The sequence below is a fragment of the Paenibacillus chartarius genome (assembly GCF_042432825.1).
Taxonomy (GTDB): domain Bacteria; phylum Bacillota; class Bacilli; order Paenibacillales; family NBRC-103111; genus Gordoniibacillus; species Gordoniibacillus chartarius.
Window position 1 is genome coordinate 286596 of sequence record NZ_JBHLWN010000077.1, and the last position, 57671, is coordinate 344266.

At 58.0% G+C, this 57671-nt stretch carries 32 protein-coding genes (2 of these 32 cut by a window edge); 5 read left to right on the forward strand and 27 right to left on the reverse strand.

The window, feature by feature from the left end:
- Positions 1 to 396: the 3' portion of a hypothetical protein gene (locus ACFFK0_RS21105; protein WP_377472334.1), read on the forward strand. It extends 93 nt beyond the left edge of the window; the window shows 396 of its 489 coding nt (coding positions 94–489); the start codon falls outside the window, past its left edge; it ends in the stop codon at positions 394 to 396.
- Here the strand turns inward: ACFFK0_RS21105 and ACFFK0_RS21110 are convergent.
- A complete protein-coding gene (locus ACFFK0_RS21110) occupies positions 326 to 1390 on the reverse strand; it encodes a patatin-like phospholipase family protein (protein ID WP_377472335.1) in 1065 nt (354 codons plus the stop codon). The two genes, ACFFK0_RS21105 and ACFFK0_RS21110, sit on opposite strands and share 71 nt — an antisense overlap.
- 118 nt (positions 1391 to 1508) lie before the next feature.
- Complete coding sequence (gene mntR, locus ACFFK0_RS21115; protein ID WP_377472336.1) at positions 1509 to 1934, reverse strand: transcriptional regulator MntR; 426 nt, start codon at positions 1932 to 1934, stop codon at positions 1509 to 1511.
- Positions 1935 to 2125: 191 nt separating this feature from the next.
- On the opposite strand from mntR, the gene splB reads away from it, so the two are divergent.
- A complete protein-coding gene (splB, locus tag ACFFK0_RS21120) occupies positions 2126 to 3187 on the forward strand; it encodes a spore photoproduct lyase (RefSeq protein ID WP_377472337.1) in 1062 nt (353 codons plus the stop codon).
- A gap of 98 nt (positions 3188 to 3285) precedes the next feature.
- Here splB and ACFFK0_RS21125 read toward each other — a convergent pair whose 3' ends face one another.
- The 16 genes from ACFFK0_RS21125 to ACFFK0_RS21200 form a co-directional block, all read right to left on the reverse strand.
- Positions 3286 to 3999, reverse strand: a complete 714-nt coding sequence (locus ACFFK0_RS21125; RefSeq protein ID WP_377472338.1) for a cytochrome c biogenesis CcdA family protein — start codon at positions 3997 to 3999, stop codon at positions 3286 to 3288.
- 10 nt (positions 4000 to 4009) lie between these two features.
- Positions 4010 to 4819, reverse strand: a complete 810-nt coding sequence (locus ACFFK0_RS21130; protein WP_377472339.1) for a metal ABC transporter permease — start codon at positions 4817 to 4819, stop codon at positions 4010 to 4012.
- A gap of 21 nt (positions 4820 to 4840) precedes the next feature.
- Positions 4841 to 5644 (reverse strand): metal ABC transporter ATP-binding protein, encoded by an 804-nt coding sequence (locus tag ACFFK0_RS21135; protein WP_377472340.1) that lies wholly within the window; start codon positions 5642 to 5644, stop codon positions 4841 to 4843.
- Positions 5645 to 5690: 46 nt separating this feature from the next.
- Positions 5691 to 6662 (reverse strand): metal ABC transporter substrate-binding protein, encoded by a 972-nt coding sequence (locus tag ACFFK0_RS21140; RefSeq protein WP_377472341.1) that lies wholly within the window; start codon positions 6660 to 6662, stop codon positions 5691 to 5693.
- 140 nt (positions 6663 to 6802) lie between these two features.
- Positions 6803 to 8236, reverse strand: a complete 1434-nt coding sequence (locus tag ACFFK0_RS21145; RefSeq protein WP_377472342.1) for an MFS transporter — start codon at positions 8234 to 8236, stop codon at positions 6803 to 6805.
- A gap of 115 nt (positions 8237 to 8351) precedes the next feature.
- Positions 8352 to 8936, reverse strand: a complete 585-nt coding sequence (locus ACFFK0_RS21150) for a TetR/AcrR family transcriptional regulator (RefSeq protein ID WP_377472343.1) — start codon at positions 8934 to 8936, stop codon at positions 8352 to 8354.
- 188 nt (positions 8937 to 9124) lie between these two features.
- On the reverse strand, positions 9125 to 11134 hold the full coding sequence (gene metG / locus ACFFK0_RS21155; protein WP_377472344.1) for a methionine--tRNA ligase: 2010 nt from the start codon (positions 11132 to 11134) through the stop codon (positions 9125 to 9127).
- A 76-nt stretch (positions 11135 to 11210) separates the two neighbouring features.
- Positions 11211 to 11432: a hypothetical protein gene (locus ACFFK0_RS21160; protein WP_377472345.1), complete on the reverse strand. Its 222-nt coding sequence runs from the start codon at positions 11430 to 11432 to the stop codon at positions 11211 to 11213.
- Between the two features lie 127 nt (positions 11433 to 11559).
- Positions 11560 to 11808 (reverse strand): membrane protein insertion efficiency factor YidD, encoded by a 249-nt coding sequence (yidD, locus tag ACFFK0_RS21165; protein ID WP_377472346.1) that lies wholly within the window; start codon positions 11806 to 11808, stop codon positions 11560 to 11562.
- A 144-nt stretch (positions 11809 to 11952) separates the two neighbouring features.
- Positions 11953 to 13101, reverse strand: coding sequence for a galactonate dehydratase (gene dgoD / locus ACFFK0_RS21170; protein ID WP_377472347.1), 1149 nt, complete (start codon positions 13099 to 13101; stop codon positions 11953 to 11955).
- Between the two features lie 21 nt (positions 13102 to 13122).
- Positions 13123 to 14739, reverse strand: coding sequence for a response regulator (locus ACFFK0_RS21175; protein WP_377472348.1), 1617 nt, complete (start codon positions 14737 to 14739; stop codon positions 13123 to 13125).
- Positions 14724 to 16490 carry a sensor histidine kinase gene (locus ACFFK0_RS21180; protein WP_377472350.1) on the reverse strand — a complete coding sequence of 589 codons (1767 nt, stop codon included), beginning with the start codon at positions 16488 to 16490 and terminating at the stop codon, positions 14724 to 14726. Before ACFFK0_RS21180 ends, ACFFK0_RS21175 begins: the two co-directional genes overlap by 16 nt.
- An 82-nt stretch (positions 16491 to 16572) precedes the next feature.
- Positions 16573 to 17388, reverse strand: coding sequence for a carbohydrate ABC transporter permease (locus ACFFK0_RS21185; RefSeq protein ID WP_377472351.1), 816 nt, complete (start codon positions 17386 to 17388; stop codon positions 16573 to 16575).
- Positions 17385 to 18266 carry a carbohydrate ABC transporter permease gene (locus ACFFK0_RS21190; RefSeq protein WP_377472352.1) on the reverse strand — a complete coding sequence of 294 codons (882 nt, stop codon included), beginning with the start codon at positions 18264 to 18266 and terminating at the stop codon, positions 17385 to 17387. Before ACFFK0_RS21190 ends, ACFFK0_RS21185 begins: the two co-directional genes overlap by 4 nt.
- Positions 18267 to 18329: 63 nt before the next feature.
- On the reverse strand, positions 18330 to 19700 hold the full coding sequence (locus tag ACFFK0_RS21195) for an ABC transporter substrate-binding protein (protein ID WP_377472353.1): 1371 nt from the start codon (positions 19698 to 19700) through the stop codon (positions 18330 to 18332).
- A 212-nt stretch (positions 19701 to 19912) separates the two neighbouring features.
- Positions 19913 to 20776: an MBL fold metallo-hydrolase gene (locus ACFFK0_RS21200; RefSeq protein ID WP_377472354.1), complete on the reverse strand. Its 864-nt coding sequence runs from the start codon at positions 20774 to 20776 to the stop codon at positions 19913 to 19915.
- 141 nt (positions 20777 to 20917) lie between these two features.
- Between ACFFK0_RS21200 and ACFFK0_RS21205 the strand changes: the two genes are divergently transcribed.
- Positions 20918 to 21937 (forward strand): YpdA family putative bacillithiol disulfide reductase, encoded by a 1020-nt coding sequence (locus ACFFK0_RS21205; protein WP_377472355.1) that lies wholly within the window; start codon positions 20918 to 20920, stop codon positions 21935 to 21937.
- Between the two features lie 61 nt (positions 21938 to 21998).
- Here the strand turns inward: ACFFK0_RS21205 and ACFFK0_RS21210 are convergent, their stop codons facing one another.
- From ACFFK0_RS21210 to ACFFK0_RS21250, 9 genes are all read right to left on the reverse strand, one after another.
- Positions 21999 to 22148 (reverse strand): hypothetical protein, encoded by a 150-nt coding sequence (locus ACFFK0_RS21210; RefSeq protein ID WP_377472357.1) that lies wholly within the window; start codon positions 22146 to 22148, stop codon positions 21999 to 22001.
- A gap of 27 nt (positions 22149 to 22175) precedes the next feature.
- Positions 22176 to 23495, reverse strand: a complete 1320-nt coding sequence (locus ACFFK0_RS21215; RefSeq protein WP_377472358.1) for a deoxyguanosinetriphosphate triphosphohydrolase family protein — start codon at positions 23493 to 23495, stop codon at positions 22176 to 22178.
- 18 nt (positions 23496 to 23513) lie between these two features.
- The gene (locus ACFFK0_RS21220) at positions 23514 to 24359 is read right to left on the reverse strand and encodes a helix-turn-helix transcriptional regulator (RefSeq protein WP_377472359.1); all 846 of its coding nucleotides are present in this window, start codon (positions 24357 to 24359) and stop codon (positions 23514 to 23516) included.
- A 127-nt stretch (positions 24360 to 24486) separates the two neighbouring features.
- Complete coding sequence (locus ACFFK0_RS21225) at positions 24487 to 49959, reverse strand: non-ribosomal peptide synthetase (RefSeq protein ID WP_377472360.1); 25473 nt, start codon at positions 49957 to 49959, stop codon at positions 24487 to 24489.
- 226 nt (positions 49960 to 50185) lie between these two features.
- Positions 50186 to 51043, reverse strand: a complete 858-nt coding sequence (locus tag ACFFK0_RS21230) for a sugar phosphate isomerase/epimerase family protein (RefSeq protein ID WP_377472361.1) — start codon at positions 51041 to 51043, stop codon at positions 50186 to 50188.
- A gap of 24 nt (positions 51044 to 51067) precedes the next feature.
- Entirely contained in the window at positions 51068 to 52123 is a 1056-nt protein-coding gene (locus ACFFK0_RS21235) for a Gfo/Idh/MocA family protein (protein WP_377472436.1), read from the reverse strand.
- 39 nt (positions 52124 to 52162) lie between these two features.
- Positions 52163 to 53332 carry a Gfo/Idh/MocA family protein gene (locus tag ACFFK0_RS21240; RefSeq protein WP_377472362.1) on the reverse strand — a complete coding sequence of 390 codons (1170 nt, stop codon included), beginning with the start codon at positions 53330 to 53332 and terminating at the stop codon, positions 52163 to 52165.
- 347 nt (positions 53333 to 53679) lie between these two features.
- Entirely contained in the window at positions 53680 to 55149 is a 1470-nt protein-coding gene (locus ACFFK0_RS21245; RefSeq protein WP_377472363.1) for an MDR family MFS transporter, read from the reverse strand.
- A gap of 30 nt (positions 55150 to 55179) precedes the next feature.
- The gene (locus tag ACFFK0_RS21250) at positions 55180 to 55596 is read right to left on the reverse strand and encodes a MarR family winged helix-turn-helix transcriptional regulator (protein ID WP_377472364.1); all 417 of its coding nucleotides are present in this window, start codon (positions 55594 to 55596) and stop codon (positions 55180 to 55182) included.
- A gap of 231 nt (positions 55597 to 55827) precedes the next feature.
- Between ACFFK0_RS21250 and ACFFK0_RS21255 the strand changes: the two genes are divergently transcribed.
- Positions 55828 to 56772 carry an ATP-binding protein gene (locus tag ACFFK0_RS21255; RefSeq protein ID WP_377472365.1) on the forward strand — a complete coding sequence of 315 codons (945 nt, stop codon included), beginning with the start codon at positions 55828 to 55830 and terminating at the stop codon, positions 56770 to 56772.
- A 518-nt stretch (positions 56773 to 57290) separates the two neighbouring features.
- Positions 57291 to 57671 carry the 5' portion of a malate:quinone oxidoreductase gene (locus ACFFK0_RS21260; RefSeq protein ID WP_377472366.1) on the forward strand. Its footprint extends 1134 nt past the window's final position, so the window shows 381 of its 1515 coding nt (coding positions 1–381); its start codon is at positions 57291 to 57293; its stop codon lies off the right edge, out of view.

A 57671-nucleotide genomic window follows, 5' to 3' on the forward strand; every position in this document is an offset into this window, starting at 1 on the left:
GTTATTTTCATTGTTTTGGAAGTGCTAATTAACGACAAGTCCCATCTCAATACGGCGATCTTCTACTCTTGGCTGTTCCAGATCCAATCGGCGCAGCAGTCGATCGACTATCAATGGCTGTTATTTTACCCCTGCTTCTACATTTATGCCATCTACGACGCATATCATTTCTGTTGTAACCGTTTAAGAATCGCAGAGCCTGCCGGCATTGTCGTACCTTTCGTCGTCACCTGGCTGTTAGGTACCGTTTCGGTCATTTTCAGTTCGGGGCAAAGAGTTTTTTACGGCCTTGAGCGAATCGGTCCTGTCTTCCTGGGTGTTCTCGTTATTCTGGTTTGTTTGGTAGGCGGCTGCTGGCTTGTGGTCTGGAGATCGAGGCGGAAGGGCTTGCCGTAACCGAAGCTTGTTTCGGCTGCATTATTGCGGGCGGCGTTCGGATTACATACTTGGCATAGTCGGCTTCATACATGTCATGAGACCATCTTGTGAAAAATTTATCGGCGGCCCTGCAGCCGGATTGAAACAGATCCATGCTCAGCTCCGTGGATAAATCGAATTGGGTCGCATGAACTTGATCGGCCGGAATTTTAATCGTCCGGAAGCGGTTGGCTTCTTCGATATAACGTTCGTCGTGCGCATCCATCATCGTACTGAACAACGCCGTAAGCATGGAGATCGGCCCGCTGATTTGGCGCAGCCCGTAGCTTGCTTTGCCGACGAGCTGGAAGCCGATCGTTGGCCGCGAGCTGCCCGGATCGGTGTGCTGGTCGAACAGCCAGAGCGGGAAATTGCTGAGCAGGCCGCCGTCGACAATATACACATACTGCCCGCGCGGATCCGGTTTCGTCCGTCCGTCGCCCGAATAATGACGGCGAATAATAACCGGGTCGAAGAAATACGGAATGGAGGTACTCATTCGGACCGCTTTGGAAATATAGAAGCGGTTCGGATCGATACCGTATTGAGCGATATCGTCAGGCAGCACCAGCAGCTTGCCCTGGGAAATGTCGGAGGCGATAATGCGCAGCTTGCCTGGCTCCAGATCGCCGAACGTACGAATGCCTTTCGCCTCGAGCTTTTGCCTGACCCAATATTCCAGCGCTTCCCCGGAGTACAGCCCTTTCTTCATCAGGAGCCGTATGGCCGGTCCGACAAACCTCACATTGTAGATCGACGAACGTTTTAGAAAATTGCGGAACGGCATATCGAGAATCATCCGTTTCATCTCTTCGCCGCTGTAGCCGGCCGCAAGGAACGATGCGATGATGGCCCCGGAGGACGTACCCGCCACACGGTCGAAGGCGAACCCTCGCTCCTGCGCGGTCTGGACCGCTCCGGCAAGGCCGATTCCCTTCACGCCGCCGCCTTGAAACACTCCATGAATAAGCAAGCTGCCGCCCCCTTACCGAGCCGAACGCTTTGTTTTCCTGTTACTCTGTATGTATGTCGGGCGTGCTTGATTATATGTACTGTGGGAAAAATAAAACACCCGCGTTACCCGCGAGTGTTTACGATTCGAGATCCAGCTCGTTGCGAATGGCCTGCAGCTCCACCAGGCGGTTCGGATCGCGCCGGAAATATTCGACCAACGTTTCGATGCATGTGATGGAGTCCCAGCTTAGATGGTGCTCGATGCCTTCGACGTCCTTGTAAATATTTTCGCCCTGAACACCGATCATCGTCAGAAATTGCTCCAGCAGAGCATGACGGTCGACAAGACGCTTCCCCATTTTTTTACCTTTGGATGTGAGGACGAGGCCGCGGTATTTTTCATAGACAAGGTAATTGTCTTTATCGAGCTTCTGAATCATCTTCGTAACGGATGACGGATGGACCTCCAGCCCTTCCGCAATGTCGGAAACACGCGCATAGCCCTTCTCGTCGATCAGCTTATATATGCGTTCCAAGTAGTCTTCCATACTGGGTGTCGCCATGCGCCTTCCCCCTGTACCTTTAACCTGTCGTGACAGCCTTTAAGTATGATACCTTGTCCGGACCTTTCGTGCAAGTCCGCGCGTGCATCGCCGGAACCGTAAGGGTGCCGGTCAGCATTTGCCACGTTTCCCGCCAGGCGCCGCGGACATACTATGACCGATTCCACATCGGTGTGAAGGGAGATCGGGCGATGTCGACAATTACGCTGGAACGGCCCGTTCGCAGCACCGCCGAATTCGTTCCCGAGCTCGTCTATTTCGAGCCGGCTGCGCTGGATTACCCAAAGGGCCAGCGGATACACGAATGGGCGAAATCGCAAGGCCTGGAAATACGCGTCACCTCCTCGCACAATCGGATCACAAATTTGCCGGGGGAGTCGGAGCTCGAGAAATACCGGATTGCCAAGCGGACGCTCGTCGTCGGCATCCGGAAGACGCTCGATTTTGACCAGTCGAAGCCGTCCGCCGAATATGCGATTCCGATCGCAACCGGCTGCATGGGACACTGCCATTATTGTTATTTACAAACCACGCTTGGGGCGAAGCCGTACATTCGCGTCTACGTCAATACCGACGATATTCTACGCAAAGCGAAGCAGTATATCGACGAACGGGCGCCGGAAATTACCCGCTTTGAAGCCGCCTGTACGTCCGATCCTGTCGGGCTTGAGCATATCTCCGGCTCGCTAAAGGAATACATCGAGTTCATGGGCCGGGAGCCGCTCGGCAGACTCCGCTTCGTAACCAAATATCATCATGTGGAGCCGCTGCTTGATGCGAAGCATAACGGGCATACGAGGTTTCGCTTCAGTGTGAATGCCGATTACGTCATTAAAAATTTCGAGCCTTCGACATCCGCTTTCGCCGATCGGATCGATGCCGCGGGCAAAGTGGCGCGCGCCGGCTATCCGCTCGGATTCATTATTGCACCGATTATTTGGCATGACGGGTGGGAGAAAGGCTATGCCGAGCTGCTGGAGAAGCTGCATGACACCCTTCCGCCGGAAGCGACCCGCGACCTCACCTTCGAAATGATCCAGCACCGCTTTACGAAAACGGCGAAACGCATCATCGAGCAGCGCTATCCGAAGACAAAGCTGGAAATGGACGAGGAGAAGCGCAAATACAAATGGGGTCGCTGGGGCCAAGGCAAGTACGTATACCCGGACGAGCAGGCGACCGCTTTGCGGGAGTTTATTACCGAGCATATTTTCGAAAAATTTCCCGATGCCAAGATCGAGTACTTCACATAATAAAGAAGGTCCCCCGCCTATGCACTCAAGCTGCAACAAAAGGCCCTTCGCTCATCGCGAGGGGCCTTGCCTGCCTTCTCGGTAAAACTATACCGGCATTAAAATTTCATCCACTCCGGCGTAATGCTGTTCAGCCAAATCGTGATGCGCGTCATCTGGTCGGTGTACAGAAGCGCGGCAATGACGATCAGGACCGCGCCACCGATTTTCATCAGCAGGCTCGAGTATTTCAGTATCCACTTCGTTGTGGAAATAAAGAATGACAGCACGAAGAAAGGAATGGCGAAGCCGAGCGTATACGCGGTCGTCATCGCGAACCATTCCCCGGATTGCGTTGCGGTATAGGCCGAGATCGACAGCAAGATCGGACCGATGCACGGCGACCAGCCCGCAGCGAAGCCGAGGCCGATCAGGACGGAGCCGAGGTATCCGGCGGGGCGCCAGCCAATCTGCAGCTTCCGCTCCTTCATGAGCCACTGCGGCTGAAACCAGCCGATCAGGAACAAGCCCATGACCAGCATGAGCACGGCAGCCAGCTGGCGCAGCAAGTTGCGGTACTCCACGAACGTATCGCCGACGATCGAGGCCCCGATGCCGAGCGTATAGAAAATAATCGAGAATCCGACGATAAAGCTTAGCGTATGCAGCATCGTCCGCATCCGTTCGCGTCCCGTGGAGTCGCCCGACTTCAGCTGCGATACCGAAATACCGGTCATGTAGGACAAATAGGACGGATACAGCGGCAGGCAGCACGGCGAGATGAACGAAACAAAGCCTGCCCATAGAGCAATCCATATATTCACTTGCGACATGCTGTTCCTCCTAGCCCGACCGGCGTAAGCTGAATTTCACGGTAAGAATAACAATCAGCATCGTAATCAATGCCAGTACAACGGTAGCTCCCGGAGCCAGGTCCCACACCCCGGCGGAAACGAGGCCGAGGATGACGGCCGTCTCCGAGAACACGATCGCCATAACGACCGAGTGCCGGAAGCTGCGGCCGACGACGAGCGAGCAGGCGACCGGGATGGTCAGCAGCGACGACACGAGCAAGGCGCCGACGATTTTGATCGCTACGCAAATGACGAGTGCCGTCAGCATCGTGATGACGATATTGTAGGCACGCACCGGCAAACCGCTGACCCCGGCTGCTTCTTCATCGAAGAAAATCAGGAAAAATTCCTTGAAATGCGCGGCTATGACGGCAATCACAAGCGCGCATACGACGCCGACGACAGCGATATCGGTGTTGTCCAGCGTGTAAATGCTGCCAAAGAAATAGCTGTTCACGTTCGTACTGAAGTCGCGTCCGAGCGTGAACAGCAACGTCGCTAAAGCGATGCCTCCGGACATAATGATCGCGATCGACAGCTCCGCATACGTCTTGTACGTCTTCCGCAGCAGTTCGATCGCGAACGACGCGAGCAGCGCGAAGAGAAGGCCGATGGCGAGCGGATATACGTTGATAAGGAAGCCGAGCGCGATGCCGGCGATCGAGACGTGCGCCAGCGTGTCGCCGATCATCGAAAGGCGCCGCAGCACGAGGAACGTCCCCATGAGCGGCGCAGCCAGGCCGATCAAAATACCGCCGATGATGGCCCGTTGAAAAAAAGGTTCGAGAAAAATGTCCACTGCCTGCGTCTCCCCTGCTGATTACGTCACTTCCGCGAACTCCGGACGCTCCGGATCGAGTGAATGGGTCAAATTCGTTTCGCCGCAATCTTCCGGCGCATGCGTATGCTTTACATAAAACTTCAGCTTGCCGCAGCTCTGTGCAGGTTCTTTGCCGAGGTACGCTTCCATCATGTCCATATCGTGGGATACCATCAGGAACGTAATGTGATGATGCTCATGCATATGCCGAATTAATTGAAAAAATCCGCGCTGAGTCTCGGCGTCGATACCGACGGTAGGCTCGTCGAGAATGAGCAGCTCCGGATTATTGACGAGCGCCCTGGCGAGGAAAGCGCGTTGCTGCTGCCCGCCGGACAGCTGGCCGATGCGCCGCGAGGCGAGATCGGCGATTCTCATAACGTCCATCGCATCGTCGATTTTGCGCTGGTCGCCGCGCGTCAATCGTTTGTACAGCTTGCTGCGCCCGTACAGGCCGGACTCGACGACCTCCCGCACCGTTGCCGGGAAGAGCGGGTTGAAGCTGTTTTTTTGCGGCACGTAGCCGATCCGCTCCCACTGCTTGAACGCAGTCAAAGATTGGCCGAACAAACGAATTTCGCCTTCGGTCGGCTTAAGCAAACCTACGAGCAGACGGAGCAAGGTTGACTTGCCTGCTCCGTTCGCTCCGATCAATCCGACGAAATCCCGTTCCAGCACTTGAAAAGATAAGTTGTCGATGACGAGCTTCTGCTCATATAGAAACGACAGCCGGTCAATCTCGACGATCGTGTTATGACATGAAAGGTTCAGTGACGATCCATTGTTGTTCGGCTCCTGCTCCATAGCGGCAGCCTCCTTGCAATCGTTGAATTTGCTAATGATCTACAGCCTATTGTAGCGCTTTAACCAGCTGCTGTAAATTTTTCTCCATGATCGACACATAATCTTCACCGTTCTTTTGCTGCTCCTCCGTCAAGCCTTCCAGCGGATTCAGCACGGCCGTCTCCACACCGGCGTCCTTTGCCAGCGTCTTGGCCAGCTTGTCGGATACGAGCTCCTCGAAGAAGATCGTGCGCACCTGGTGCTCTTTAATGAAGGTAGTAATGTTCTTCATTTGCTGTGCGGTCGGCTCGGCGTCAGGCGAGAGCCCCATGATCGGCATTTGAGTCAAACCGTAATCACGGCACAAATACCCGAACGACTGGTGGGACGTAACAAGCTCCTTTTGCTTCACTTTGCCTAGCTGCTCTTTGTACTTCGCATCGAGGGCGTCCATGCTCTCGGTAAAGCTCTTGTAGTTCGCTTCGAACTCCGCCTTGTGCGCAGGATCGGCTTTGATCAGAGCTTCCTTGATATTGTCGCCGATAATTTTGGCGTTCGACGGGCTCAGCCAGATGTGCGGATCGACCCCTTCTTCACCATGAGCATGTTCATCGCTCTTTTCCTCATCACCGTGCCCGTGCCCGTCTTCTTCCGCCTCCTCCAGCTTCAGAAGCGGTACGTTATGGCTAGCCTCGACGACGATCGGACCGTCCGCCGGAATCGACTTCAGCACATCGTCCACCCAGCCTTCAAAGCCGGCTCCTTCATACACAAAGACGTCGGCATTATTCAATAGCTGCAGGTCGCGGCTCTTCGGCGTCCAGTCATGAGCCTCTACACCGGCCGGAACAACATTAATGACGTTCACATGCTCGCCGCCGATCTTCTTGGAAAAATCATACAACGGGTAAAAGCTAGCCACGACATTGACTCTGTTCGAATCCAGCTGCTTGCTGGCCGACTGGCTGCAGCCGGCCAGCATAGCTGCCGAAGCCACAGCAGCGATAATCAGGGTGGAACGAATATTACGGATACGCATTTCAGGTACACCTCTTTAGTGGTCTCAATTAATCGTAATCATTATGATTTATGTTACCGATTATACGGGTGAGCGGCGAGAAACGTCAAGAAGAAATTCATAATGATTACGATTAAAGGCTGCCGGGCGTACCTCTATTCTTAATGCTGCGATGTCACTTCCATGCCGACTTGTCCCGGCTGCTTCGACATTGACCGGAGCGCAGCGAACGTCATGAAAATACCGGACACCGCAATAACAGCTTCAATGATAAAAGCAAGCGTGACAGCTCCGTTCAAATCCGTAGGCGCCATTGTCTCTAAAGAATGATTTGAGCTCATCGCAGCTGAAATGATCGCCATGATAACTGCCAGACCGACCGACCCGCCAAGCTGCTGCCCCGTTGTGACCAGCGAAGAAGCGATCCCTTGTTCATGCATTTCAATCCCGCTAGATCCCGCAATATACATTGTGGTGAATACGAAGGCTTGACCTATGCCGATAACGATCAGTCCGGGGATCACATGCAACGCCGAGCTTGCCTCCGTGAGAGGAGTCAGCATCATGAAGCCGACCGCTCCGATGGCCATCCCGCTGGCAATAGTGCCTTTGACGCCGAATTTATTGAGCATCTTGTTGATCAGTTTCGCGCCCAGCAGCGCACTGATCGTTAATGGCAGGAAGGTAAGCCCGGACTGGACCGCAGAGTAATGCAGAACTTCTTGTGTGTACAAGGTAAGGAAATAATAAAGCGTACCGAACGATGCCGAGAATAACGCCGCAGTGAGAAAAGCTCCGGTCAAATTACGAACCTTGAGCAGCCGGACAGGAACGAGCGGGTTGGACGTGCGCTGCTCGATGTAAGCAAACAGCATCAGCAATACGGCGCCGATCAAACCGGGAATCCAAACTTCTGCCTGCAGCCAGCCGATTACCGGAGCTTGAATCAAATAATATACAACGAGCACCATGCCTGCCGTAACCGAAAGCGTGCCTGCCGCGTCAAAATGGCGAGTATGAGTTTCCGCCCTGCTCTCCTTAAGAGCGACCGGCGAAAGCAGGATGACGAGAAGCGCAATCGGCACATTAACGAGGAAAGTAGATTCCCACCCGGTGTAGCTGGTTAAAATACCGCCAAGCAGCAGTCCCAGCGAAAGTCCGACCCCGCCCATGGATGCCCAAACCGACATTGCGCGATTCCGTTCCGGTCCTTCCTTAAAGTTGGACATGATCAAAGACAAGGTCGCAGGCGACAGCAAGGCACCGCCAAGACCTTGAATTCCTCTAGCAATAATAAGCGGAAGCTGGGAATCGGCCAGGCCTCCGAGCAAAGAGCCGAGACCGAATAGCCCCATTGCCAGCATGAACATTCTCCGCTGCCCGAGCCAATCCGACAGCCGGCCGCCGACGATCAGGAACCCGCCATAGGTCAAAGAATACGCGCTGACGACCCACTGCAAGGAGTTGGCCGTAAAGCCTAAACTTGCTGCAAGCGAAGGCATGGCAACAAAGACGATCGTATAGTCCAAAGCTAAAATCAACTGGGATAATGCGAGAAGAATCAACGCCAATCCTTTCGGTTTGCCGGTTTTCATGATATCTTTCCTTCCTTTCATTCTTTCTTGACCGTTTAGTCTAATTAGGTTGCAGAATTTCCAGATCATTTAGTCCAAAATGAGCGAAATACAATGAAGCGAACTTGCCGCTCCATTATTTATCGAGTGTTGTGAGAATCACTTCCGTGATATGATCCAATACTACCGGGTCTTGCGTTAATTTAGCGGCTTGCGTTAACGAATATCTCGCGTGATTCAAATATTGCGCATGCGCGCGAGGGTTCATATTGGCGTTAAGTTCTCCCATTTCGCGAGCACGCATTATTGCCCCATAGAACGCATGCTCCAGCCTTGCCATGTCCCGATTGAAAAATGCGGCGATTTCCGGGTTATGCGGCACCTGATCGATGGCGCTGTTCAGAATGAAGCATTCTTTGCGCCGTTCTTCATCCTTCAAGACAGCCGCAACTTCATGAAAGATCCGCGCGATCGCCTCTTTTGCCGAACCGGGCTGTTCCAAGCAGGAAATGACAGCATCGCTCTTCTCCGTGACGTAATGCTTCACCGCGGAAATGAAGAGATCTCTCTTCGTTCCGTAAGTGTCATACAGACTTTGTCGAGCGATGCCCAAGCCATCCAGCAAATGCTGCAGCGTAGTCCCCTCGTAGCCGTAATGTCCGAAAACCTCCATCGCTTTTCGCAATACAATCGATGTATCGAACTCTTTGCTTCTGCCCAATATATGGCACCTCCCTTCTTTGTACATCATACAATTTTCCAGACTGTTTAGTCAAGAAATTTCCGGACTGTTTAGTCAATAAATTTTCCGGACCATTTAGTCTTATTCGAAAAAAATATCGCCTAACGGAGCCCACAAGGAGCTGCCGTCAGGCGTTGGCGGCACAAACGTGCGTTTCTGCACTGCAATTACTTCACAATCGCACCGTTCGGCATGCCGTCCGGCACCGTCGCCAAGGTCAGCTGGTCGCCGGCCGAAGCGGCGAGAATCATGCCCTGCGACAGCTCGCCGCGCAGCTTGGCCGGCTTCAGGTTCGCCACGAGGATCACCTTGCGACCGACGAGCTCCTCCGGCTTGTAATGCTTCGCGATCCCCGACACCACTTGCCGCTTCTCGAAGCCGAGATCCAGCTGCAGCTTCAGCAGCTTGTCGGCGCCCTTCACAGGCTCGGCCGCCAGCACCTGCGCGACGCGCAGCTCGATCTTGCCGAAATCGTCGATGCCGATTTCGTCCTTCGCCTCGCCGCGCTCCACCGCCGGCGCGGCAGGCGCACCTTCCGCAGCGGCCGGAACGGCCTCCGCTGCGGCTGCACCGGCGTCGGCCGCAGCCGCGCCGCCGCCCATCGATTGCGCGATGTATGCAATCTCAGCCGGCACGTCGAGCCGCGGGAACAGCGGCTCCGCCTTCACGACCGAGCCGCCGCTAGGCAGCAGGCCGAACGTGCGGGCGGACGCCAGCGTCGTCAGCTCGCCCGGCTCGATGCCGATCGACGCCCAAATTTTCTGCGGCGTCTGCGTCATGAACGGCTGCAGCAGCACCGAAGCGATCCGCTGCGCCTCCATCAAAGCATACATGACCGAGCCGAGCGTCGGCCTCGTCGCTTCGTCCTTGACGAGCATCCACGGCTGCGTCTCGTCAATGTACTTGTTCGCGCGCCCGATGAGCGCCCATACGGCGGCCAGCGCCTGCGAGAACTCCATCCGCTCCATATGCTCCTCATAGCGGCGGACCGTATCTTCGGCAACCGACATGAGCGAAGCGTCGAACTCCGTCGACCCCGGCTTGAACTCCTGAATAACGCCGCCAAAATATTTGTCCATCATGACGACCGTCCGGTTGAGGAGGTTGCCGAGGTCGTTCGCCAAATCGTAATTGATCCGTTCCACGAACGCCTCCGGCGTGAACGTTCCGTCCAGCCCGAACGGCACTTCCCGCATCAGGAAGTAGCGCAGCGCGTCGAGGCCGTAGCGGTCGATCAGCGTCACCGGGTCGACGACGTTGCCCTTCGACTTGGACATTTTCCCGTCCTTCATCAGAAGCCAGCCGTGCGCAAACACCTTCTTCGGCAGCGGCAGCCCGAGCGCCATCAGCATGATCGGCCAGTAAATCGTATGGAAGCGCACGATTTCCTTACTCATGAGATGAACGTCGGCCGGCCAGTACTTCCGGAACTTGGCATCGTCGTCCGAGCCGTAGCCGAGCGCCGTAATGTAGTTGGACAAAGCGTCGATCCATACGTAAATGACGTGGCGCGGGTTGCCCGGCACCGGAATGCCCCAGTCGAACGTCGTCCGCGACACGGCCAAATCTTCCAGCCCCGGCTTAATGAAATTGTTGATCATCTCGTTCTTGCGCGACTCCGGCTCGATAAACTCCGGATTTTCCTCATAATACTGCAGCAGCCGGTCGGCGTACTTGCTCATCCGGAAGAAATAGCTTTCCTCCTCGACCCATTCCACGGGGCGGCCGCAATCCGGACACTTGCCGTCGACGAGCTTGCTCTCGAGGAAGAACGATTCGTCGGGCGTACAGTACCAGCCTGCATATTTATCGAGGTAGATGTCGCCCTGGTCGAGCAGCTGCTGGAAAATTTTTTCGACCGACTTCTTATGCCGCTCGTCCGTCGTCCGAATGAAATCGTCATACGAGATGTCGAGCTTCTTCCACAGCTCTTTAATGCCGACTACAATGTCGTCGACGAACTGCTGCGGCTTGACGCCTTTCTCCTGCGCCTTGCGTTCGATCTTCTGGCCGTGCTCGTCGGTGCCCGTCAAGTACCATACGTCATAGCCGCTCAGCCGCTTATAGCGCGCCATGACGTCGCCCGCTACGGTCGAGTACGCATGTCCGATGTGCAGCTTGTCGCTCGGGTAATAGATCGGGGTCGTCAAATAAAACGTCTTCCTGTTGTCGCTCATAAACCATGTCCAACTCCATTCGTTAATGTCAATGTAACACAAAAAGCCCCCGTCCTCCTGGGACGAGAGCTTGCACTCACGCGGTACCACCCTGGCTTCCCTCGCCGCTTGCGCGCACGAGGCTCCAGAAGCCGCCGGCATCTTCCGCACGCCCGAAGGCTGCAAAAACGTCCGCCGACGCTTCATATCCCATAACGCGGGACGTTCGACGCTCCCTTACAGCCGCAGCACCCATTGCGCCGCCCGCGGCTTGCTCGAAAGCGTGCTCTCCGGGACCATCTTCGGGGCTTCCTCCCATACCGGCTTTCACCTGGCCCGGCTCTCTGGAGATGGGCGCCTGCCCGTACTTATCCGTTCATCGAGACATTCCATATCTAGTCAAAATATAACGAAAACCGCCCCCCGCTGTCAAGCCGGCGAACCTCCTACCCCGTCTCTGCCTCGCCCCGTTCCTTGCGCGGCGGCACGTAATCGATCCCGCCGGGATGAAACGGATGGCATTTGCAGATGCGCTTCAGCGCAAGCCACGACCCTGCGGCCGGTCCATGCACCTCGATCGCCTCCAGCGCGTAAGCCGAGCAGCTCGGGTAAAAGCGGCACGTCGGCGGCTTCAGCGGGGAAATCCATTTGCGGTAAACATGAATAGGCGCCTGCAGCAGCTTCTTCACGGCCATCTCCAGCCTCCCGTAAGCAGTCGCAATCCCCTCTATTATAGCGCATTTCGCACAGAAAAGAGAATGAAGCGGAGCGTGGAGGGTTACGGCTTTATGAAAGCAGAAGCCCTGCCGCTTGGCCGGACTTTCGGATTAAAATTGCGTTTACCACTCCGCGACCGTACCGTCCTCTTGCCGCCATACCGGATTTTTCCAATCGTGTCCGATCGCGGCCATTTCCCGTACCTTGTCCTCGTTCACTTCGATGCCGAGGCCGGGTCCGGTCAAGTTGTTGACATAGCCGTCCTCATAGCGGAACACGGATGGATCCTTGAGATAATCCAACAGATCGCTGCCCTGGTTGTAATGAATGCCGAGGCTCTGCTCCTGAATGAACGCGTTCGGCGAGCACGTGTCGAGCTGCAGACATGAGGCCAGCGCGATCGGTCCGAGCGGGCAGTGCGGGGCAACGGCGACGTCATAGGCTTCGGCCATAGCGGCAATTTTGCGGGTCTCCAGAATGCCGCCGGCATGGGAAAGATCCGGTTGAATAATGTCGACGATGCCCTGAGCAAGCAGCTCCTTGAAGCCCCAGCGGGTGTACATCCGTTCCCCGGTCGCGATCGGACACGAGGTGTAACGGGCGATTTCCTTCAGGGCTTCATTGTTTTCCGGCAGCACGGGCTCCTCAATGAACATCGGTCGGAACGGCTCAAGCTCTTTGGCGAGAATTTTGGCCATCGACTTATGTACCCGTCCGTGAAAATCAATCCCGATGCCTACATCGCCTCCGACCGCCTCGCGCACGGCCGCAATCCGGGCGAGTGCAGCATCCACTTTGCTGTAGGAATCGATGTAGTGCATTTCCTCCGTCGCGTTCATTTTTACCGCAGTAAAGCCCGCCTCCACTTGCCGCTTCGCCGCCTCTCCGACATCGCTCGGCCGGTCGCCGCCGATCCAGCAGTAGACGCGCGTCCGGTCGCGGCATGCGCCGCCAAGCAGGTCATAGATCGGCGCGTTGTAGAACTTGCCTTTAATATCCCAAAGCGCCTGCTCGATCCCCGATATTGCGGAGGTCAGTACCGGACCGCCCCGATAAAAGCCGCCCCGGTACAACACTTGGAACATGTCTTCAATCCGCATCGGATCTTGGCCGATGATGTGACCGCTCATTTCCTTAACCGCAGCGGCTACAGTGTCCGCTTTGCCTTCGACGACCGGTTCTCCCCATCCCGTGATGCCTTCGTCCGTTTCCACCTTGAGAAACAGCCATCGGGGAGGTACTTTGAACAGCTCCAGGTTTGTAATTTTCATCGGTTCGTCTCTCCTTCTTCGTTAAGAGAATTGGTCCCGGTATTCCTGCGGGGTCATGCCGTATTGCTTCTTGAACGCGTGATTGAACGAATGCGGACGCTGATAGCCGAGCTTGGCGGCGATCTCGTAAATTTTTTCTTGGCTGTGCTTCAGCATATGCTCGGCTTTGTCCATTCTGATGCGGTTCATGTAGTCGCTCAAATTTTCGCCGGTTTCCAGCTTGTAAATTTTGGACACATAGACCGGATGCAGGTACACATGATCGGCAATGGACTGCAGCGACACATCGCTGGCCAGGTTCGTTTCGATGAAGGACCGGATATCGTTGATGAGCGATTGCCGGGAGTTCCGCGTTTCCTGCTCGGCATCCTGCTTCAGCTGATGGAGCACGCGGTATGCCCAGCCGCGCAGCTGGTTAACGGTACGGAAAGGCACGCCTTCCGTCATCCGGTCGTAGTCCCCTCCGATCAGCTCGTGAAGCGGCCTGCCGTTCTTATGCGCGATATAGGCGAAGGCCGATGCCATACAAAAATACACCTCAAGCAGATGCTCCTGGGATTCCGAATAAGTCGTCTCCAGTTCGGATAGCACCGCAGACAGCTTCTCCTCGATGTCCGTCCAACGCCCCGCCTCCAGGAGCTGATGCAAGGTAGGCGGCTCGTACAGGCTCTGCAGCGAAGTCAGCCCGGTCCGGCCATCCTCCTCCTGCAGCCTCATGAGCAGCTCCCGCTCGCTGCCGATCCGCTGGCGAAAGGCGCTCAAGGAGCGTTGATATAGCGGCTGGAGGTCGGCGGGAAACGTTCCCCATGTGCTGACCATGATGGATATGCTGCCCTTCAGATAGTCTCTTACCGCCGATTGCAGTGCACTGGCGGTTCGTTCGAACCACGCGCCATCCTCCTTAGTCGCCGAGTTCGGCTTCAGCTTCATGACGAACACCAAATACCCGTAATCGTCTTTCGTATGCCATGAGTCGCAGTGCTCGGCATACAGCTCTTCGACCATATTGGACACGGCGTATTCGAGGAGCGAAAGGCTGCGCCAGTCATAATCGAGGAAGTACGATTCCAACCGGATCATCATGATGACGAACGGGTGATTCTCGAAATCCGGCAGCTCCAGCGCCTGCATCTTGTCCCGCAGCGTCTTCTCAGACAGCCTGCGGCCCTGCAGCAGCTCGTTCAACAAGTTTCCGCGCAGCAGCGGCAAATGCTCCTTGAACGTATACGTCAGCCGCTGCTTGGACACGACCTCCTCCCATTCGGCCTGCAGCTTATCCTTGACACGCTTGACGGCGGCCAGCAATTGTTGCTCGGTGATCGGCTTAAGCAAGTAATCCTCCGTCCGCTGAGCGATCGCTTCCTTCGCATATTCGAATTCGGAATATCCGGACAGCAGCAAGCACTTCGTCTTCGGCCAGCGGCGGTTAATTTCGCCGAGCAGCTCCAGGCCGGACATACCCGGCATTTGGATATCCGAGATAATGATGTCAATCGACCACTGAGCCAGCAGCTGAAGCGCCTCCCGACCGGATAACGCCTTATGCACCTGCTCGATTCCGATGGACGCCCAGTCGATCGTCGCATACAGCCGTTCGACGACATGGATTTCGTCGTCGACGATTAAGAGTTGGGCCATGCGGTATGCTCCTTTACTGTCGTATGCGGCAGCTGCGCCGTGCCGCGGCTCCAGGTCAGGATTGCCCGCAGTCCGCCTTGGTCGCCGTGTTCGAATGCAAGGCCCGAGCCTTCTCCGAATTCATAATACAGCCGGTGATGCACGTTCCACGTTCCGCAGCCGATTTCATCCGACATCTGATCGTCCAATTGCTTTACGAGCAGCTTGAGCTCTTCCTTGCTGAGCCCGGCGCCGTTATCCTCGACAACGATCCGATTGAAGCGCTCGTCCTGCCCGCCGGTTATCGTGATCCGGTCGCCGTCGGGCGTCTTGTCGATGCCGTGCACGATCGCATTTTCCACAAGCGGCTGCAAAATCAAGCGCGGGACGCGCTCGCCCAGCATCTCATCCGGAACGGAAATGTCAAAATGAAGGCGGTGGATGCGAAGGTTCTGGATATTGAGATAATGGCGGACGTGCTCCACCTCTTCCCGCAGCGTCACCGTCTGCTTCTCCGCTCTCGTCGTATAGCGGTAAAACTCCGCCAAATTTTGCGACATGGCGACGACGGACTCCTTGTCCCCGAGTTCTGCGGAATTAATAATAAAGAACAGCGAGTTGTACAGGAAATGCGGATGAATCTGCGCTTGCAAATGCTTGAGCGTCGCTTCGCGCGAACGTATTCTTTCGGCGTAAACGTCTTCTATCAGCACTTGAATTTGCTCGGCCATTTCATTAAACCTCTGGATCAGATAGTCGAATTCATTTTTGGCGTGATAAGCAATGCGCGTAGACAGATCGCCGCGCTTCATCTTCTGAACGCTTCGGATCATATTGATAATCGGGACTTGAACGTTGCGATACAGCAGGAACGCGGCGAGAATGCTCATGATCAACAGCAGCCCGATCGTAACGTAGAACAAGTTGCGGCTCATCGTAATCGGCGACATGATTTTCTGCACCGGCACGTAATCGATCAAGAACCAGCCGGCGAGCTGTGCGGACCCGACATAGCTGACCAAATACCGCTGTCGATCTATGTCGACCAGCTGCTGACCGGCGCCGCTTAGCGGTTGACCGGCAAGCCGGGCGATAATCGAAGCGGTGACGCCGGCATCCGACGTACTATTCATTATCGAAGGATAGTCCGCATGATACAAGAACGGATCGCTTCTCCGGTCCTGTTTGTAGACGTCGAGCAGATGGATGATATTTTGATTGTCGAACCTCACCTGATAAAGAGCGGCGGTCTGGTACAGCGTCTCGGCGCGGAACGGCTCGCCGACTTCCCTGATGAACGATCCGTTTCTCCCGCTCGCCGAGTCGTACATCCATGTCCGGTAAATCGGCCGGTTCGTCGACAGCAAGTCGGCACCGTTCAAGAAGATGCTTGACGATAACGCCGTATGCTCCTTCGTCAGCGCCAAGGTCAGCTCGTTCCTCCAGCCGCCGGAAACGCTTTGCAGGCTAAGCTTCTCCTGGATGCGGGACTGCGCTTTCAAGCGGTCGTAGCCCGGCGAACCCGATTGATCGATATACTCTCTGATATACGGATCGTACCCGAGAATGACCGGAAACATCGACAGCTGCTCGATGTTCGCATCCAGCTGATGCAGGAAGAAGGACAGCTGGTTCAAATTCGCCGACTCGATTTGCTCCTGCACGACGCGGTTTGTAATCTGATTCGTTAAGCCGTACAGAATCAAGATCGGACAGAGAAGCAGCAGGAGCAATATGACAATCTTGCTGAAAATATTCAGTCTGAACGGCATTCGCCGATCTTCCTTTCCGTCTCGTCACGTTGTCCCCTAAGTGTAGCATAAGAGACTCCGCGAATTCACGCTCACCCCCCGCTTACCCTTTGACGGCGCCGGCGGCGAGACCGCTGACGACATAACGCTGCGCAAGCAGGGCAATGATCAGTACCGGAAGCGTAATGATACATGCCGCGGCCATAAGCGCTCCCCAATTGATTTCCGAATACGACATGAAATTGAATACCGCGATCGGAAGCGTCTTTGTCTTGTCTCCGGCCAAAATGATCGAGAACATGAAGTTGTTCCACGAGAAAATAAACGAAAGCAGCGAAGAGGTTATAACCCCCGGACCTGAAATCGGCAAAATAATGCGCATAAACACCTGATGGTGCGAGCAACCGTCAATGAGCCCCGACTCTTCGATCTCCGTCGGAAGCGCTTCGAAGAAAGAGATCATAATCCAAATAATGAACGGCAAGCCGACGAGCATATGGCTCAAAATCAAGGCGGCATACGTATCGACCAGTTGAACCTTGGAGAACAAAATAAACCACGGAATCAAAAACGTAATGCCCGGAATGATACGCGCGACCAGAATGAGCAGACCAAGCTTATGCAGATGGTGCCTCGCAATCGCATAGGCGGCCGGCAGTCCGAGCAGCAAGGACAGCAGCGTCGAGCCGAGCGCGACGATGAAGCTGTTTACGATAAATTTCAGGAAGTCGTATTCTTGGAACACGCTTGTGTAATTTTTTGTCGTTGGCTTGAAGATGAACAACTGATCCGTCGACATGATTTGCGCCTGCGTTTTGAAAGATGCCAGCAGCATCCATACGAACGGGAAAGCGAACACGACAATCACGACATACGTGAGGATCGACTGGGTAAAGCGAAGACCTCGATGTTTCCTCATGCCGCTTCCTCCAATCGCTTGCGAATCCGAATCAACAGTAAGGTAAGCCCCATGACGATAGCGAAGAAGAGGACAAGCAGAGCCGAGGCTGAGCCAAGCTTAAAGTATTGAAAGCCTTGTACATAGCCGTACAAGTTGAGCGTCTCCGAAGCGAAATTCGGACCGCCTTGCGTCGTGGCGTAAATGATGTCGAACGTTTTCAGCACATCAATGAGACGTAGCATGGCGGCAACCAAAATCGTCGGTCTCAGCAGCGGCAGCGTGATCGACCAAAACTTCCGCCAAGGGCTGGCCCCGTCAACGTCGGCAGCTTCATAAGGATCGCTTGGCAGCGTAGCGATGCCGGCCATAATAATCAGCGAGATCATCGGCGTCCATTGCCAAACGTCGACGATGACAAGCGACGGAATGACTTGGCTCGGGTCCGCGATCCAAAGCAGCGGCTCCAGGCCGAGCGTCTTCAGCATCATGTTCGCCGCGCCGATCGACGGTTCATAAATGAGCATCCATACGAGGCCCATCGCCACCGGTGTCGCGACCATCGGCAGCAGGAATACGGTTTTCACGAGACTTTTCCCTTTAAATTCCCTGGACAGCAGAACGGCGGTAGCGATCCCAAGCACGACTTCGGCGGCTAGAGCGGCAATGGTAAAATAAAACGTCGATCCTACCGCGTGCCAAAACCGTTCGTCGCGAAACAGCTCGATATAATTCGAGAAGCCTACCCATTTGGGCGGCGTCGTTGCCGACATGCTCCATTCAAAGAAGCTGAGCCGAACGGTATATATGATCGGGAACAGCATCATCAGCAGAACGAACAGTACAGCCGGCAGCGTATAAATCCATTTCAAGTTGCGGTCAAACCAGCTATATTGCATGTCGGTTCATCCTTTCCGTAATGGAAAAGGGTCATTCGCATGACCCTTTTCGCAGCGTTGACGTTATTTGGTCTTGTCTTTGTCAATAATCGCTTGCAGTGCTTGATTCGCCTTATCGGCTACTGCTTGAATATTCGTATCGCCGGTCATCACCTTCTGGACGATTTCGCCTACGGCGTCGCGGGCTTCGCCGACGGAGATGACGGTCGGACGGTCATGGTCGACACCGCCCTTGGCGCTTTCCTTGATGACCGGAGCGAGCTCTTTCGGGAAGCCGACGGAGCCTTCCGGATTATCCCAGACGGAAGCGCGCGCACCCGGGTTGCCTTTTTGCTGCGTCTTCAGCACGACGTCCTTGCTCGTCGCCCATTGGATAAACGCCCACACTGCTTCCTTATTAGCTGACTTGGCATTCATGGCGAGTCCCCACGACGTGATATTGTACGGCTTGGAGCCCGCTGCACCTGCCGGGAATAAGGCGAAACCGACTTGATCCGCGATCTTGGACTTGGACGGATCCGTCGCATTGCTGTAGATCGAATTCGCGTCCGTGTAGAACGCCACTTTGCCTTGAGCGAAAATGCCGATCGCCTGCGGCCAAGACATGTTCAGCACGCCCGGTGGACCGTAATCCTTCAGCAGCGTCCCGTACGTGGTGAACGCTTTAATCGCTTCCGGCGTATTGATCGTCGCTTTATCGCCCTTCATAAAGTCTCCGCCTTCGGAGTACAGGAATGACGACACCTGCGTGACTAGCGGCGAACGCTGGCCGCGGGCGACAAAGCCGTAAATTTCATTCTTCGGATCATGTAGCTTCTTGACGGCCGCCGCGAGCTCGTCGAGCGTCTTCGGCACGGCGATGCCCGCCTTCTGCAGCAAATCTTTGCGGTAGTACAAAATTTCCTGCTCGGTAATGACCGGAATGCCTACCAGCTTGCCGTCAACCGTCGTTGACCCGATGGCCGATTTGGAGAAATCGTTGAAGTCGTAGGCCGGATCTTTCGTCGTATATTCGTCCAGCGGGTGCACCCAACCGTTCTTGTAGAACAGCTTGCCTTCCTGCAGCGGACGATACATGAACACGTCCGGCGTTGCCGAGCCGGAAGTAAACTGGACAGTCAGCTTCTGGGTCAGCTGATCCTCGAAGAAGCTTTCGACCTTCACCTTGATCCCCGTTGCCTGCTCGAAGTCTGGCAGAAGCGGCTTAATCGCTTCCGCCCAAGGGTGGTTGGCCGTTACGAGGTTAACCGTCTTACCCGCGTGAGGCTTGGCGTTCGGTTCGTTTCCAGCCGTCTTCTTCGCATCCGTTGCCGCATTCGTTTGTTCATTCGATGCCGTATTCGTATTCGCGCTGCTGCCGCAGCCCGCGGCCATTGCCGCCGCTACGACGATGACGGTGCCAGTGCTCATCCACTTGCGGAATGTAGTTTTCATGGTTGACCTCCCGGATGTTGTTGTCTGATAGGAAAGCGTTTTCCTTCATGTATTTACTTTACCTTATCATACACTTTGCAAGATATAACGAATCCTAAACATCGATAACTACGAATAAACAAACTTGTCCATAAGAGCTCACGAAAAAAAAGCTCCCGTCCAACGGACGAGAGCCATACAATCATATGTAAAATGCGGTGGGGCTTAGTCGCTCACTCGTCCCGCTCCGACAAATACAGCATCCGCTCGCCGGGAACGAGCATCTTGAACTTCTGCTGCGGATAATAGCGCTGAATATAGTCGACGAAGTAAGCCGGATTTTCCGTGTTCTTCTCGAACAAATCGTAATGCAGCGGAACGAGCAGGTCTGCGCCGATGTGGCGCCCGAGCTCCACCGCCTCGCGGAAATCCATATTGCCGACAAGACCTTTGGCGAAACGGGCGAAGTCGCGTCCGTTAATCGGCAGCATAGCGATGTCGATATCTTGCTTCTCCAGCTCCTCGGCAAGCTCCCGGAAGCCGATCGTGTCTCCGGCATGGTAGACCGTAACGCCGTTCAGCCGGAAGACATAGCCAAGAAACGCATGATTTCCGTCCGCATCGACGGTGAACTCCTCATGCTTGGCGGCGACTGGCGTGAATTGAAGCGCCCCGACCCTGTGCGTCTGCCCGGCGTTGACACCGTGAATGCGCTCTCTTGCGATGCCGATGTCCGTTAACATCGGGATGCAATGCACCGGGCAAACGAACGCCGCTTGCGGCGATGCCGCCGCCAAATCCTTCAGCGTCCATGGATCCAAGTGGTCGAGATGGTCGTGCGTGATGAACACGGCATCGGCGTTCGTTACTTCATGCGGCTGCAGCGGCGAAGCAAATTTGCGGGGGCTTTGCCCGTTCGTGACCTCGTTCACCGAATCGCTTAAATACGGATCGATATAAATCGTCATGCCGCCGCCCTTCAGGACGACGGATTCTTGTCCGAGATGCCAGACGGCGACGGCGCCAACCGGCACGGCAGTCGCCGCCATCTGGTTTAACAGCGATGCTCCGGAACGATATGCGGGTATGGATGCCATGTTTACCTCCAATGGAACGATTTTCCCCCTATCATAGCATACAGGCCGTCCGTCAGGCACTGCACTGGCAATCAGTCCCACGATAAGGTACGATAAAGCATGCAACATTAGATAAAGAAACGATAAGGAGCGGAAGACCGGATGGAACAAGCGGTTATTGTCGGCGCGGGTCCGTGCGGACTGGCAGCCGCGCTGGAGCTGCGCAAGATCGGCATCGACGCATTGATTCTGGAAAAACATTGTTTGGCTCATTCCATTTACTTATACCCGGTTCGCATGCAATTTTTCTCCACCGCCGACCGGCTCGGCATCGGCGATATCCCGTTCTCCTCACCTCATACGAACCCCTACCGCGACGAGGCGTTAAGCTATTACCGCAGCGTGGCCGCGCATGCGGGCCTCAGAATACGGTCGTACGAAGAAGTAACGGCGATTCGTCCGATTCCATCGGACGGCGACGCTGCATTCGAAGTCGTATCAAAGGACAGGGCCGGCACCGTACGGATCACCTCAGCCCGCAGGGTAATTGTCGCTACCGGCTACTTCGATCATCCGAACCTGCTCGGCATTCCGGGGGAAGAGCTGCCGAACGTCACGCACTATTACCGTGAAGCGCATCCGTACACCGGGACGAAGGTTGCGATCATCGGCGGCAACAACTCCGCCGTCGACGCAGCGATGGACCTGATCAAGGTCGGTGCGTCCGTAACGATCGTTTATCGCGGCGACGAAGCCTCGCAAAGCGTCAAACCGTGGGTGAAGCCGCTGTTTCAAGCCGCGGTCGCGAACGGACGCATCGCGATGCGGTACCGCTCCCGCGTGATCGCCATCCAGCCGCGGTCGATTACGGTCGAATCGGCTGCAGAGGACGGCGCGGTACGCCGCGAGGAATGGGACAACGATTTCGTGCTGGCGCTGACCGGCTATCGCCCGAACCGCAAGCTGCTGGAGGACGCAGGCGTACAGGTGGAGGAGCTGACCGATAAGCCGCTCATTAACCCCGACACGATGGAGACGAACGTGCCCGGACTGTATGTAGCCGGCGTGATCGCTTCAGGCCGCAACGCCAACGAAATTTTTATCGAATCCGGCCGTTTTCACGGCGTGCACATCGCAAAGCATATTGCCGCGCAGCGTGCCGTAGCGGCATCCCGTTCGTAGGATGCATCGAAATATGCCAAACAGCTCCTCCTTCCGGTCCGGAAAGAGGAGCTGTTTTCTATTACTTCGACTTCTTCTTGGCAGCTGATCGGCCCTGCTTTTTCGGGTCGTCCGAAGGGGGTTCGACATGCTGGGAGCCGTTCGGCCTGGTCGGGGAGTCGCCCATCACGTGCAGCCTCCTTTCCGTCAGTGGCGTACGCTTCAACTTCATGGTGCGCCAGTCCCGGCAAAAATATGTCTAGTCCATTTCGTAGATCGAGCCCGACTTGGAAGCGAACAGCTCGGCGTATACTTTCTCCGCATACGAATCGGTCATCCCGGAGATGTAATCGGCGATGAATCGCGGCCACGTCCATATTTCCTTGTTCCGCTCGTAGCTGTCCACCCAATCCGGCGGCAGGATCCACTCCCCCTTATCGGGATCGATGAACGACATCCACAAGCTCTCGAGAATAATTTCGGACCGCTTCTGCAGCCGCTGCACGCGGAAATCTTTGACCAGCGTCACCCAGGCCAGCTTCTTCAGGATCTCCATCGTCCGCAGCAGCTCGATGTCCTCCGCCCCGTCCTTGACGAACGTGACCTTCTTCCAGCCCTTCAATGTATCGTCAACGATCCCGACCCGCGACGCGAACAAGCTGACCCAGCGCGCCTTCATCTCGCGGCGGGTGCGCGACTCCTCGAAGCCGCTTTCCGTGTAGACGATCCGCCATTGATCGAGGTACTCCATCAGCACGCGCTTGACCATAGCCGGCACGTTCACAGTTTCCCAGCCGAGGCCGGTCGCCGCTTGGTCTTTCACGATCTCGAGCACGAGGTGGCGCAGCAGCCTTTCGTCGGACAGGAAGGCGGCGTTCATCTGGATTTTGCCGGCGCGAATGCCGTCCTCGATATCGTGCGTGGAATACGCGATATCGTCGCACAAATCCATCAGCTGCGCTTCGAGCGTCGAGCAGCCGTGCGGCATCCCCCATAGGCTGCGCAGCTCGCCGATGCCGCCGAACCACTCCGTGCCGTACACGCCCTTATGCCGTCCCGGCTCGTCGATCAGGTACGGATATTTGTTGATCGCCAGCAGAACGGCTGCGGTCAGCATCAGGCCGTGGTCGCTGCCGGCGCGTTTCTCGAGAAACATGAGAATGCGAAAATTTTGCGCATTGCCCTCGTACTTCATCTCGTATTCGTCCTCAAGCAGCCGGTTGAGCACCTCTTCGCCCTTGTGACCGAACGGCGGGTGGCCGAGGTCGTGCGCCAGCGCCGCGCATTCGACGACAACGGGATCGAGACATAGACCCGGGTGCTCCTGCCTGCCGAGAAAATCGTACGTGCGGCGCAGCCGGCGCGCCACCTCGCGGGCAATCTGCGCCACTTCCAGCGAATGGGTCAGCCTTGTGCGGTAATAATCGCCCGAGCCGGCGCCGAACACCTGCGATTTCCCCTGCAGCCTGCGGATGGAAGGCGATGAGATCAGCCGCGCATAGTCACGTTCGAATTCCTCCCGGTCTTCGCTGACTTTGGTATCGGGCTTCTCGTTCAGTCGGATTTTTCTAACGTCCATGGCGGCTCCCATCCTTACTTAAGTATTCGTTTGCACCCGGCGCTTGTACTGCTCCGGCGTCTCGCCGACCTGCTGCTTGAACATGCGGCTGAAATGTGCCAAATGCTTGAAGCCGACCTGGTAGCAGACGTCCGTTACGGTATTGCCGGGGTTGAGCATGAATTCGATTTTCGCTTGATTGATGCGGCGGCGGTACAAAAACTCGAAGATCGTGACGCCGGTCACGTCTTTAAACAGCTTCGACATATAAAATTTGCTCATGTGCAGCTGTTCCTGCAGCTCCTCGAGATGCAAATCGTCGGCGTAATGATTGTCCAGGTAGGAGACGATGCGCTGCACGGTACGCTCCTTCTCGGTCGGCGGGTCGCGGTGCTGCATCGGCTTCCGGCAAAGCGTATACACGACGTGCAGCAGATCGGCGAAAGCGAGCCGAAACCGTCCTTCGCCTACAGGGTCGCTGCGGTCGTATTTCGTTCCGAGCAGATGCAGGCTATGCTCGATCTGCTCCCGGTCCGTCCCGTCCAGCGACAGTCTGACGTTGGCGAGCTCCTGGAACGGCTGCAGCACGTTGACCGATTGGCTCCAAGCGAGCAGCGGCTGCAGCGAATCCGGATCGAAATGGATAATCGTTCGGACGTAAGGCACCTTCTTATCAATCTTTGCGCAGTGCAGCGTCAAGCCGTTCATAAGAATAAGATCGCCCGGCTGCAGCGTATAGATGCGGTCGCCGATCAAATAATTGCAGACGCCCTCGTGAAAATAATATATTTCATAATGCTGGTGCGAGTGAAAAATCGCGTCGATCGGACCGGTCGAACGGTACGAATAGTCAAGCCGATACGGCCGCGTTGCAGAGACGTTCATCGTTGGCTGCTGCACCTCGCAAATCGCTAGGATGGATTAGCCACAGCATACCACGTACATCGGGATTTCGGCTAGCTGACATGAGCGTTACGTGGTGCGTAATGGCCGAATCGTCTGTCGTACTGCATTAATGAGCGGATTGCAATTTGCCGCTCAAGGCTGCAAGCACATCCCGGAGCATGCCCAGATTGCGCTCCAGATTCGCCTCGTCCAGTAACTCCAGGTGGCCGCCGGCCCCCTCCCATTCCTCGTACGACTGGGTCGTGAGATGCGCCCAGCTGCCGCGCGTGTCCCGATTGTCCTCCGAACGGAGCAGATGGACGACCGTATGAATCGGCTCCGTTTGCTCCAGTTCGTTCACATAGCGGGCATAGGCCAGCGCATTCGACAGCATCGTTTGCAGCTGATCGCCGTTCATCCGTTGACGCCAGCCTTGCTGTTCCGCATAGGCGAGCAGCTCCTGCGCCAGCTCCTCCTCCGTATGCTCACCCGGTTCGATACGAGGGTACGAATCCAGCAGCACAAGTCCGGCGGCCTCTTTACCGCGATCCTGAAGACGGCGGGCGATTTCGAAGGCCAGGTTGCCGCCTGCGGAATAGCCGAGCAGAAGGAAGCCTTGCCGCCGCGGCTGCAGCTCAGTCATATGGCGCATATATTGCTCCATACGGTCGTCCAGCTCCACGAAATCGAAGCAGATGAACCGGTAAGACGGCAGCCGCGCCGCAAGCGGGGCGAATATCGCGCTGACGCCGCCGACCGGCGGGAAGACGAATACTGTCGGCCTGCCGCCCGTTTCTGCAGCTTCATATTCGTTGAAGACCGTGTAAGGTGCGTGGGCCTCCCCTTGCAAATAAGCGGCTATGGCCGGCGCCAATTGAGCAATCGTCGGGTATTTGAAGTAATACGGAATCGGAATGCTCTTTCCGACATGCTCGCTGAGCCTTGAGGCAGCTTGGATCAGCTTAAACGAATGGCCGCCCAGAGCGAAGAAGCTGTCGTCGATACCGATCCGCGAGGTGCCGAGCACTTCTTCCCACACGGCGGCAATGGACTGTTCCAGCTCATTCCTCGGCGCCGTGAACGGCATCCCCGTTTCGAGCCCGCTCATTAGCGGAGCCGGCAGCGCTGCGCGGTCGATTTTGCCGTTCACCGTTAGCGGCATCTCCGCGAGCTGAACGAACAACGTCGGAACCATATAGCCCGGCAGCGTACGGCTGAGCTCATCGCGCAGCTGTGCGGCAGGCATGTCCCGTTCGGCGCTGAAGTAGGCGACCATATCCTTGTGTCCCCCCGGCAGCTCGGCGATGATGACGGCCGCCGCCAGTACGCCTTCCAGCTGCATGAGCTGAAGTTCGATTTCGCCCAGCTCGATGCGGTAGCCGCGCAGCTTCACTTGATGATCGATACGGCCCAAGTACTCGATCCGTCCGTCCGGCAGCCAGCGAGCCAGGTCGCCGGTCCGGTACATGCGCTCGTCCGGCGCATAAGGATCTTGCAGGAATTTCTCTTTAGACAGCTCCGGTCTGTTCAAATAGCCTCTGGCAACGCCGACGCCCGCCACGTACAGCTCGCCGGGTACGCCGACCGGCTGCAGCTGCCCTGCTTCATCCATGACATACATGCGGTGATTCGGAATCGGACGGCCGATCGTCACGGTTGTGAATCGATCGGGATCGACGATATCGACAGACGAACAGATCGAGTCCTCGGTCGGCCCGTAGCCGTTCACGTAGAGGAGCTGCTTGCTCCACTTCCGCACGAGATCGGCGGATACGGACGAGCCGGCCGTGATGAGCATCCGCAGCGCCGGTATCCGGGCTACATCCAAGTAGGCGGCATAATTGGGCGGCAGGGTAGCTACCGTTACGCCCGTCTGCTCCATAAACCGCTCGAAATCCATCGCATTCAAGAGCAGGTCCGGATCGGGCATCACGAGCGCCGCACCGGTAAACAGCGCCATGAAGATTTCCCAGCATGAAGCATCGAACGAAGCGGAGGCGAACTGTACAACCCGGTCGTCCTCGGTGACGGCCAGCGTCCCTTCGAAGAAGCCCTTCAAATTGGCCGGACCGTTGTGTTCGACCAGCACGCCCTTCGGCTTGCCGGTCGTGCCTGAAGTATAGATCACATAGGCCGGATTGTTCGGCCCCGCAGGTTGCCCGGAGGTTACGTATTCGCGGTCCGTCTGTGCGGCCGGATCGTCATCGAGATAGAGCCTCGTACCTTCGAAGCCGCTGACCTTATTCTCATACTTGCGGTGCAGCAGCAGCACATCGGCGCCCGAATCGTCCAGCATGTAGCGCAGCCGTTCTTCCGGATAGGCCGGATCCAGCGGTACATAGGCGCCTCCCGCCTTCCATACGGCCAGCATAGCGACAATCATATCCGGCGAACGGTCGCAGATCAGGCCGACCAACCGTCCGGGGGCGACGCCGATTCGGCGCAGCCGGGCAGCCCGCGCATCGGCAAGATCGTTCAGCTCCCGGTAAGTCAGGCGGGCATGCGGCGCCAGCACGGCGATTCGGTCCGGCACCCGTACCGCCTGAGCTTCAATAAGCCGGTGTACAGTCACCGGTACCGCTCTCGCCTCTCTCGTATCGTTAAACTCATGTACGATTTGCCTGATTTCCCGCTCGGTCGCAAGCCGAAGCTTCGACAATACCGCCTGAGGCTCGGCTGCGATTTGGTCGATCAGGTGCAGCAGATGCTCTGCCATTCTCTTTACCGTCTCGCGCTTAAAGAGCGAGGTGCGGTATTCCAAATGGCATTCCATGGATGCGTCATGCTCAGCGGTTATGAACGTCAAGTCGAACTTGGCGATCGTATGCTCAGCCGCATATGGCTCGAGCTGCAGCCCGTCGATGCCAAGCGCGGCTTGCTCGGTATTTTGCATGATGAACATCGTGTCAAAGAGCGGATTCCGGCTGTAGTCGCGCGGTGTCCCGAGCGTCTCCACGAGCGTCTCGAACGGATAATCCTGATTGTCGAAGCCCGCCAGTGCGAGGTCCCTTACATCCAGCAAAAACTCCCCGAACGTTTTACCGCTCTCCGGACGAAGCCGCAAAGCGAGCGTATTGACGAACATGCCGATGATTGGCTCGAGCTGCGCATGCGTGCGGCCGGCAACCGGCGTGCCGACCACGATATCTTGCTGCCCTGCATATTTGGAAAGCAGGACGCCGTAGACCGCGAGCAGCAGCATGAACATCGTCGTACCGCTTTGCGCAGCTATGATTCGCAGTGCCTCAAGCCGCTCCGAATCGATGCGGAACGTATAGACATCGCCTTCGAAGCCAAGCACGGCCGGTCTCGGTTCGTCCGTCGGCAGACTGAGCACCGGCAGCTCGCCGCCGAATACGTCCAGCCAATAAGCCTCCTGCCGCTGCAGCCGTTCGCCGTGAAGCTCGTCCTGCTGCCAAACCGCGTAGTCCTTATACTGCAGCTCGAGCGGCGGCAGCTCGGCTCCGGAGTAGAAGGCCATGAAATCGCTGATTAACAGGTTCATCGATACGCCATCGGAGATCAGATGATGCATATCGAAGAGCAGCAGCTGCTCCCGATGCGCCGTCTCCAGCAGGCCGACCCGCAGCAGCGGAGCCCGGTTCAAGTCAAACGGGCGAATGAAGCCGCGTACGCATTCATCGACCGTTTGTCCTTCCAGCACGGTATAAGCTTCAACAGCAAACGGGGCATCTGCTTCCACGACCTGCACCGGCTCGCCGCCGAACAGCCCGAACCGGGTGCGTAAGCTTTCGTGCCGTGCAATAAGCTGCCGGAACGCTTGCTCCAGCCTGTCTTGATCGATCGTCCCGGACGCCACCGTTAATACGCCCGGCATATTGTACACCGTTGTCGATTCGGTCCATTGAGCAAGCAGGTACAGTCGCTTCTGGGCGGAGGACAGCGGGTAATGGGCTCTCTCGTCCGCTCTTGGAATGGCGGCGAATGCATCGCCCGCAGTCCCCTGCAAGTATGCCGCCAGCTGCCCGATCGTCGGGTATTGGAAGACGTCGCGCAGTGCGATTGGCCGGTTCAAGGTTTGATGTATCCTTGCGGTCAATGTCGTCGCTCTAAGGGAATGCCCGCCGATCGCGAAGAAATTGTCCTTCACCCCAACGCGCGGCAACCCCAATACATCCTTCCAAATCTCCTCCAGCTTCCGCTCCAGCTCAGTGCGCGGCGCCGTATACATCGAGCCTGACTGCAGGCCGGCTTCCGGTGCGGGCAGCGCCCGGCGGTTGATTTTCCCGTTGGACGTCAGCGGCATTTGCTCCAGCTCCACCCAATACGTCGGCACCATATAAGCCGGCAGCGATTCGGTCAAAGCGAGGCGAAGCTGCTCCGCAGTCTGTGCTGGAGCCTCCGGATCGGTTACATAGTAGGCGCAAAGCTGCTTTTGGCCCTCGCTGTCTTCCCTTGCCAGCACGATCGCTTCCCGGACCGCATCGATTCGCAGCAGCTGCGCCTCGACCTCGCCCAGCTCGATCCGGTAGCCGCGGATTTTGACTTGATGGTCGATCCTGCCCAAATATTCGAGATTGCCGTCCGGCAGCCAGCGCGCCAAGTCGCCGGTTTTGTACAGGCGGCCGCCCGGAGCGAACGGGTTCGGCACAAACCGCTGCGCGGTCAGCTCCGGACGATGCAGATACCCTCTGGCGAGGCCCGCTCCGGCAATGTACAGCTCCCCGGGTACGCCGATCGGCTGCAGCTGCCCGTGCTCGTCGAGCACATAAGCGCTAAGCGTCGGAATCGGCCGTCCGATGTTGCTCTTCCCGTCGCGAATTTCCTTATCAGTAATTTCCTTGTAGGTGACATGCACGGTCGTTTCGGTAATGCCGTACATATTGATCAGCTTCGTCTCCGGATATTTCGCATGCCACTCCTTCAGCAGCGAAGGACTGAGCGCTTCCCCTCCGAAAATCACATGCCGCAGCGACAGCCTCTTCTCGGCGTGCGCCAGCTCTTCCTCCTTAAGCTGGTAAAAATAGCTCGGCGTCTGATTCAGTATCGTGACCCGCTCGGCAATCAGCAGCTCCCTGAACATCGCCGGGTTCTTCGCGATCATCGGATCGACAATGACGAGCCTGCCGCCGTAGAGCAGCGCGCCGTACATTTCCCATACCGAGAAGTCAAAACAGAACGAGTGGAACAGCGTCCACGTATCGGTTTCCCGGAAGTCGAACAAGTTGTCGTCGTTGAACAGCAGGCGGACGACTTGAACGTGCTCGATCAGCGTTCCCTTCGGCCTGCCCGTCGTCCCCGACGTGTAGATGACATAAGCGAGATGGTTCGGCCCGGCGCTTTCGGACAAGTTGGAGCCGTCAGGGTGATAGGAGCTCTCGTCCTCAAGCACGATGCGCATACCCGTGAAGGCGGCCGACCGGTCCATGACCCCACGTTCCGTTAGAAGAAGCTCCGTCCCCGAATCTTCCAGCATGAAATCGATGCGATCCTGCGGATACTCGGGATCTACAGGTACATACGCGCCACCGGCCTTCAGAATCGCCAGCATGCCGATCACCATATGAACCGAACGGTCCGCCATGATCGCCGCCAGTCCGTCTTCCCGCAAACCGGCTTCTCGCAGCGTGCGGGCAAGGCGGTTCGCCCGTTCGTTCAGCTCCCGGTAAGTAAGACGCCGCGTTCCGTCCTGAACCGCCGTACGGTCCGGCGTCCGCGCAGCCTGCTCTTCAAACAGCCTATGGATCGTCTGATGTCGCGGGAAGCCGGTATCGGCAAATCCATTAAACTCATGAAGCTGCTTTCGCTCCTCGGCTGTCGCGATCGCGAACGAAGACAGCTCGGCCAGCGGATTGCGGATGATTTCATCGATGAGCTGCAGCACATGTCCGGCCATACGCTGAATCGTATCGCGTTTGAACAAGGCGGTGCTGTACTCGAAGCTGCAGTCCAGCTCTCCGCCGCCCGCAGCAGCTTCCGCCGCGTGGAGCGTCAGGTCGAACTTCGCCGTAGTCCGCTGCTGCGGATACGGTTTGAACTGCAGGCCTTCCAGCTCAAGCTCGCCGAGCTCCGTATTGTTCATCGCGAACATCGCGTCGAAGAGCGGATTGCGGCTCAGGTCGCGGGGAACCGCGAGCCGGTCGACCAGCGCTTCGAAGGCGTACTCTTGATTTTCGAAAGCTTGCAGCGTCAGCTCCTTCACTTCCGCCACATAATCCAGGAACCGCTTCGTGCCGGCAGGAGCATGCCGCAGCGCCAGCGTATTGACGAACATCCCGATGATCGGCGTCAAGTCGGCATGCGTCCGGCCCGCCACCGGCGTACCGACGACGATGTCGTCTTGACGGCTGAGCTTGGCGAGCAGCACGGTATAGACGGACAGCAGCACCATGTACAGCGTCGATCCCGTCTGCTCGGCCATTTGCCTCAAGGCACGTGCGCGCTCCGCATCGATCGCGAAATCGTACGTGTCCCCCTCGAAGCTGCGCAACGCCGGACGCGGGAAGTCCGCCGGAAGCTCCAGCACGGGAAGCTCGCCGTCAAATACGGACAGCCAGTACGCCTCCTGCCTGCGCAAGCGCTCGTTCGCCGCTTCCTTGAGCTGCCAAACGGCAAAGTCTTTGTACTGAAGGCGCATCGGGGCAAGCTCCAAGCCTGCGTACAGCCGGGCGAATTGCTCCAGCAGTACGTTCATGGACGCGCCGTCCGAGACGATATGGTGCATGTCCAGCAGCAGCATGTGCCGGTTATCCGTCAAATGCGCCAGCCCTACGCGAAGCAGCGGAGCCTTGCTTAGATCGAACGGGCGAATGAATGTTTCCAGCGCTTGAGGCGCTTCACCCTCCGGCATCGATAGCCGCTCTACGGCAAATTCGACGCTGTCATAGATGCGCTGCACGGGCACGCCGTTCTTCAGCTCGAAGCCGGTGCGAAGCGTCCCGTGACGGTCGATCAGCTGGCGGAACGCAGCCTCCAAGCGGTCGACGTCCAGCGCGCCTTCAATGGTGATGAAGGCCGGCATATTGTAGCTCAGCTCGCCGCCGCCCGACATTCGATCAAGAATGAACAGCCGCTTCTGAGCGGAGGAAACCGGGTAGTAGGCCCGAGCCTCCGCGGGCTCGATGGACGCATACGCCGCGATGTCCGCCGTGCGCCGCAATTCGTCGATCCGTTCGGCCAACCTCATGATCGTCGGATACTGGAACACGTCGCGCAGCGACAACGGAACCTGCATCGTCTGATGCACTTTGGCGACTACCGCTGCCGCCCGCAGCGAATGACCTCCGATCGTGAAGAAGTGGTCGCCTCTCCCGATCCGGTCATAGCCGAGCACCTCCTGCCATACGGACGCCAGCCCGGCTTCCGTCGCCGTTATCGGCGCCGTGTACGGCGTTACGGCAGACGGACTTCCGTCCGGTGCAGGCAGCGCCCTGCGGTCGATCTTGCCGTTCGGCGTGAGCGGAAGCTGCTCCAGCGGGATCAAATACGCCGGCAGCATGTAAGCGGGCAGCGCTGCTGCCAGCTCCGCCATCAGCTCGGCCGGCGCGGCCGGCTTCGCTGCCGCATAGTAAGCGCACAGCTCCTTCTGTCCGCTGCCGTCCGTGTGCACGACGACGGCCGCCTCGCGGATCGCTTCGATCCGGAGCAGCTGCGCCTCCACTTCGCCGAGCTCGATCCGGTATCCGCGAATTTTGACTTGATCGTCGATACGGCCCATATATTCGAGCGTACCGTCCGGCAGCCACCGGACCAGGTCTCCCGTCCGATACATCCTGGGCCCGTGCGCGTCCGTGAACGGATTTGGGACGAACTTCTCCTCCGTCAGCTCCGGCCGGTGCAAATACCCCCGGGCCAGACCGATCCCGGCCAGGCACAGCTCGCCCGGAACGCCCGGCGGCACCAGCCGGTTCGATTCGTCGACGACGTAAACGGCGTGATTCGGAAGCGGGCTTCCGATCGTTACGGTGCCGGCATTCGCTCCTTCGGCATCGAAACGGGATATCGTCGAGCAGATCGAATCCTCGGTCGGTCCGTAGGCGTTGTAGTATTCGACATGGGCAGCCCACAGCTTCGCAAGCTCCAGCGTTGCGGCGGATCCCGCCGTAATCAGCGTCCTGAGCGCCGGCAGGCTGGCCGGCTCCAAATATGCCGCGTAGGTCGGCGGCAGCGTTGCAGCCGTGACCTGCATCTCGGTCATAAACCGCTCAAACGCACGGTGATCTTGAACGATATCATTCGCAGGAACGACCAGAGCAGCGCCGGTTAGCCATGCCATAAACATTTCCCAGCAGGACGCGTCGAACGAGAAGCTCGCAAACTGCACAATTCGGTCGTCCGTGGTGACGCCGAGCGTTTGCCGGAAGAACGGCTGCAGGTTGGTCAAGCCCTTATGCTCGACGAGCACGCCTTTCGGCCGGCCCGTCGTGCCGGACGTATAGATGACATAGGCTAACTGGTTCGGCCCCGCAACCGGCTCCGGATTGGAACGGTCGGCCGCATAGCTGTCCGGGTCGTCCAGCCGAAGCGTCATGCCTTGGAAGGAATCGGGCTCCAGAGCGGCTCCATCCACCAGCAGCAATCTTGTCCCCGAATCGTCGAGCATAAAGCGGATACGCTCCTCCGGATAGCCCGGATCGATCGGTACGTAGGCGGCTCCGGCTTTGAGCACGGCTAGAATGGCGACGAACCGTTCCGGCGAACGTTCCGCCATAATCGCCACAAGCTGATCGGCCTCCGTGCCTTCCGCCCGCAGCCGATGCGCCAGCCGGTTCGCCCGCTCGTTCAGCTCCTTGTAAGTCAGTTGACAATCCCGGAATATGAGCGCCGGCCGATCCGGCGTCAGTTCCGCCTGCCGTTCGAACAATTCGTGGACCGTCCGCTTCAGCGGCTCCGTGATGGCGGATTCGTTATATACGGTCAAAATGTCCCGCTTCTCTTCCTCTGAAGCCAGCTCCAGCGCACGAATTTCAGCATCGGGGCTCTCCGCAATCCGATCGATCAGCTGCAGGAAGCGGCGCGCCATTCGCTCCGCCGTCTCCCGCTTGAACAATGCAGCGGCGTACTCCAAAGAGCAGGCGATCATATCGCCCCGTTCAACGGCGTTAAGCGTCAGATCGAACCTGGCTGTCGCGATCTCGAACTCATAGACGCCCAGCGTTACGTCCTCAAGCTGCAGCTCGCCCTGCTCGGCATTTTGCAGCACGAACATCGCATCGAACAACGGATTGCGGCTGAAGTCGCGAGGCAGCTCCAGCGCGTCGACCAAATGTTCGAACGGATATTCCTGATGCTCGAACGCTTGTAATGCGGCAGCTTGGACGTCCTGCAAATAGGCTAAGAACGGTTTGTTCCCTTCCGGCTTCGTCCGCAGCGCAAGCGTATTGACGAACATCCCGATCAGCGGCTGCAAATCCGCATGCGAGCGGCCGGCGACAGGCGAGCCGACGACGATGTCCTCTTGTCTGCAATATTTGGCGAGCAGAACGGAGTAGACGGCGAACATGACCATGAACAGCGTCGAGCCTGATCGTGCAGCCAGCCGGTGCAGCTGCTCGCTTCGGCTGCGGTCGATCACGAATTCGATCGTGCCGCCCGCAAAGCTCTTCTGAGCTGGCCGCACATAATCCGTCGGCATGTTCAGCACCGGAAGCTCGCCGGCGAAGACGTTCAGCCAATACGATTCCTGCTTGCGGATTCGCAGCTTGGTGGCTTCGAGAGACTGCCAAACGGCGTAGTCCTTATATTGGATAGCCAGCGGCGCTAAAGCTTTGCCGGCATACAGAGCGGCAAACTCTGCAGTCATGTTGCCGATCGAAGCGCCGTCGGAAACGATGTGATGCATATCGAGCATCAGTATATGCCGCTGCGCATCCAGCTCGACCAGACCGGCCCGGATCAGCGGAGGGCGCTCCAGATCGAACGGCCGTATAAAGCTGCGGATACAGTCTTCTACTGAAGATCCCGGAGCTGCCCGCTCCATTGAAACGGTCAACCCGGCATACTCGTACACCCGCTGCACCAGCTCGCCGCTTGCGATCTCGAAGCCGGTCCGGAGCGTTTCGTGACGGCGGACAAGCTCGTTCAGCGCCGCCGCTAGCCGGTCCCGGTCCAGCTTGCCGTCCAGCGTCAGCACGGCAGGCATGTTATAGCTCAGCTCTCCGCCCTCCAGCTGGGACAGCACGTACAGCCGTTTTTGCGCGGAGGAAGCCGGATAGTATGCTTGCTCCGGCGCTTTCGGGATGGAGACGAACGCCGTCTTCTCTCCCGCCTGCGTCAGCCGCTGCGCAAGAAGCGCAACCGTCGGATATTGGAACACGTCCCGCAGCGGCAAGCTCAGCTGCAGTTCTTTATGAAGCTGCGCGACGAATGCGGCGGCCCGCAGCGAATGTCCTCCCAGCTCGAAGAAGGAGTCGTTCACGCCGACGCGCGGCACACCAAGCACCTGCCGCCAAATGTCGGCGAGGCGCCGCTCGAGCTCGTTGCGCGGCGGAGCATACGGCGCTCCGGTCACGAGCTTCGCTTCGGGCGCAGGAAGCGCGGCCCTGTCGACCTTGCCGTTGCGGTTCAGCGGCAGCTGCTCCAGCTGGACGTAATAGTCGGGCAGCATGTACTCCGGCAGCTCCTGCGCGAGAATCCGGCGCACTTCTTCCGGCTCCATCGTCTGCGAAGCGACGTAGTAGGCGCACAGCAACGTACCCCCGGCATTGCCGGAACGCGCGACAACGACGCACTTCCGGATCTCCGGAATACGCTCCAGCTGCGCTTCCACTTCGCCCAGCTCGATGCGGTGACCGCGGATTTTGACCTGGTGATCGATCCGTCCGATATACTCGATCGTTCCGTCCGCAAGCCAGCGAACGAGATCGCCCGTCTTGTACAGGCGCTGCCCCGGCAGCACCGGGCGATAGACGAATGCCGCCTCGGTCAGCTCCGGACGATTCAAGTAGCCGCGGGCAAGTCCGCTTCCGGCGATGTAGAGCTCACCGGGAACGCCGATCGGCTGCGGCTGTCCGTACGCATCCAGCACGTACAGCGCCGTGCCGTTCAGAGGTCCGCCGATCGGCACGCTGGCGGCGGCTTGCGGCAGCTCATCGATGCGGCAGAACGTGGCGAACACGGTCGTCTCCGTCGGTCCGTACACATGAATCAGCTTGCCCGGTCCAATTGCCTGCAGCGCTCTGCGCACATGATCGACCGAAGCTCTCTCGCCGCCGAACAAGATGCTGCGCACCCCGGCCAAGCATTCCGGCTCGTAATCGACAAGCAGATGGAACAAGGCGGTCGTCATGAACATGAAGGTAATGCGTTCCTGCCGGATGACTGTCGACAGCCTGCCCAGCTCAAGCAGCGCGTCCTTGTCGATGAGCACCAGCCTGCCGCCGTTTAGGAGTGCGCCAAAGATGTCGAAGATCGACCCGTCGAACGCGTAGTTGGACAGCTGCAGTATATGATCGTCCGGGGTGATCGTCACATAATTCGTATCCCGGACGACGCGCACCGCTCCCCGATGGGTTGTCATAATGCCTTTCGGCCGGCCTGTCGTCCCCGAAGTATAGATGATATAGGCAAGGTGCTCCGGGCCGCCGAGCGGCTCTGCGTCCGCTGCTTCCTCCGCAGGGTAAGCCGTTTCCCCGTCGACTTCGATCAGTTCGCATGGAATCGTCTTGGCCGCCCGGATCCGGGCTGCAGTGACGACATAGGCAGTGCCGGCGTCCTCCAGCATGTAGCGGATGCGCTCTTCCGGATAGTCCGGATCGATCGGCACATAAGCTCCGCCGGACTTCAAAATACCGAGAATGCCGATTAGCATCTCGACGGAGCGGTCGACCATCAGCCCGATCAGGACGTCGGGCCCTGCCCCCTTCGCTTGCAGCCTCCGTGCCAGCACGTTCGCCCGTTCGTTCAGCTCCCGGTACGTAACCTCCCTTTCGCCGCACTTTACTGCGATGTGCTCCGGCGTCCGCGCAGCCTGCTCCTCGAACAGCCGATGCAGCGTTTTCCCGGCGGACGCCGAATGCCGCTCCGAACCGCCGCTGTTGAAATCAAGCAGCGTCCGGCGGCGCTCGGCTTCGCTCATCAGCTCCAGGGAAGCGAGCTTGACATGCGGGTCGCGGATAACCTGATCGATCAGCTGAACGAAATGCCCTGCCATCCGTTCAATCGTATCCCGGCGGAACAGAGACGTGCTGTATTCGGCAGCGCCCGCGATGACTTCCCCTTCCTCCGTTAATTCAAAGGTCAAATCGAATTTGGCTGTCTTGTGCGCATCCTGGCAGCGCTGCAGACGGAGCTCCGGCAGCTCCAGCACGGTCCGTTCGTTATTTTGCAGCGCAAACAGCGCATCGAACAGAGGATTGCGGCTCAGATCCCGGCGTACGTTCAGCTTCTCGACCAACGCCTCGAACGGATAATCCGGATGCTCAAATGCGGACAGAGCCGCTTCCTTCACTTGACGCACATAGTCGAAGAACGTTTGCTCGGCAGCGGGCTTGAGCCTGATGGCCAGCGTATTCACGAACATGCCGATGAGCGGCCCCAGATCGGGCTGCGCTCTGCCGGCGATCGGCGTGCCGACGACGACCTCCTCTTGGCCGGCGTACTTGGCCAGCAGCGCCGAGTAGGCGGCCAGCAGCACCATGTACAGCGTAGCTCCCGATTCGGATGCGAGACTGCGCAAGGCTTGACTCCGGCTGCTATCGATCACGAATTCCAGCGAATCTCCTTCGAAGCGCTGAAGAGCCGGTCTGGCGTAGTCGGTCGGCAGGTCCAGCACCGGAATGTCGCCTGCGAATACGTCGAGCCAGTACGATTCCTGTTTGCGCAGCGAGCCGTTCTGCTCCTCCCTGAACCGCCATACGGCATAATCCTTGTACTGAATCGTCAGAGGGGGCAGCTCGTCGCCGTTGTATGCGGCCATCAGCTCGCGGATCAGCACGCTCATCGACGCGCCGTCCGAAATGATGTGATGCATGTCGAACAGCAGCACATGCTGCGATTCGGTCAACTTTGCGAGTCCCGCCCGAAGCAGCGGCGGAGAATCGAGCTCGAACGGCCGGATGAACGATGCAGCCATGGCTTCCGGCTCGTCGGGCCGAACCGGCTCCAGCTCGAAGCCGGCATCCGGAGCAATGTACTGCACCGCCTCTCCGTCGACCAGCCTGAATCCGGTGCGAAGCGTCTCGTGGCGGCGGATCAGCGTCCGGAATGCCGCCAGCAGGCGATCCCGGTCAAGGTCGCCTTCGATGCGCAGCATGCCCGGCATGTTGTAGCTGACTTCGTTGCCGTCCAATTGAGACACGATGTACAGCCGCTTCTGGGCCGACGTCATCGGATAGAATTCGCTTGCCGGTGCGGCCGGTATCGCAGCGGAGCCGCCGCGCTCCCTGTCCGCCAGCCTCTCGGCCAGCCGCTCGACGGTCGAAGCCTCGAACAAGTCGCGCACCGACACCGGGATGTTCAGCTCCTTGGCGATTTTGGATGCGAGTGTCATGGCACGCAGCGAATGCCCGCCGATCAAGAAGAAATCATCCGTCACACTTACCCGCTCCAAACCGAGTACATCCTGCCACAAGTCCGCCAGGCGCGCTTCCAGCTCCGTCCGAGGCTGAATCCCTTCCGCCGCCGTCTGCAGGCCAAGCTCCGGTGCGGGCAGCTCTCTGCGGTCGATTTTGCCATTGCGGGTTAACGGCATTCGATCCAATTGCATCACATAGGCAGGTACCATATATGCCGGCAGCGACTGCGACAGCAGCTCGCGAACCGCATGCGGCGACAGCCCCTCGCGGGCGACGAAATAAGCGGCCAGCTGCTTGCCTCCGCCGTCCTGCTCCACCGGAATGACAACAGCCTCCTGCACCGGCTCGATGCGCAGCAGATGCTCCTCCACCTCGCCGAGCTCGATCCGGTAGCCCCGGATTTTCACCTGATGATCCAGGCGCCCCAAATATTCAATCTCGCCGTCAGGCAGCCATCTCGCCAAATCGCCGGTACGGTACATGACCGTTCCGGGAACGAACGGATTCGGGACGAATTTCTCCGCGGTCAATTCCGGCCGGTTCACATACCCTCTAGCCAGCCCGTCCCCGGCAACGCACAGCTCGCCCGCCACGCCGACCGGCAGCAGCTGCAGGCCTTCGCCCACAACGTACGCCTGCGATTGGCGGATCGGTCTGCCGATCGGGATATTGCCGCCGATAGGTCGGCTGCCGATTGAATAAGCGGTCGAGAATGTCGTGTTCTCCGTCGGTCCATAGCCGTTGACGATGTTCAATTCCGGGTGAGCGGCTCGCGCCCGCTCAATATGCGCAGGCGACAAGGCGTCGCCGCCCACGATGACGGTCTTCACCCCGGCCAGCAAGCCGCTGTGCTGCTGAATCAGCTGATTGAACAGCGGGGCTGTCAGCCACAGCATCGTGATGCCGAACCGCTCGATCGATTGCTGCAGCTGCAGCGCGTCCAAAATGACGTGCTCCGGCACCAAATACAGCCGCAGCCCGTTCAGCAGCGCTCCCCATATCTCGAAAGTCGAAGCATCGAATACGAGCGCTCCGGTTTGCAAAATGCGGTCCTGATCCGTAAATGTCACATAGTCGGTTTGCTTAACGAGCCGCACGACGCCGCGCTGCTCGATCATGACCCCCTTCGGCTTGCCTGTTGTTCCTGATGTATACATGATATACGCCAGTTGCTCAGGGCCGGCGACCGGATCAAGGTTATGCTCCGGTCCTTCGGCTGCGGTGCTTCCGTCGACCCACAAATAAGTACACGGCAGGTCGGCCGGCACTCGTCCGCGCAGCTGCTCCTGCGCCAGCAGCACCTTCGCCCCGCAGTCTTCGAGCATGAATCGGATGCGCTCCTCCGGATAATTCGGCTCAATCGGCACATAGGCGCCGCCCGCCTTGACGATCGCGAGAACGCTAACGATCATGTCCAGCGATCGGTCCGCGAGAAGCGCGACCGGCTGATCGGCCGTCACCCCTTGCTCCCGCAAATGGTGCGCGATAACGTTCGCCCGCCAGTTGAGCTCCCGGTACGTAAGCTGCTCCTCGCCGAAAATGACGGCAGGCTGCTCCGGAACCCGATCCGCCTGCTCTTCAAACAGCTGCGCGATCGTCCGGTCCCGCGGATATGGCGCACTCGTATCGTTGAACACGTCCAAGATGAGCCGGCGCTCCGCCTCTCCTACAAGCTCCAAACGCCCGATCTCGGTACCGGGATTGCGCTCGATCTGCTCCAGCAAATACACGATATGACCCTGCAGCCGCTGCATGTCGGCCAGCTCAAAGGCGGCCCCGTTAAACTCCAGAACGAACCGCAGCTCGTCACCGGGCAGCACGATTACGTTCAAATCGTAATTCGTCTGCGTCGTCGTCGATACGTTCTCGATCGCAAAGCTGCCGCCGCCCATCGTCTGCATCAGCTGCTCGACCGGATAGTTTTCGAATACGACGATATGGGTGATCAGGTCCTGCTTCTGTTCCGTTATCGCCTGAATCTCGTAGAGCGGGAACGTATCGAACGCTTGGGACGACAAGGCTTGCGCCTGCAAGGAACGGGCCGCTTCCGTGAACGTCGACGCCGCACTGCAGCGCAGGCGAACCGGTATCGTATTGATGAACAGCCCGAGCATGCGCTCTACGCCCGGCAGCTCTGCCGGCCGGCCCGAGACGACGGTGCCGAACACGACGTCCGGCTGGCTGTTGTATTTGTGCAGCAGAATGCCCCATGCGGCCTGAAGCAGCGTATGCAGCGTCACCTGGCTGCGTTTGGCCAGCTCGGTCAGGCGGCGCGAGAAGTCGGCTCCCAGTCCGAAGCTCAGCCTTTCCGGTACATATTCGCCCGGCCCGCGCCGAGCTTTCGTCGACGGAACGGCCGTAACCTGTTCATACCCGTCCAAGCAATCCTGCCAATACTGCGACGCCGCGTCACGGTCGCGACGCTGCAGCCAGTTCACATACTCGCTGTACGGCAGCACCGGAGCGAGGCTCGGCGCCCTGCGGTCGCGACGGGCCGCATATATCTCAAACAGCTCTTCGGTGATCAGCGACAGGCACCAGCCATCCATCACAATATGATGGAAGCTCCAGATGAACCGGTAGCGGTCCTCGGCAAGCTGAACTATGGTAATCCGCATCAGCGCATCGCCGCTCAAATCGAAGCCCTGCTCCCGATCCTCCTTGACCATCCGTTCGATAGTATCGGCGAGCTCGGACTGCCGCAGCTCACGCAGATCGATATAGCGCAGGCTCGATTCGTTACGACTGCGAAGCACGACTTGAACCGGCTGCTCCAGCCAGTCTGCGATAAAATTCGTCCGCAGCACAGCATGGCGTTTCGTCAGCTCCGCCAAGCTTTCGGCGAGATCTTCCATCACGAGCGGACCGGCAAAATCAAACGTCGTCTGTTCCACGTAAGCGCCGGAACCTTCGTCCAGCATATGGTGGAACAGCATACCCTGCTGCATCGGCGTCAGCGGGTAGACGTTCTCGAGAACGCCGACCGGACGCAGACGCGCTGTCAGCTGCTCCAGCTCTTCGATGCTGACTCCATGCACGCCGATATCGCTCGGCGTCAGCTCCGGCGTCGTTACGCCCGCACAATGAGCTATGACATTTTTTAAGGCATCGTTCAGTGCTGCCGCGAACCGCTCCATCGTCTCCCTGCGGTATTGCTTGGCGCTATAGCCGATCTCCAGCATGAGCGCTCCGCCGGTGACCATGGCGTTCAAGTCGAGCTTGTAAGGACGGACCGCACGGCCGCTGACGGCTTCTCCAATCGAATGCGGCGACAGCCGCAGGCCGCTGCTCGTCAAATCTTCGTCAAATTGCCCCAAATAGTTGAAGGAAAGCTCGGGCTCGCCGGACGCTTGGATACTCCGCTCCAAACCGGCGGCCATGTAACGGAGCACCCCGTAACCAAGCCCTTTGCCGGGAATGCCGCGCAGCTCCTCCTTCATCCGCTTGATTCGGCGAGGCAGCGTCTCCCCCGGGATCGTTCGCAGAAGCACCGGATATTGGCTCGTAAACCAGCCGACCGTGCGGCTCACATCGACATCGGCGCCAATCGATTCCCGGCCGTGGCCTTCGAGATTGATCTTGATCTGTCCCAGACCGGCCCAGTCATACAGCGCCAAGCCTAAAGCCGTCAGCAAAATGTCGTTCATCTCCGTGCCATACGCCCGATGCGCGTCCCGCAGCAGCAGCCCGGTATCCTCGGCCGTCAAGCGGACCGTAACCGTCTCGCTGTCGGACTGGACCGTCTCTTCGACAGCGGTATCGACTGGCAGCGGCTCGACAGCATTTTGCTCCACATCCTGCCAATAGGCCAATTCGGCGCGCAGCGCATCACTTGCCGCATATGCCGTAAGCTGATTCGCCCAATCTTGAACGGAATGCGTCTTGAGCGGAAGCCTCAGCTCCTGGCCATGGGCAGCCTGCGCATATGCAGCGGCAAAGTCCTCGAACAGAATGCGCCACGATACGCCGTCGATCGCGAGGTGATGCACAACGAGCAGCAAATGGTCGCCGTCAGGGCAGCGGAACAAGATGCTCCTGCATAACGGTCCCGCGCTCAGGTCGATGCTCGATTGCAGCTGGCCGGCCCGCTCCCGGATTGCTTCGGCATAAGCTGGCAGCGTCCGGTAATCGCAAACGTCGAGCGAGTACAGCGTGCCGTTCGTCGCATGATCGCCGCCATCCCCGCTCGATCGAATCCACGCCTGCGGCCCGTCCTCGCCATGCCGCAGCACGAGGCGCAGCGCATCATGATGCTGGACGAGCTTGCGCAACGTCCGATGAAGCGCGTCCTCGTCGAACCGTTCGGCCGTCAGCATGACGGCTTGATTGTAATGATGCGGCTCCGGCCAATTTTGCTCCAGGAACCACAGCTGAATCGGCGTCAAATCAACAGGACCCGACACTTCGCCTTGGTAGGCCGTATGGCGGACAACGGACAGCCGCGGACCGAGCCGGGCGATCGTCGGGTAATCAAATAAATCCTTCATGTCGAGCTTGCTTCCGGCCTGCAGCAAACGGGAGCACACCTGGATCGCTTTAATCGAATCGCCGCCCAGCTCAAAGAAATGGTCGTGAATGCCGACGCGCTCCAGTCCCAGCACCGCTTGCCAAATTTCGGCCAACTGCGTCTCTCCCGGGGTGCGCGGAGGCGTATAGCCCGCCGTATCGCCGCCAACTGCGCCCGGCTCCGGCTTCGGCAGCGCGCCGCGATCGATTTTCCCGTTCGGAGTTAGAGGCATGCGCTCCAGCTGCATAAAGAACGAAGGCACCATAAAGCCGGGCAGCTCGCGCTCCAGACTGGCCTTCAGCTCGGACATGGACAGCGGCTCATCGGCCACCATATAGGCGCACAGCCGCTTTTGCCCGCCGGCGTCCGTCTGCGCCGCAGCTACGGCCTCCCGGATCGCAGGCGACACTTGAAGCAGCTTCGCTTCGATCTCTCCGAGCTCGATGCGGAAGCCGCGCAGCTTGACCTGATGATCGATCCTGCCGAGCAGCTCGACCGTGCCGTCCGGCAGCCATCTGGCCATATCCCCGGTTCGGTACAGACGCTCGCCCGACGATAACGGATCGGCGATGAAACGCTCGGCGGTCAGGTCCGCCCGATTCCAATACCCGCGAGCGACGCCGCAGCCGCCGATATACAGTTCGCCCGTCACGCCGACCGGCTGCAGCTGCATATGTTCATCCAACACATACATCCGGACATGCGGCAGCGGCTTGCCGATCGGCAAGCTGCGAGCGTCGACCGGATCGCTGCATTCGAAATAGCTCGAATCGATCGTCGCCTCCGTTACGCCGTAACTGTTCAAGATGCGCATGCGGCTGCCGTACCGTTCGTTCAGCGCATTGAAGTGATCGACCGGGCAAAGATCGGAGCCCAGAATGAGCAGCCGGAGCTCGCACGGATCGAGCCCGTTGTCGTGCATATAGTCCATAAGCGGAATGACGAGCGCCGGCGTCGATTCCAGCATCGTAATCCGGTGCCGGACGATCAGCTCGTACAGACGCGACGGGTCCAGCCGCGCCTCGGCCGGACAGATCACCAGCTCGCCTCCGTTCAGCAGCGCTCTGGCATAATCGCCGGAAAACACGTCGAACGAAAAGCTCGCCCATTGAAGCACCCTCACCGGCAGTTCCCGAAGCTTGTACTCCTGCGTCCATGCGTTTGCAATCGCTGCAAATTGGCGGTGTTCGACCATTACCCCCTTCGGTTTGCCGGTCGTGCCCGACGTGTAGATGACGTATGCGAGATTGCCGGCTCCCGCTGCCTCCGGCAGATCGGTCCCGTCTTTGTCGTAACACGCCTCGTCGTCAACGAGCACTACCGTACCTTGGAACGGCACCTTCGACCGCAGCTGCGTTTGCGTCAGCAGCACGCTCGCGCCGGAATCGTCCAGCAGATAGCGGATGCGCTCCTCCGGATAGCCCGGATCGATCGGTACGTAGGCGCCCCCTGCCTTTAGCACCGCCATGATGCCGACCATCATGCCGAGCGACCGCTCCGTCATGACGCCGACAGGCCCGTCGGGCACGACCCCTGCGGAGCGGAGCGTCCGCGCCAGTCGATTCGCCCGCTCGTTCAGCTCGCCGTACGTAAGCCGATCCTCCCCATAGATGACGGCGGTTAGGTTGGGGGTGCGAGCCGCCTGCTCCTCAAACAGCCGGTGGATCGTCCCGATCGGCGGCTCCGCCGACCTTCCGCCGGCAGCGAATCCGAGCAGCATCGACTCCTCCGATGACGGCATCAGCTGGATGCCGCCTACCCGCAGCTCCGGATCGGCGGATATCTGCTGCAGCACATGGACGAGATGGCCGTACATGCGATCCATATCGGCCGCATCCATCACAGCCGCATTGTACTCCATCTGAATGCCCAGGCCCGGTCCCGGGAGGAAGGTCAAGGCGAAGTCGTAGTTCGTTTGCTCCACCAGCGCCGCACCGGTTACGGTGAGACCTGCGGCGCCGTCCCGGCTTGCCCACTGCTCCATCTGCTGCTCGACCGGATAATTTTCGAATACGACGATGTGCCGAATCAGCTCGTCCTTCTGCTTCGTCCGTGCTTGAATCTCGTATAACGGATACGTGTCATAAGCCTGCGAAGCGACGGCTTGAAGCTGCACCCGCTTCAGCAGCTGCGCTGCGGTCATCTCGTCGTCGCACTTCACGCGGACGGGAATCGTGTTGATGAACAGTCCTACCATCTGCTCGATGCCCGGGATATCCGCCGGCCGTCCGGAGACGACGCTGCCGAATACGACATCGCGGTGGCCGTTATAGCGCTGCAGCACGATCGCCCACGCGGTTTGAAGCAGCGTATGAAGCGTCACTTGGCGGCTGCGGGCCGCTTCCTGAATTCGGGCGGTGAAGCTTTCGCTCAGCGCGTAGGCCGTCTTCTCCGCTTGATAACGGCCGGCCGCAGCGCGCCGGGAACGGCCTGAGGGCAGCTCGGTCTGATGATCGTAGCCTTGCAGATAGCCGCTCCAGTAACGCCCCGCCTCCTCTTGATCCTGCCGCTGAAGCCACTCGACGTATTGACTGTAGCGGGGGCCGGCCCCTGCGGCAACGGACGGAGCCCGCCCCTCTATCAGCTCAAAATACCAGGTGAAGACGTCCTTCACGATCAGCGATAAGCACCAGCCGTCCATCACGATGTGGTGGAAGCTCCAAATCACTTTATACGCCGCTTCTCCCATCCGTACAATCGTCACCCGCATCAGCGAGTCCTGCTCGAGATGAAATCCGCGCTTCCTGTCGCGTTCGGCTACAAGCTCCACATAGCGTGCCAGCTCTTCGGCAGTCAGCCTCTCTTGCGGGGTTTCATCATGAAACTCAACCTGCTTGCTGCGATAGACGAGCTGTACCGGAACCTCCTTCCAGCCGAGCACGATGTTCGACCGCAGCGCCTCATGCTTTTCCGCGAGCAGCTCCAAGCTGCGGCGGAACGCCGCCGAATCGAACGTTCCTTTCACATCGAACGACATCTGCTGGAAATAAGCGCCCGAATCGGCATCCAGCATCGTGTGAAACAGCATCCCTTTCTGCATCGGCGTCAGCGGATAAATATTCTCGATTTCGCCGATCGGCATCGAAGTCCGTTCCAGCCGTTCCAGCTCTGCGATGGTCACTTCCTTCAGTACGATGTCGCTCGGCGACAGCTCCGTCCGCTCCTTCGATGCGCAGTGGGCGATCAGCTCGCTCAAATGGACGTGAACCAGCTCCGCCAGCCTGCCGATCGTCTCTTCCCGGTACTGCTTGCGGCTGTAGCCGATGTCCAGCTTCAAGCAGCCGTCCGTCACCATCGCGTTGAGCTCCAGCGTATACGGTCTGGCGAGCTCGCCGGAGCACGCTGCACCGGTCCGATAAGGAGACAGTCCGAAGCCGCTGCGTCGCAGCTCCTGATCGAACTGGCCCAAATAGTTGAACACGACTTCCGGAGCGTGTGCGGCTTGGGCAGCCAACTTGTCTCTGGCGAGGTAGCGCAGCATGCCGTAACCGGCCCCTTTGCCCGGCACCTCGCGCAGCCGTTCCTTCATCTTCTTGATCCGGCGCGGCACCCCGTCGCCATCCTCATAGGCGGGAAGCAGCACCGGGTATAGGCTGGTAAACCAGCCTACCGTCCGCGACAAATCGAGCTCCGAGCCGAACCGGTCCCGTCCGTGCCCTTCCAGATGTATCTTGACTTCGTCCGCTCCGCACCACGATTGCAAGGCCATTCCGAGCGCCGTCAGCAGTATATCGTTCACATCCGTGCCATAGGCGCGGTGAACGTCGCGGAGCAGGAGCTCCGTATCCCGCTTCAACCACTGAACCGAGCGGGTTTCGCTGTCCTCCATCCGTGTCATTGCAGCGTCAAAATCTTTCGGAAGCGGCTTGACGGCATGTTCTTCAATATGCTGCCAATACGCCCTCTCCGCCTGCAGCGACTCGCCGGAGTCGGCAAGACGCTGCATGTGCAGCGCCGCTTCACGCAGCGAATCCGTCTTCGCCGGCAGCCGAACCGGCTCGCCAGCCGCAGCCTGCGCATAGCCGGCCGCCAAATCTTCCAGCAAAATTCTCCAGGAAACCCCGTCGACGACCCAGTGATGAATCACGATCAGCAGGTGATCGCCGTCCGGACATGCGAACAGCGCCAGCTTCAGCAGCGGACCGTTATGGGCGTCCATGCTACGCTGCAGCTCGTTCGCGGTTCGCTCGATGAACGGTCCGCATTCCGGGAGCGGGCGCTCCCGCATATCGAACGTCTCCAGACGGTAGGTTTCCCCATCGCCCGCGCCCCGGTTCCAGGCCTCCGCTTCCCGGTCATCCGTACCGCGTACAACAATCCGCAAAGCATCATGATGAATCGTCAGCTGCCGCAGAGCGGCCTCGAGCGCGTCGGGCCGGAACCGTTCCTCCCGGTGCAGCATGACAGCCTGGTTATAATGATGAATCCGGCCCTGCGCCCACTCGAGGAACCAGCGCTGAATCGGGGTTGCCGGTACCGCCCCCGTTACTTCGCCCTGATCGATGACGCGCAGCATCTCATGCACCCGCGGACTCAGCTCGGCAATCGTCGGATATTGGAACAAGTCGTTCATCTCCAGACGGTAGCCGGCTTGATGCATTTGGGAGGTCACTTGAATCGCCTTGATCGAATCTCCGCCCAGGTCGAAGAAGCTGGTGGTCACGCCGACTCTCGGAGCTCCCAGCACATCCTGCCAAATCGCGGCCAACGCTTGCTCGACCGGCGTCCTCGCCGGCACATACTCGGCCGCTGCCGCCGCCGTAGACGCCTCCGGCGCCGGCAGCGCCTTGCGGTCGACTTTGCCGTTCGGCGTCAGCGGAAGCCGCTCCAGCTGAACGAAATAGGCCGGGATCATATAGCCCGGCAGCTGCTTCGCAAGCTCCGCTCGCAGCTCCCTACCGGAGATCGGCCTTTCGGCGGCGTAATAGGCGCACAGCTGCTTTTGCCCGTCGGTATCGTCCCTCACCGCAACCGCGGCATCCACGACGTCTGCCATCATGCGCAGCTTCGCCTCGATCTCGCCGAGCTCGATGCGGTAGCCGCGAATTTTGACCTGATCGTCGATCCGTCCCATGTACGTCAGGCTGCCGTCCTCATTCCACTTCGCCAAATCGCCGGTCCGGTACATGCGCTTACCCGGCTCGAACGGATTCGGCACGAACCGCTCCGCCGTCAGCTCCGGACGGCCCAAATAACCGCGCGCGAGTCCGATTCCGGCAATGCATAGCTCACCGGCGACGCCGGCCGGAAGCAGCTGCATCCGGGAATTGACGATGTAAATGCGGTGATTGGCGATCGGCGTTCCGATCGATACGTCGGCCGCCCCGTCTACGCTCCAATCCCCGGAAGGCGTCCAGACCGTCGTACAGATCGAGTCCTCCGTAGGCCCGTAGGCGTTGTAATACTGAACGCGTCCGGCCCACTGCCGGATCAGCTCCGGAGATGCGGCTGAGCCGGCGGTGAACAGCTTCTTCAGCTTGGGAAGCCGCTCCGGGCTCAAATACGCCGCATACGTCGGAGGCAGCGTCGCTATCGTAACCTCGTGCTCGTTCATGAACCGCTCGAACAGCGTGTAATTTTCGATATCGGAGGAAGCCGGAATCGCCAGCGCAGCGCCGCACAGCAATGCCATAAACATTTCCCAGCACGAGGCGTCGAAGGACATGCTGGCGAACTGCACGATACGATCCGTATCTCCGATCCCAAGCGTTTCCGACCAGTAAGATTGCAAATTGCATAGGCCTCGGTGCTCGACCATGACCCCTTTAGGCTGACCGGTGGAACCGGAGGTGTAGATGACATAGGCCAAATCGTCCGGACTTCCGGCTGTCTTCGGCCGTTCGGCAATCACCGGAGTATCACCTTCCTCATCCAGATCGATGATCAAGCCTGCAAACGGAACAAGCTCCTTCAGATGAGACTGCAGCAGCAGCACGCCAACGCCGGAATCGTCCAGCATATAGTGAATTCGTTCCGGCGGATAGCCCGGATCGATCGGCACATACGCGCCGCCCGCTTTCAGCACAGCCAAAATCCCGATGACCGTCGCTGCGGACCGCTGCGTCATAATGCCCGCAAGCCGGCCGCTTACCCCTGCAGCATGCAGCCGTGCCGCCAGCCGTTCGGCTCTTTCGTCGAGCTCCCTGTACGTTAGCCGCTCCTCGCCGCAAATGACCGCCGTCCGCTCCGGACGAAGCGCCGCCTGCTCCTCGAACAGCGCGTGGATCGTCGTCCCGCTCCGGAAGTTTGCCGCCGTATCGTTGAAGGCTCCTTGAATGCGTTCCTTTTCCTCATCGTCCAGCAGCGGAATATCGGCGAGCCTGCCGCCCGGGTTGCTCAGGATCGACTTTACAATCGACAGCAGCTGCCGTCCGATCCGTTTGATTTCTGCAGGATCGAACAAATGACTCCGATAGTCGAGGTGCAGCAGCACCTGCCGCTCATCCGTCATATCCTCGACGCGAAGCAGCATATCGTTGACTTCGTGACCGCAAAATCCGGCGGCCAGCAAAACGCGCAGCCCTGCGACATCGATCCAGCGCAGCGGACGGTATTCGATCGCAACGGCGAACAGCCGGTGGATGTCCGGGTTCCGGTGATGCTCTCTGAGCTCCTGCAGCAATTGATTGTAAGGGTACTTCTGATGGCGCAGGATCGCCGCCTGTTCCTTGGCCGTTTGCTGCAGCAAGGCTAAGGCGGTCTGTTCCGCATCCACGTCCAGTCTCGTAGGAACGGTGCTGGCGAACATGCCGATCGTCTCTTTCTCCCGCTTAACCGTCCGGTTCGCATAGATCGTGCCGACCGACAAATCCCGCTGCTCCGTTACCTGATGAAGATATATGTATAAGGCCGTCATCATTATTGTGAAGGTACTCGTCTGGTGAAGCTGGGCGAAGCTCTGCAGCTCATCGTACATCGAACGGTCGACGACGATTGTGTGCCGTTCCGCGTCCGTCCGTGCGGTCCTTGGATTGTAGGCTTTCCAGCCCGTCGTCTCCGGCAGCGTGCGGAACTTCTCGATCCAATACTGCTTGTCCGCGTCGTATCTGCCGGAGCCCTCGTACGACCGTTCCGTCTCCAGTGTGGAAATAAAGTCCGTCGATGCCAAGCTTTGCGGCGGCTGCCCGCGGGTTAAAGCGTCGTAATTATGCAAAATTTGGTTGCCGATCGTTTGCAGCGATATGCCGTCGCAAATAATATGGTGAATTTTTACATAAACCCACGTTATCCGTTCATCGAGCTGCAGCATCGTCATTTGGAACAACGGTCCTTGTTGAAGATCGAACGGAATTCGATTGTTGACGGCAAGCCACTCTTCGGCTTCCAGCCTCGAGCGGAAGCTCAGCGTCTTGACCGGCTCGCTGCTCTGCGCGGGGATCGCGTCGACCATCTGCCAAATGCCGCCGTCAGGATCAGCGGTGAACCGGAGCCGAAACGCATCGTGCTGCGCGATCGTCTCCTGCACGGAGCGCTCCAGCACGTCCATGCGGACCGTTCCTTCGATCTGGACGCAGCCGGAAATGACCGACACCGCGGTGTTCGGAAACAGCAGGTCGGTATACCAAATTCTGCGTTGGGCTTGCGTTAAAGGCCAGCGGGTCATAGAATCTGCGTTCAAATCATTCACTCCTATGGATGGTGTCGGTTTGTATCCCAAATTTTCCCTAACCATCATACCATACGCCCATTTCCTGTAATCTTCCTTCGACAAAAACTTAATATTATTTACAGACAAAATACCCTATATTTTCCACGTAAATTTCACTTTCGATTTTTTCGCCAACGGCAAAAACCGGTACACCCCAGCGGGTGCACCGGCTTCCTTCCTTGCTTTTCCGTTCAATCTATCCGTTCAATTCATGCATATATCGGGCGAACTCCTTCAGCATCGTCCGCGAATCGTATTGACCGCTGAAATCCTCCACGCCGAGATAACCGTCGTAGCCGACGGATTTCAGCGCATCGATGACGGTCTTCCAGTTCACGACGCCCTCGCGGATCGGCGCCCAGCTGCTCGTCCAGGCTATCGTACCTTCTGCAGCGCGCTCGCCGGGAAGCCACTTGGCGTTTTTCACATGCACGTGAGCCAAATACGGCCCTAGCATCTCGATGCCGGCGCGGTACTGCTCATAGCCTTCATGCACCATATTGCCCGGGTCGTACAGCACGCCAAGAACGTCGGGGTCGAACCCGTCAAGCAGCCTGCGCGCCGCACTGGCGCTGGCCGCAATCGTATTGTGATGCGTCTCGACGAGACCTTTCACGCCATACTGCCTACAAAGCTCCGCCGCTTCCTGCAGAAAGCCGCGGGTCTGCTCGAACAATACCGGATACGTCGACGTCGAAGCACTCGTATAGCCTGCAATGCCGACCCGGATGAACGACGCGCCGATCAGCTTCGCCGTACGCAGCACCTCTTCTGTGCCGGCCACGTCGCCAACGCCGACATACGGCGTAACGCTCAGCGATACTAAGCCTTCGCTTTCCGCCGCCGCTTTGAACCGCAGCTTCTCTTCATCGCCGGCAAACGGCGAGATGGAGCACAGGTTGTTGCGCCAAAACGATGGAGCTTCTCCCTTCGCCCCCTCGGGAACTTCCTTGTACCGCCACTCGATTCCTTGCAGCCCGGCAGCCTTGGCCTCTTGCGCCAGCTGCTCCGGCGTCAAATCCGGCGTAGCTACTGTAAATACGGACAGCTTCATCAACATCGCCTCCTTGATTTCGCTCTATTCAACCCGCTGCGCTTGCAGCTGCGCCCGCAGGCACAGCTCCGCCGCCTTGAACGCATGCTCTTGCGTCATTGCTTTCTCCGTCCGGTTCAGGCAGTCCAGAATCAGCTCGCCGAAGAACGGGTAGCCGACTTTGCCGGACAGCTCCAGATGCCGCTCCCCTTCCCCGTTAACCAAGTACAGATGGTTTCCCGACTTGTCGCGCGCGATATCGATGTATTTGCGAAGCTCGATATAGCCGTTCGTACCGAGAATAATCGTTCGGCCGTCGCCCCATGTGCCAAGACCGTTCGGCGTCAGCCAGTCGACGCGGAAATAGTTGGTCGCGCCGTTGTCCCCGAGCAGCGTTGCATCGCCGAAATCCTCGAGCTCCGGGTACTCCTTGCAGTGGTAATTCGCCACTTTACTGGACAGTACCGTCGCATCCTTGCTGCCGGAATAGAACAAAAACTGCTCGATTTGATGGGAGCCGATATCGCACAGAATACCGCCGTACTTCTCCTTCTCGAAAAACCACGCCGGACGCGACGGCGCATTTAACCGGTGCGGCCCGAGGCCGAGCACCTGCACGACGCGGCCGATCGCTCCGTCCTGTACGAGCTGTCCTGCGAATACGGCGCTTTCCACGTGGAGACGCTCGCTGTAGTACACCATATATTTGCGTCCTGTCCGCGCCGCCGCCTCTTTCGCGGCTTCCAGCTGATCAAGCGTGGTGAAAGGCGTTTTATCCGTAAAATAGTCCTTGCCGTGCTCCATCACCTTCACGCCAAGCGGACCGCGCAGCGACGGCACCGCCGCCGCGGCGACGAGCTTCACTTCCGCGTCCTGCAAAATTTCATCGAGCGACGAAGCCAGCTGCACCCCCGGGTAGCGGGACTTGAAAGCTTCCATCTTCTCCGCGTCCGGGTCGTACACCCATTTCAGCGTAGCTCCCGCCTCAACGAGCCCGTTGCACATGCCGTAAATATGCCCGTGGTCAAGCGCCGTCGCCGCAAACACAAAATCGCGTCCGCTTACGACTGGACTCGGCTTGCCCTGCGGAGCATAATTCATACCGTCCTGCTTCTGAGTCACTGTTCGTTCCCTCCGCTATTAATGAGTTCCTTGTACGTTCAAGGTTTGGTATTCGCCGGCCACTTTGGTCGTCTTCGATTGCCGGATTTGCTCCTGCAGCTTGGCGTAGAACAGTTCTTCATCGATCGGAAAATCAACCCAGTTGTCGGTCCATGTCGACAGCAGCATCGCGTTGGACAGCATCAGGCCGTTAATTCCTTCCTCGCCCGGCGCCAGCAGCGGTGTACCCTTCACGACCGCGTTAACCCAATCCTGAGTAATGGCGGCATGCTGCTGTTCGCCGTTGCCGGATTGGATCGGAACTTCGCATTTCCAGCATTCCGGCTGCCCGAACCCGCCGGTGAACGTCGCATTGAACTCCGATTCCGGAACGCGCAGACGCCAGAACGTCAGCTTGCCGTCTTCGATGACGATTTTGCCGCGGTCGCCGGACACCTCGAACCGGTTCGTTCCCGGTGCATCGGTCGTCGACGTGACGAATACGCCGGTTGCCCCGTTCTCGTATTCGACATATGCCGTCACATCGTTCTCGACCTCGATGTCGCGATTTTTGCCGAATTGACAAAACGCCCGCATCCGCTTCGGCTTCAGCCCCGTCGTCCATCCCCACAGATCCAGCTGATGCGGATCCTGGTTGATCAGCACGCCGCCGCCTTCGCCGGCCCACGTCGCGCGCCAGCCGCCCGAGTTGTAATAGCTTTGCGAGCGGTACCAGTTCGTAACAATCCAGTTCGTGCGGCGCACTTCGCCGAGCTCCCCGGAGATAATCAGATCCCGCAATTTACGGTAAAGCGGATTGGACCGCTGGTTATACATAATGCCGAACACTTTGCCGGAAGCGGCGGCGGCTTCGTTCATCTCGCGCACCTGCTTCGTGTAGACGCCGGCCGGCTTCTCGATCAGGACGTGCAGACCATATGCAAACGCTTTAATCGCAAGCTCCGGATGGGAATAATGCGGAGTCGCCACGATCACGCCGTCGATCGCTCCCGAGCCGAGGAACTCTTCGACATTCGCAAACGTCTTGACCTGCTCGCCGAGCTCCTTGCGGGCCCATTCGAGCCGCTCCTGTCTATCGTCGCATACCGCCGTCAATACGCCGTTCTTCACTTGACCCTTCGCCAAATATTGCGCATGGCCTGTGCCCATATTGCCCAGTCCGATGATACCGATTCGCATTTCGTTCATGTTCAGCCGCCTTTCATTTGCGATCCATTTTAGCTTGCTTGCACAGTTATTGTATCACGCGGCATTCGGACGGAGCTTTACTCGCATTGACGGATATAGTCTTTCATTTGACTGTGGTTGCGGTTTCATGGAAAATATGCTGGAATTGATTGTGCTTTCGTTTTTACCGTAGGCGCGCCTAAGCATCAGTCCGATATGTTGTGTAGTGATAGGTGAGGAACGCATACAGGTGATTGGCGGTCGGCAGCTCAGACGGCGACCGATCTGATACGGTGCGGCTGATCCTGCAAAATAGAATCGTAAAGCCGGGCAAGGTCGAACCCTGCCCGGCTTTATACAACGCGGCGTTACGCTTTCACCGGCAGCGCGGCCGGCTGCTTGCGGCGCAGCAGCAAAAACGTCAGCGGAAGCGCGAGCAGCACGATGACCGTCGCGACGAAGTACACATCGTTCACGCTTGAGGTGAACGACTGCGCTTGAATGAGCGCCGCCTGCTTCGCATCGGGAGCAGCGGCGTTCCCCGCCCCCTTGGCCAGCTCGGCGCTATGGACCGTCATTCGAGCAACGAGCAGCGACGTGAACAGGCCGATCGAGAACGAGCCGAACCCTTGCCGAATCCAGTTGTTGGCGGAAGACGCATGACCGCTCAGCACGCGAGGAATGACTTCCATTCCCGCATTCGTCGCCGGCATCGTCGCCAGAGATATGCCGACGTTGCGGACAGCCATCCAAAACATGATATAGGCTTTCGACGTATCGAGGTGCAGATGGCCCATCGCATACGTGCCGACGCCCATCAGGATGACGCCGGACACGATGAGCGCGACCGGTCCTACCCTCTTGTACAGCGCGCCGGTGAGCGGCATGCAGGCGGCCATGGCAAGCGACGCCGGAAGCAGGATCAAGCCGGTATCCATGGCGGACAGCCGCTGTATATTTTGCAGGAAGAGCGGTGTCAAATACGTTCCCGAGTACAGGCTGATCGTCACAATGCAGCTAAGAATCAAGCTCAGCGTATAGCGGAACTCCTTGAACACCGATAAGTTCAGCAGCGGATGCTCCGTCGTCAGCTCGCGCCAAATGAAGGCTCCCAGCATAACGAAGCCGAACGCGATCAGGCCGACGATCTGAATCGACGCCCAGCCCCATGTATTTCCTTCGCTGAAGGCCAGCAGCAGCGCCGTAGAAGCGGCCAACGCCGTCACGAAGCCGATGCCGTCGAAGGAAGGGGTGCGGCCGACCCGGTAAAAAGGAATCAAGCGGAAGGCGAGCAGTGTCGCCAGTACCCCGAACGGGATATTAATGTAGAACAGCCACCGCCAATCGAAGCGTTCGACAAGCCAGCCCGCCAGCGTAGGACCGATGGCCGGCGCCAGCATGGCGCACAAGCTCCATAAGCTCAGCGCGAATGCCTGCCTTTCCCGCGGAATCACCTGATAGATGATCGTCATCGTCGTCGGCATGACAATTCCGCTGAAGGCGCCCTGCAAGATCCGAAAGGCGATGAGCGACTCCATATTCCAGGCTAGTGCGCATGCCATGGACATGAGCGTAAACCCTAATAGCGAAATGCCATACACAAGCTTTGCGCTAAATTTGTCGGACAAGTACCCGCAAAGAGGAGCAACGATGCCCGTGGCGAGCATAAATCCGGTTAACGTCCATTGTGCGGCGTTAAGCGGCGATCCGAAATCCTCCATCAAGACGGGCAGCGCGACGTTGATCGTGCTAATCCCCAAAATGGCCAAAAACGAGCCGCAAACGATGGCCAGCATAATCGGGCCGAAAGGCATCGTCTTTTGTTGACTCAATTCCATTCCTCCAACTCTCCTATCCCTTATCTTTTTCTAGTTCAATAATTTGCCGAGCAAACGTTCAAATTGCTCAACTTCTTCCGCGTCCAGCTTGTTCCACAACCGGTCTATGACCTCATTGACCTTGACGTCGATACGGGCAAGCAGCGCTTCGCCGGATTCCGTAATGCGAAGCAGCACCGCACGCCGGTCGGACGGCTGCGGGAGCCGCTCGGCCCAACCGCTCTCGACGAGCTTATTCGCCAAATTCGTCACGGCCGGCAGCGTAACATAGATTCGCTCTGCGAGCTCCGTACAGCTGCAGGAGCCCTCGTCCCGCAAAATCGTCAGCATCGTATATTGCGCATTCGAAATGCCCTCGTTGATGTTCCGCGAGTATTCGTTCTTCGTTTTCCTGATTAACAGCCGGAAACGATGCGACAGCTCGCGTCGAATCGATTCATCGCCCAACCTCCGCCCTCCTTGTTCAATCATTAAATAGTTCAAAGACTTAATTATCCACCGAAAAAGTTTACCTCCGATGCGAGAAAATGTAAAGCCGCCCGTTACAACGTTCAGAACATTGATCGACAATATCGGCATATTCTAAAGATTCGCCAAAACCCGCAAGGACGAGCAGGATTTTGCCCCGATTCGGTGAAACTATTTTGTATTCGACAGGAAAAGTTTGGAATAAAGGGGTTGTTGATTACGGTATACGCAATCGCTCAAACGGCTGCTTACGCTCTGCCGTTCATTCTGCTGCAGACGACAGTTATGTGGCGAATCCGTTTGATTCGCACCCGCATCGACCGGACGTTCCTGATTTCATGGTTAACGTTCGCCTGGCTGTTCGTAATCATGTGCTTTGCCGGTGTTGCCCTGAACATCTTGCTGGCTGTCAGTTTTCTCATGATCGCTGTGCTGACTTACGCGCATTTCCGCTGCCTGTCGCTGGTCAAAGCCGAGCTTGCCCGGTCCGATAAGCTGAGAACGATCAGCGCGCTTGCCGCCGGTGTCTCGCATGAAGTACGAAACCCGATTACCGTAACCCGCGGCTTTATCTCCCTGCTCAAACAGCCGGATCTTTCGGATGACAAGAAGAATGTCTATACCGCCCTGGCGCTGGAGGAGCTTGATCGCGCGAAACAAATTATTACCGATTATTTGGCGTTCGCCCGGCCTTCGCCGCAACAGTTGGAAGCGCTTCACTTAGAAGAGGAGCTCAGCTACGTCAAGCAAGTACTGCAGCCGCTCGCCAGCCTGAACCAGATTGAACTGACCGTCCGTATCGAGGATGCACTGCTTTGGGGCGATCGGGTCCAGCTGCGGCAAGCCTTCATTAACTTGCTGAAAAATGCTATCGAAGCCGTTCAACCTTACGGAAAAGTGGAAGCGCATTCAACCGTGCGCGGCAATCAGGTATGCATTGTGATCCAGGATAATGGCGCCGGCATGGCGCCCGAGGACGTGCAACGAATCGGCGAGCCGTTCTTCACGACGAAGGAAGGCGGCACCGGACTAGGCATGATGGTCGTCTTTGCGGTCGTCAAATCGTTCAGGGGGACAGTAGACCTGCAGAGCGAACCTGGGAGAGGCAGCAGATTTACGGTAACTTTGCCTTTGCACAAAAGAGAAGACCTGTAATCGGTGCAAGCGCCGCTTTCCGAGCGGCGTCCGTTTTGCCGACCCGGCAGTTCGCAACAGCCCTGCGCCCACTCTATGTTTGGAGAGGCGTCAGGGTTTTTATTTTGGCTATAATTACGCCGTTGCACGCATCCTTTTTTGTGTATAATGAATTGACTGCCTCAATTCTCATATAGGAGCAACGCTGCAAGAGCATTTTTGGAGGGTTTCAAGATGCCGGGAAGCGGAAGCGATTGTATCGGAACTGTCGCGGAAATCCGTTTGGCCGTTTACCAATACACGCGGTATGCTGCAGAAGATCAAAGAGGTGCTTGACGATTGCCGGCAGTGAAATAGCTTATATCTATCATCCATATAACAAACTAATATTTGAATCTATAAATAATAGTGATACACTATGATATGATTATGTTGAACCAGAAAAGTCGTATGAAGAGGTCGCGCCCTGGCTTACTGTAGTGCCTAAGATGGTGCGCCTACTTCCATTCTGCAAATCTTAGGATATAAGGACGGTAACTATGAGCAAGCAAACGAAAACAGACGTTATCTTAATTGGTGCCGGGATCATGAGTGCGACATTGGGGTCGCTGCTGAAGGAACTAGCACCGGACTGGAACCTTAAAGTGTTTGAACGGCGCGCAACTGCTGGGGAAGAAAGCTCCAACGAATGGAATAATGCGGGAACAGGCCACGCTTCCCTGTGCGAGCTGAACTATACCACAGAGAAACAGGACGGTTCCATAGATATTAGCAAAGCTGTCAAAGTGAACGAAGAGTTTCAAGTATCCAAGCAGTTTTGGTCTTATTTGGTCAAGAGCAATCTCATTCGGAACCCGCGGGACTTTGTCGTACCGGTCCCTCATATGAGTTTTGTACAAGGCGAGCAAGACGTAAAGTTT

Coding starts and splice junctions, on each gene's coding strand:
- ACFFK0_RS21145 (WP_377472342.1), bottom strand. CDS start 8,236: ATGAAAACCGGCAAACCGAAAGGATTGGCGTTGATTCTTCTCGCATTA.
- ACFFK0_RS21235 (WP_377472436.1), bottom strand. CDS start 52,123: ATGAATTATGCTCCGCAGGGCAAGCCGAGTCCAGTCGTAAGCGGACGC.
- metG (WP_377472344.1), bottom strand. CDS start 11,134: ATGAGCGACAACAGGAAGACGTTTTATTTGACGACCCCGATCTATTAC.
- ACFFK0_RS21245 (WP_377472363.1), bottom strand. CDS start 55,149: ATGGAATTGAGTCAACAAAAGACGATGCCTTTCGGCCCGATTATGCTG.
- yidD (WP_377472346.1), bottom strand. CDS start 11,808: ATGGCCGTGAAGAAGCTGCTGCAGGCGCCTATTCATGTTTACCGCAAA.
- ACFFK0_RS21180 (WP_377472350.1), bottom strand. CDS start 16,490: ATGCCGTTCAGACTGAATATTTTCAGCAAGATTGTCATATTGCTCCTG.
- ACFFK0_RS21205 (WP_377472355.1), top strand. CDS start 20,918: ATGGAACAAGCGGTTATTGTCGGCGCGGGTCCGTGCGGACTGGCAGCC.
- ACFFK0_RS21160 (WP_377472345.1), bottom strand. CDS start 11,432: ATGGGAGGAAGCCCCGAAGATGGTCCCGGAGAGCACGCTTTCGAGCAA.
- dgoD (WP_377472347.1), bottom strand. CDS start 13,101: ATGAAAATTACAAACCTGGAGCTGTTCAAAGTACCTCCCCGATGGCTG.
- ACFFK0_RS21230 (WP_377472361.1), bottom strand. CDS start 51,043: ATGAAGCTGTCCGTATTTACAGTAGCTACGCCGGATTTGACGCCGGAG.
- ACFFK0_RS21190 (WP_377472352.1), bottom strand. CDS start 18,266: ATGCAATATAGCTGGTTTGACCGCAACTTGAAATGGATTTATACGCTG.
- ACFFK0_RS21135 (WP_377472340.1), bottom strand. CDS start 5,644: ATGGAGCAGGAGCCGAACAACAATGGATCGTCACTGAACCTTTCATGT.
- ACFFK0_RS21195 (WP_377472353.1), bottom strand. CDS start 19,700: ATGAAAACTACATTCCGCAAGTGGATGAGCACTGGCACCGTCATCGTC.
- ACFFK0_RS21210 (WP_377472357.1), bottom strand. CDS start 22,148: ATGAAGTTGAAGCGTACGCCACTGACGGAAAGGAGGCTGCACGTGATG.
- ACFFK0_RS21185 (WP_377472351.1), bottom strand. CDS start 17,388: ATGAGGAAACATCGAGGTCTTCGCTTTACCCAGTCGATCCTCACGTAT.
- ACFFK0_RS21175 (WP_377472348.1), bottom strand. CDS start 14,739: ATGGCCCAACTCTTAATCGTCGACGACGAAATCCATGTCGTCGAACGG.
- ACFFK0_RS21215 (WP_377472358.1), bottom strand. CDS start 23,495: ATGGACGTTAGAAAAATCCGACTGAACGAGAAGCCCGATACCAAAGTC.
- ACFFK0_RS21125 (WP_377472338.1), bottom strand. CDS start 3,999: ATGTCGCAAGTGAATATATGGATTGCTCTATGGGCAGGCTTTGTTTCG.
- ACFFK0_RS21240 (WP_377472362.1), bottom strand. CDS start 53,332: ATGAACGAAATGCGAATCGGTATCATCGGACTGGGCAATATGGGCACA.
- ACFFK0_RS21200 (WP_377472354.1), bottom strand. CDS start 20,776: ATGGCATCCATACCCGCATATCGTTCCGGAGCATCGCTGTTAAACCAG.
- mntR (WP_377472336.1), bottom strand. CDS start 1,934: ATGGCGACACCCAGTATGGAAGACTACTTGGAACGCATATATAAGCTG.
- ACFFK0_RS21140 (WP_377472341.1), bottom strand. CDS start 6,662: ATGCGTATCCGTAATATTCGTTCCACCCTGATTATCGCTGCTGTGGCT.
- splB (WP_377472337.1), top strand. CDS start 2,126: ATGTCGACAATTACGCTGGAACGGCCCGTTCGCAGCACCGCCGAATTC.
- ACFFK0_RS21220 (WP_377472359.1), bottom strand. CDS start 24,359: ATGAACGTCTCTGCAACGCGGCCGTATCGGCTTGACTATTCGTACCGT.